The 55,886-nt window shown below is 60.9% G+C and carries 43 protein-coding genes and 4 pseudogenes; 22 read left to right on the forward strand and 25 right to left on the reverse strand.

The window, feature by feature from the left end; translation table 11 throughout:
- Positions 1-265: 265 nt before the first annotated feature.
- Positions 266-499, forward strand: coding sequence for a YciI family protein (locus EV147_RS25545; RefSeq protein ID WP_235845038.1), 234 nt, complete (start codon positions 266-268; stop codon positions 497-499).
- A 91-nt stretch (positions 500-590) separates the two neighbouring features.
- Here the strand turns inward: EV147_RS25545 and EV147_RS25550 are convergent, their stop codons facing one another.
- Positions 591-842, reverse strand: a complete 252-nt coding sequence (locus EV147_RS25550; RefSeq protein WP_198680365.1) for a hypothetical protein — start codon at positions 840-842, stop codon at positions 591-593.
- A 75-nt stretch (positions 843-917) separates the two neighbouring features.
- On the opposite strand from EV147_RS25550, the pseudogene EV147_RS25555 reads away from it, so the two are divergent.
- Positions 918-1,064: pseudogene (locus tag EV147_RS25555) on the forward strand (N-acetyl-gamma-glutamyl-phosphate reductase); the annotation flags it as partial.
- On the opposite strand, the gene EV147_RS25560 reads toward EV147_RS25555, so the two are convergent.
- Entirely contained in the window at positions 1,061-1,951 is an 891-nt protein-coding gene (locus tag EV147_RS25560) for a LysR family transcriptional regulator (RefSeq protein ID WP_130394031.1), read from the reverse strand. The pseudogene EV147_RS25555 and the gene EV147_RS25560 overlap by 4 nt on opposite strands.
- A 145-nt stretch (positions 1,952-2,096) precedes the next feature.
- On the opposite strand from EV147_RS25560, the gene EV147_RS25565 reads away from it, so the two are divergent.
- Both EV147_RS25565 and EV147_RS25570 read left to right on the forward strand, forming a co-directional pair.
- Positions 2,097-2,489, forward strand: coding sequence for a carboxymuconolactone decarboxylase family protein (locus EV147_RS25565; RefSeq protein ID WP_130394032.1), 393 nt, complete (start codon positions 2,097-2,099; stop codon positions 2,487-2,489).
- 56 nt (positions 2,490-2,545) lie between these two features.
- Complete coding sequence (locus EV147_RS25570; RefSeq protein ID WP_130394033.1) at positions 2,546-2,929, forward strand: YkvA family protein; 384 nt, start codon at positions 2,546-2,548, stop codon at positions 2,927-2,929.
- Between the two features lie 588 nt (positions 2,930-3,517).
- On the opposite strand, the gene EV147_RS25575 is transcribed toward EV147_RS25570, so the two are convergent.
- The 4 genes from EV147_RS25575 to EV147_RS25590 form a co-directional block, all read right to left on the reverse strand.
- Positions 3,518-4,873 carry a type II toxin-antitoxin system HipA family toxin gene (locus EV147_RS25575; RefSeq protein ID WP_130394034.1) on the reverse strand — a complete coding sequence of 452 codons (1,356 nt, stop codon included), beginning with the start codon at positions 4,871-4,873 and terminating at the stop codon, positions 3,518-3,520.
- Between the two features lie 3 nt (positions 4,874-4,876).
- Positions 4,877-5,137 (reverse strand): helix-turn-helix domain-containing protein, encoded by a 261-nt coding sequence (locus tag EV147_RS25580; RefSeq protein WP_130394035.1) that lies wholly within the window; start codon positions 5,135-5,137, stop codon positions 4,877-4,879.
- A gap of 567 nt (positions 5,138-5,704) precedes the next feature.
- The gene (locus tag EV147_RS25585) at positions 5,705-6,706 is read right to left on the reverse strand and encodes a Bug family tripartite tricarboxylate transporter substrate binding protein (RefSeq protein WP_235845030.1); all 1,002 of its coding nucleotides are present in this window, start codon (positions 6,704-6,706) and stop codon (positions 5,705-5,707) included.
- A 5-nt stretch (positions 6,707-6,711) separates the two neighbouring features.
- Positions 6,712-7,923 (reverse strand): M20 aminoacylase family protein, encoded by a 1,212-nt coding sequence (locus EV147_RS25590; protein WP_407923292.1) that lies wholly within the window; start codon positions 7,921-7,923, stop codon positions 6,712-6,714.
- Between the two features lie 140 nt (positions 7,924-8,063).
- Here EV147_RS25590 and EV147_RS25595 point away from each other — a divergent pair, with 140 nt between their 5' ends.
- The gene (locus EV147_RS25595) at positions 8,064-8,957 is read left to right on the forward strand and encodes a LysR substrate-binding domain-containing protein (RefSeq protein ID WP_130394036.1); all 894 of its coding nucleotides are present in this window, start codon (positions 8,064-8,066) and stop codon (positions 8,955-8,957) included.
- A gap of 2,741 nt (positions 8,958-11,698) precedes the next feature.
- On the opposite strand, the gene EV147_RS25605 is transcribed toward EV147_RS25595, so the two are convergent.
- From EV147_RS25605 to EV147_RS25615, 3 genes and pseudogenes are all read right to left on the reverse strand, one after another.
- Positions 11,699-12,250, reverse strand: coding sequence for a DUF5131 family protein (locus tag EV147_RS25605; RefSeq protein WP_130394037.1), 552 nt, complete (start codon positions 12,248-12,250; stop codon positions 11,699-11,701).
- 26 nt (positions 12,251-12,276) lie between these two features.
- Positions 12,277-12,507, reverse strand: a complete 231-nt coding sequence (locus tag EV147_RS25610; protein ID WP_130394038.1) for a hypothetical protein — start codon at positions 12,505-12,507, stop codon at positions 12,277-12,279.
- Positions 12,504-13,103, reverse strand: a pseudogene (locus EV147_RS25615) (DUF6884 domain-containing protein); the annotation flags it as partial. The pseudogene EV147_RS25615 and the gene EV147_RS25610, both read right to left, overlap by 4 nt.
- A gap of 171 nt (positions 13,104-13,274) precedes the next feature.
- Between EV147_RS25615 and EV147_RS25620 the strand changes: the two are divergent.
- The 3 genes from EV147_RS25620 (at position 13,275) to EV147_RS25630 (ending at position 16,739) form a co-directional block, all read left to right on the forward strand.
- Positions 13,275-14,174 carry a LysR substrate-binding domain-containing protein gene (locus EV147_RS25620; RefSeq protein ID WP_130394040.1) on the forward strand — a complete coding sequence of 300 codons (900 nt, stop codon included), beginning with the start codon at positions 13,275-13,277 and terminating at the stop codon, positions 14,172-14,174.
- Positions 14,175-14,250: 76 nt separating this feature from the next.
- The gene (gene argH, locus EV147_RS25625; RefSeq protein ID WP_235845034.1) at positions 14,251-15,768 is read left to right on the forward strand and encodes an argininosuccinate lyase; all 1,518 of its coding nucleotides are present in this window, start codon (positions 14,251-14,253) and stop codon (positions 15,766-15,768) included.
- Between the two features lie 14 nt (positions 15,769-15,782).
- Positions 15,783-16,739: a Bug family tripartite tricarboxylate transporter substrate binding protein gene (locus EV147_RS25630; protein ID WP_130394041.1), complete on the forward strand. Its 957-nt coding sequence runs from the start codon at positions 15,783-15,785 to the stop codon at positions 16,737-16,739.
- A gap of 171 nt (positions 16,740-16,910) precedes the next feature.
- Here the strand turns inward: EV147_RS25630 and EV147_RS26210 are convergent, their stop codons facing one another.
- Positions 16,911-18,527, reverse strand: coding sequence for a GAF domain-containing sensor histidine kinase (locus EV147_RS26210; RefSeq protein ID WP_198680366.1), 1,617 nt, complete (start codon positions 18,525-18,527; stop codon positions 16,911-16,913).
- A complete protein-coding gene (locus EV147_RS25635) occupies positions 18,500-22,462 on the reverse strand; it encodes an ATP-binding protein (RefSeq protein WP_198680367.1) in 3,963 nt (1,320 codons plus the stop codon). The genes EV147_RS26210 and EV147_RS25635 overlap by 28 nt, the downstream gene beginning before the upstream one ends.
- A gap of 359 nt (positions 22,463-22,821) precedes the next feature.
- On the opposite strand from EV147_RS25635, the gene EV147_RS25640 reads away from it, so the two are divergent.
- Genes EV147_RS25640 through EV147_RS25650 form a run of 3 tightly spaced genes read left to right on the forward strand, consistent with a single transcriptional unit; the run spans position 22,822 to position 26,182 of the window.
- Positions 22,822-23,889 carry a porin gene (locus EV147_RS25640; protein WP_130394042.1) on the forward strand — a complete coding sequence of 356 codons (1,068 nt, stop codon included), beginning with the start codon at positions 22,822-22,824 and terminating at the stop codon, positions 23,887-23,889.
- A gap of 33 nt (positions 23,890-23,922) precedes the next feature.
- Positions 23,923-24,936, forward strand: a complete 1,014-nt coding sequence (locus EV147_RS25645) for a Bug family tripartite tricarboxylate transporter substrate binding protein (RefSeq protein ID WP_130394043.1) — start codon at positions 23,923-23,925, stop codon at positions 24,934-24,936.
- 4 nt (positions 24,937-24,940) lie between these two features.
- On the forward strand, positions 24,941-26,182 hold the full coding sequence (locus EV147_RS25650; RefSeq protein ID WP_130394044.1) for a serine hydrolase domain-containing protein: 1,242 nt from the start codon (positions 24,941-24,943) through the stop codon (positions 26,180-26,182).
- 73 nt (positions 26,183-26,255) lie between these two features.
- Here the strand turns inward: EV147_RS25650 and EV147_RS25655 are convergent, their stop codons facing one another.
- Both EV147_RS25655 and EV147_RS25660 read right to left on the reverse strand, forming a co-directional pair.
- Positions 26,256-27,812 (reverse strand): acyl-CoA synthetase, encoded by a 1,557-nt coding sequence (locus tag EV147_RS25655; RefSeq protein WP_130394045.1) that lies wholly within the window; start codon positions 27,810-27,812, stop codon positions 26,256-26,258.
- Between the two features lie 133 nt (positions 27,813-27,945).
- Positions 27,946-28,845, reverse strand: coding sequence for a LysR family transcriptional regulator (locus EV147_RS25660; RefSeq protein ID WP_198680368.1), 900 nt, complete (start codon positions 28,843-28,845; stop codon positions 27,946-27,948).
- Positions 28,846-28,938: 93 nt separating this feature from the next.
- Between EV147_RS25660 and EV147_RS25665 the strand changes: the two genes are divergently transcribed.
- Both EV147_RS25665 and EV147_RS25670 read left to right on the forward strand, forming a co-directional pair.
- Positions 28,939-30,120, forward strand: coding sequence for an acyl-CoA dehydrogenase family protein (locus tag EV147_RS25665; protein WP_130394047.1), 1,182 nt, complete (start codon positions 28,939-28,941; stop codon positions 30,118-30,120).
- Positions 30,117-31,520, forward strand: a complete 1,404-nt coding sequence (locus tag EV147_RS25670) for an L-serine ammonia-lyase (RefSeq protein ID WP_130394048.1) — start codon at positions 30,117-30,119, stop codon at positions 31,518-31,520. Before EV147_RS25665 ends, EV147_RS25670 begins: the two co-directional genes overlap by 4 nt.
- 235 nt (positions 31,521-31,755) lie before the next feature.
- Here the strand turns inward: EV147_RS25670 and EV147_RS25675 are convergent, their stop codons facing one another.
- Complete coding sequence (locus EV147_RS25675) at positions 31,756-32,397, reverse strand: HD domain-containing protein (RefSeq protein WP_130394049.1); 642 nt, start codon at positions 32,395-32,397, stop codon at positions 31,756-31,758.
- A 107-nt stretch (positions 32,398-32,504) separates the two neighbouring features.
- On the opposite strand from EV147_RS25675, the gene EV147_RS25680 reads away from it, so the two are divergent.
- Positions 32,505-33,488, forward strand: coding sequence for a GlxA family transcriptional regulator (locus tag EV147_RS25680; RefSeq protein ID WP_130394068.1), 984 nt, complete (start codon positions 32,505-32,507; stop codon positions 33,486-33,488).
- Between the two features lie 120 nt (positions 33,489-33,608).
- On the opposite strand, the gene EV147_RS25685 is transcribed toward EV147_RS25680, so the two are convergent.
- Positions 33,609-34,052: a winged helix-turn-helix transcriptional regulator gene (locus EV147_RS25685; protein ID WP_130394050.1), complete on the reverse strand. Its 444-nt coding sequence runs from the start codon at positions 34,050-34,052 to the stop codon at positions 33,609-33,611.
- Between the two features lie 84 nt (positions 34,053-34,136).
- Between EV147_RS25685 and EV147_RS25690 the strand changes: the two genes are divergently transcribed.
- On the forward strand, positions 34,137-35,354 hold the full coding sequence (locus EV147_RS25690) for an MFS transporter (RefSeq protein WP_130394051.1): 1,218 nt from the start codon (positions 34,137-34,139) through the stop codon (positions 35,352-35,354).
- 2,116 nt (positions 35,355-37,470) lie between these two features.
- Here EV147_RS25690 and EV147_RS26525 read toward each other — a convergent pair.
- Both EV147_RS26525 and rpoD read right to left on the reverse strand, forming a co-directional pair.
- Positions 37,471-38,319 carry a DUF5131 family protein gene (locus EV147_RS26525; RefSeq protein ID WP_130394053.1) on the reverse strand — a complete coding sequence of 283 codons (849 nt, stop codon included), beginning with the start codon at positions 38,317-38,319 and terminating at the stop codon, positions 37,471-37,473.
- A 346-nt stretch (positions 38,320-38,665) separates the two neighbouring features.
- Positions 38,666-40,648: an RNA polymerase sigma factor RpoD gene (gene rpoD / locus EV147_RS25705; RefSeq protein WP_130394054.1), complete on the reverse strand. Its 1,983-nt coding sequence runs from the start codon at positions 40,646-40,648 to the stop codon at positions 38,666-38,668.
- 425 nt (positions 40,649-41,073) lie between these two features.
- On the opposite strand from rpoD, the gene EV147_RS25710 reads away from it, so the two are divergent.
- Together EV147_RS25710 and EV147_RS25715 are read left to right on the forward strand one after the other, a co-directional pair.
- Positions 41,074-41,307 (forward strand): hypothetical protein, encoded by a 234-nt coding sequence (locus EV147_RS25710; RefSeq protein ID WP_198680369.1) that lies wholly within the window; start codon positions 41,074-41,076, stop codon positions 41,305-41,307.
- Positions 41,304-41,942 carry a sulfite exporter TauE/SafE family protein gene (locus EV147_RS25715; RefSeq protein ID WP_328591169.1) on the forward strand — a complete coding sequence of 213 codons (639 nt, stop codon included), beginning with the start codon at positions 41,304-41,306 and terminating at the stop codon, positions 41,940-41,942. The genes EV147_RS25710 and EV147_RS25715 overlap by 4 nt, the downstream gene beginning before the upstream one ends.
- 2,259 nt (positions 41,943-44,201) lie before the next feature.
- Here EV147_RS25715 and EV147_RS26215 read toward each other — a convergent pair.
- On the reverse strand, positions 44,202-44,552 hold the full coding sequence (locus tag EV147_RS26215) for a hypothetical protein (RefSeq protein ID WP_198680370.1): 351 nt from the start codon (positions 44,550-44,552) through the stop codon (positions 44,202-44,204).
- Between the two features lie 1,059 nt (positions 44,553-45,611).
- Here EV147_RS26215 and EV147_RS26530 point away from each other — a divergent pair.
- The 4 genes from EV147_RS26530 to EV147_RS26380 all read left to right on the forward strand — a co-directional run bounded on the left by EV147_RS26530 (position 45,612) and on the right by EV147_RS26380 (position 48,887).
- Entirely contained in the window at positions 45,612-46,166 is a 555-nt protein-coding gene (locus tag EV147_RS26530; protein WP_157994731.1) for a chemotaxis protein CheB, read from the forward strand.
- A 306-nt stretch (positions 46,167-46,472) separates the two neighbouring features.
- A complete protein-coding gene (locus EV147_RS25725; protein ID WP_130394057.1) occupies positions 46,473-47,333 on the forward strand; it encodes a transglutaminase-like domain-containing protein in 861 nt (286 codons plus the stop codon).
- A 136-nt stretch (positions 47,334-47,469) separates the two neighbouring features.
- Positions 47,470-47,706 (forward strand): hypothetical protein, encoded by a 237-nt coding sequence (locus EV147_RS25730; RefSeq protein ID WP_130394058.1) that lies wholly within the window; start codon positions 47,470-47,472, stop codon positions 47,704-47,706.
- Positions 47,707-48,602: 896 nt separating this feature from the next.
- Positions 48,603-48,887, forward strand: a complete 285-nt coding sequence (locus EV147_RS26380; protein ID WP_130394059.1) for a hypothetical protein — start codon at positions 48,603-48,605, stop codon at positions 48,885-48,887.
- 119 nt (positions 48,888-49,006) lie between these two features.
- Here the strand turns inward: EV147_RS26380 and EV147_RS25740 are convergent.
- The 7 genes and pseudogenes from EV147_RS25740 to EV147_RS25770 form a co-directional block, all read right to left on the reverse strand.
- Positions 49,007-49,391 (reverse strand): annotated as a pseudogene (locus EV147_RS25740) (lyase family protein).
- A 69-nt stretch (positions 49,392-49,460) separates the two neighbouring features.
- Positions 49,461-50,216, reverse strand: a pseudogene (arsH, locus tag EV147_RS25745) (arsenical resistance protein ArsH).
- Complete coding sequence (gene arsC, locus EV147_RS25750; RefSeq protein WP_130394060.1) at positions 50,213-50,635, reverse strand: arsenate reductase (glutaredoxin); 423 nt, start codon at positions 50,633-50,635, stop codon at positions 50,213-50,215. The pseudogene arsH and the gene arsC overlap by 4 nt, the downstream one beginning before the upstream one ends.
- Positions 50,632-51,705: an ACR3 family arsenite efflux transporter gene (arsB, locus tag EV147_RS25755; RefSeq protein WP_130394061.1), complete on the reverse strand. Its 1,074-nt coding sequence runs from the start codon at positions 51,703-51,705 to the stop codon at positions 50,632-50,634. Before arsB ends, arsC begins: the two co-directional genes overlap by 4 nt.
- Positions 51,702-52,214: an arsenate reductase ArsC gene (locus tag EV147_RS25760; RefSeq protein WP_130394062.1), complete on the reverse strand. Its 513-nt coding sequence runs from the start codon at positions 52,212-52,214 to the stop codon at positions 51,702-51,704. Before EV147_RS25760 ends, arsB begins: the two co-directional genes overlap by 4 nt.
- A gap of 76 nt (positions 52,215-52,290) precedes the next feature.
- Entirely contained in the window at positions 52,291-52,779 is a 489-nt protein-coding gene (locus tag EV147_RS25765; protein WP_130394063.1) for an ArsI/CadI family heavy metal resistance metalloenzyme, read from the reverse strand.
- Between the two features lie 3 nt (positions 52,780-52,782).
- On the reverse strand, positions 52,783-53,112 hold the full coding sequence (locus tag EV147_RS25770; protein ID WP_130394064.1) for an ArsR/SmtB family transcription factor: 330 nt from the start codon (positions 53,110-53,112) through the stop codon (positions 52,783-52,785).
- Positions 53,113-53,637: 525 nt separating this feature from the next.
- Between EV147_RS25770 and EV147_RS26385 the strand changes: the two genes are divergently transcribed.
- Positions 53,638-55,626 (forward strand): hypothetical protein, encoded by a 1,989-nt coding sequence (locus EV147_RS26385; protein ID WP_235845036.1) that lies wholly within the window; start codon positions 53,638-53,640, stop codon positions 55,624-55,626.
- Positions 55,627-55,886: the final 260 nt, after the last annotated feature.

Consider the following 55,886-nt stretch of genomic DNA (forward strand, 5'->3'; position numbering starts at 1 on the left):
TCGGTGTAGTAAATCCGGCGCCTTTGTTTCATTTGCAGCACCTCCACTGCTGACGCAGTGTCTAGTGTTGCATCGACCCATTGAATCCACGACCCTTAGCAGTCGCTTGTTGCAGCGGGCGACAAGTTCAACGTTGGTATTCGCGTCTTGGACCAGTTCCGTCGTACTATCCCCTGGTACCAGTTTTCAGCGAGGAGATAGCTGATGCTTTTTGCTGTTCGTTTTTTTTGACAAGCCAGACAGTAGTCGGCTGCGGATGGCTCTTATGGATGCGCACCTAGAATGGCTTAGATGTCGGCGCGACAAGATCCTGGCGGCAGGTTCCCTGAGGCCGGCTCCGGAATCTGCTGCGGTCGGAGGTCTATGGATTGTCGACGCTGCCGACAAGTCGGAAGTAGAGGCGTTACTGGATTCGGATCCATTCTGGCTCGAGGGTCTACGAGAAAGGGTGGAGATCCTCTCCTGGCACCGAGCCTTTCCAGAACCTGTCCTGATCTAATGCGCATTGGCTTGTCCGAGATGTCGCAAGAGTCTCGAGTGTCCGTTCCTGGCCGTTCTCGGACGGCGAGCATCCTGCCTGACCAGGCTTCTCAGATTGTTGCGACGATACGTTCCACCGTCCGGTTGCTGACCAGGCCAAGCCGCTCTGTGACTGCGTCGGGCGCAATGCCAAGGATCAGTAGTCGTCGGCAGTACGTGTTACGCAATATTCTCGGCCCCATGTCTTCGGCCTCATGGCCAATGCTGGCGAACGCTTCACGCACGATTTCGCCAAGGCTCATGTCCGTGATTGGTGTGGCAATCGACGGCCGGATCGAAGCCTTGATTCGGCAGGAAAGCATGCTGGTGGCCGAACGAGAACGCCTTCAGGTGGAGCTCGCCGGCATGCCGGCTCTTGAAGCCAAGGCGCAGACGGTGACATGCAGTTGCGCGTGTGCGCAAACGCCGAGCACGGCAACATCCTGCTCTCGGCGGTGTTCGACAACCTGGGCAAAGGCGCTTCCGGCGCTCCGGTGCAGAACCTCGACCTCATGCTGACACGCCAACAGGCAGCGCCAGCCTAGGCAGGCCGCTTCGGCCTGGCCGCTGCGACGAGGATATCGCGGATGTCTGTCCGATCACTCGGCAAGGCCAGGCCGATGCCGACCGAAAGTTCTTCGCCCTCTGCGAGCGGGCGGTACACGACCCCCGCGCGCCGGAACGTGGTGAACGATTTCGGGAGCAGGGCAATGCCCCGGCCATTCGCGACGTCGGCAAGCAGGACGTGATGGTCCGCCGGCTCTTTCAGTTTTGACGGCGCGAAGCCGTGACGGACGAAGACTGTCTGGCAGTGGTCGTAGAAGGCAGGCTGCCGCGCGCGTTCGAACCAGAAGACGGGCTGACGCGCCAGATCCGCAAGGCCGACGGTCCGGCGCTTCGCCAGCGCATGGTTCGAATGGATCGCGGCAATCATCGGCAGGCGGTCCAGTTCCAGCACGTCCAGCCCATGCACTTCCGTAGGCAGTGCGATAAACGCCGCGTCGAGCTTGCCGGCGCGGAGCTGCCTGATCAGCCGCGGCGAAGTGTCAGAAGCGGTGGACACCATGGTTGCGGGATGGCTGGCTTGCATGCGCTCGGCCAGGCCGCGAAACCAAACCGGTTCCACCGCGCTGGTCAGGCCAACCCTGAGATTCGACGGAAGGCCCTTCGTGGCCACCGCTGCCTCGGCATCGCGCAGCATTCGCGCGATGTTTCGCGCATACGGCAGCAACCTTTCCCCCGCAGCGGTGAGGGCCACGCCTTTCGTGTTCCGGTCGAACAGCTGCACGCCAAGTCGCGCTTCTAGCTCCCGGATCGCGCGGCTCAGGGGCGGCTGTGACAGATGCAACGTCTCTGCCGCCTGCCGGAAGCTCAGCGCATCGGCTACGGCAAGGAACAACGTCAGGGATCGGGAATCAAGGCGCTCAGACATACCAAAAAGGTATCACGAACTCGGTCATTCCGCTCCGCCGGCCCGTGCCATAGAGTGTCCATATCAACACCCTGGAGAACGTCATGCACCTGTTCCACCGTCCTGTCCGAGTGAGCGTCGCCCTTGATTGCCGGGGAGATGCCCGATGAACGCCGATCGTTACGCACGCGGAATGCGAATGCTGAAAGCTGTCGATGGCGCCACGGGCCAGGAAGTGGTCAAGAACCTCGCCCGATCATTCCCCGACTTCGCACGCTACATCGTCGAGTTTCCGTTTGGCGATATCTACGCCCGGGATGGACTGGGCCTGCGCGAGCGCGAACTGGCGACCGTTGCGGCGTTGTGCGCGCTTGGCAATGCAGCGCCGCAGCTCCGCGTACACGTGCATGCGGCCTTGCACGTCGGCTGTCAGCCACGCGAACTGGTGGAAGTCGTCATGCAGATGGCGGTGTACGCGGGGTTTCCGGCTGCCTTGAACGGGCTGTCTGTGGTGCGCGAGGTCTTTGCCGAAAGGGGGATAGCACTGCCGCTGGACTGACGCTACCCCGACAACGCGCCTAAGACCTGCGCCTGTTCCGCGTTCCCCCATCGAAGATGGCCATCCGTACCAACCTGCGCGCCTGGGCGCGACGCATCAAGCGCGACGGCGTGACGCTCTGGTTCGCCTCTCGACATCCGGGGACGCCCTTGCTGGCCAAGGCGCTGTGCGTCTTCGTGGTCGCGTACGCTCTCAGTCCGATCGACCTGGTGCCCGATTTCATCCCGGTCCTGGGCTACGTCGACGACGTTTTGCTGCTGCCCGGCCTTATCTGGCTGGCGGTCAAGCTTATGCCTGACCGCGTGCTGGCAGACTGCCGCACGCAGGCTGACCGCTGGTTCGAAGCCCGGCGTGACAAGCCGACCTCCTACTTGGGGATCGCGCTGGTGGCCGGCGTCTGGGCGGCCGTGATCTATGCGATCTGGTCGGCCCTCCGCTGAGTTCGGAGTCCAGCGTCGGCCGTGACGACGGCCGCCCCGCGTTACTCAGGCTGCACGCCCGCGTCGCGCGTGACCTTGCCCCATTTTGCAGTTTCCGCTTTCTGGAATGCGGCAAACGTGGAGGCGTCATCGGCTGCGGTTCGACGCCACGCGCACGCAGTCGCTGCAGCACCGCCGGCGTATTGACGACTGCCGAGATATCGCTCGACTGCCGGTCGACGATCGGCTTCGGCGTGCCGGCCGGCGCGCACCTAACAGTTAAGCTAATGGTCCGAGCAACATATCAATGGCGAGCCGTGCGCTTTAAGGCAGCCGTTACCGCAGCGTCGCGCGAATGATGAGGAGCAGTTTGGTGGAGCGGGCCCCAAAGGCGTGCGCCGCGTGGGGTGTCATCGATACAAACGACATATCCCCAGTGCGATGAACTTGTCACTGACCCATGCTTCGCGCCGGGGTGAGGGTCGGGCGCGCACCGAATCGGAAGACGCTGGGGCGCGGGAGCGGCAAGCCGAAGCGGCCCCTGGGCCTGGCCCAGTGCGCGGCCTCCGTCAAATAGTTGGGTTACGCCAAATCGCTGGTCCCCTAGCGTCAGACGGCCAGTTTGTCGGCAGCCTCTTGCAGGCCGTTGAGGATGGTGTCCGCCACCTGCATCGGGAATTGAGCGGGAAGTCGTGCGCGAACTGTCGCCACGACCTCGGGCGTGCGCGCCATCAAGTCGTCAACCACCGCCTCTACGCCGCGGCCGTCGTGCGCCACCACGCCATGCTCGGCGCCGACGGTCAGCCAGTGCCGGCGCAGGATGTCCCGCATGACCCAGTGCGTATTTTTGGAGCGCACTGCCATGGCCATCTTCGCCTTGAAGGGCGACAACTGGTTGGCGCCTTTGCCGATGACCGGGTAGGCCGAGAGCACGTCGTACAGCGGCGTGAGCCGGTAGCTGCCGGAGGCGTTCAGGAAAATGCTGAAGTTCTTGGCGTGGCCATCGGTGGCACGAAGCATCCAGAAAAGGACTTGGGCCTGAAAAAACTTGCGCCGGTCTTCATCCGAATCCTGCGAGGTGGCCAGCAGCTTCATGATCGTGCGTACTCCAGGGCCGCCATCGGACTCATACTTCAGGTGCGGCGGCGTACCGGTTGCCTGGCAAATGTCTTCCTGCGGCAACCGGATGAGCCAGCTCTTGCCATTAGGGTCCGTCCACCAGCGGCGGTCAAAGCGTTCGACCGCGAGGACCTTCAGGTCTTCAAACTGGAGCACCTGGGATCGCGCCACCGGTAGACCGTAGGCATGCAGAATCTCGGAGCACAACCACTCGTTCTCGATCGATTCGCTCATGTCGAACTTGAGGTTGCCGACCAAGCCTAGCGGCAGTTTGAAAATATGCGTGGTCGGCGTCGCCCCGTGCGGCATGCACCATTGACCCTTAAACCAGAGTAGAGCGGTCTTTTCCTGGGCGCCAGCGATGGAGATGCGGAAATCCTGATCGTCGGAGGTATCGCGCCCGCCGACCGGGGCCGGAGAGAGGGTGTTGCGCAATGCCTGAGCTACAGCAGCCTCGTCCAGGGGCGTCGCGCGGATTTCCTCAACACCGTCGGGTGGCGTGGCATCTGGCAGCACCTGCAAGGCGCCTACGCAGTCCCGGCCAATCTCGGCGAGCAGGGCGAATGCCTCGGTGGAGCCCACCTGGAACCGGCGCGCAACGCGCTCGCGGATGTCCCTGCTGTCGGGCAAGAGGTTCTCGAAGTAGGTACGCACGGCGTCGCCCCGGTGTGGCTGATTGCCAGGCGTAAAGGGTAGGGACAGCGATAGGGGGCGGCCTCGGCGAGAACTGACCCAAGAGTCGGCGTACTGCAGAGTCTCTGCGGCATGGGGATGCGCGCTCCATGTGCCAACGAATTCGCCGTTCATCCAGAGCGTCAGGGTACGAGTGTGTGAGCGTCGACCCATGCGTCACCATCGGGGGCCGGCCGACAGGTTCTGTGTCGGCGTTTCATCGGGCTTTCGCAGCACGAGCTCCACGCCCAGAATGCTGAGCAGTTCCAGCAGCCGATCGGCACTGGCCTTTTCAGCGTTGCGCTCCAACGCAGAGAAGGCTTGCTGGCTGACGCCCAGCCGGACGGCGGTGTCAGCCTGCGTCAGGCCAGACTGCTTTCGGAAAGCCTGGAGTAAGGCAGGCAGTTGCTCCGCCGTGCGGACGACAAAGTCGGACATACAAACCCCAATTTGTATTCTATCTTTACAAACTCTAATGCGTAATATTCAAATACGCAACGTAGCTTGTAGGGAGGGAGTACAAATTGTGATTTGTAAATTCATTTTACAATGTTTGCTTTGTAAAAGGCAGACGGGCGACAAAAGGGCCAGAGCCAGACGACACGACGGCCCGTAGCACTACCGGGCTATCGCTGCCCAGCGGAATAATGACGGCGTTCTCTGCGGCCCCAGCGCTCTGGGCCGGAAGGTGCCGGTGGGAGGAGGCCCGGCGGGGCCGATTCACGGCGCATCACCGGCCCTACGCCTGGTCGGGGGGCTGGCCAACGGCGCTGGTGAAATCGACCTACTCGCGCACAAAGCGTATTCGAGGCGCAACTCGTGAACAGGATAGGGCACTAGTAAAGCGTGAGGGCAGTCGTTCGGCCTACGCGAATCCGGCAGAGAATCGCTGCCAGCGTATGCCCATGCATCGCTACGCGCCTTTTTCCAATCCGCCCTCATGTACCTAACCCGGTGCTGGGGAGCCACCTGCGCGATGTGAGCTGAACGCGTGGCCGCCGATCCTCACTGCGGCTGGAGGTTAATGCGCTTGGCCATCGCCCGGAACCTGCCGGTTTCGGCTTGCAGGAAGCGCTGGGCATCGGCGACCGAACTGGGCTTGGCTACTTCCGCGCCGGTTGCCTCAAGGCCACTGGCGACCTGCGGGTCCTCCAGGGTCACGACGAGGGCCTGATGCAAGCGGGTGACCACCGCTTCGGGCGTGCCCTGTCGGACCATGATGCCTGCCCAGGTCGCCTGCTCGAAATCCTTGAGCTGCATGCCCTCGCCGAATGCCGGGATGGCCGGATCGACCTTGCTGCGGCTGTTGCCGGCCCAGCCTACGAGCTTCAACCGTCCCTGGTCGGCCAGCCCGCGAAAGGTTGTGGCGTATGGCAGGATGGCGAAATCGACATTTTTGCCGGCGAGGTCCTGCACGAGCGGCGCCATGCCCTTGTATGGGATGTGACTCACACCGATGTGGGTGCGCGTGGCCATGTCCTCGGTCACCAAGTGGTACATCGAGCCGGGCCCAACGCTGCCGTACGTCAGCGGTTTGGCGGTATTCGACTTGGCGAGCGCGATCACGTCATCCACGTTGCGAACCGGCAGGTCAGGACGCGCCACCATCACCAACCGGTTGACCGTCACCGGCGTCAGCAGCCGGAAGTCTTCAGTGCGCAGCTTGACGGCTGCGTTGGAGAGCGGCGCCAGAATGACCTCGTTGGGAGAGCCGAGGAAGATCATGTAGCCGTCCGCCGGTGCGTTCAACACCTTCTGCGCCGCCATCGCGCCGCTCACGCCCCCGAGGTTTTCCACCACCACCGGCTGGCCCAGCGCTTTCGAGAGGCGCGTGTTCAGGCTCCGAGCAATGGCATCGGACAGCCCGCCCGCCGGATACGGCACCATCAGTACCACGGGACGGGAGGGATAGGCGTCCGCCGCACTCGCGCCGGGCGTGGCGAACAGGCCAACCGTGGCGAGGACGGCAAACGTGCTGCGGGCGAACATGCGGCGATTGGGGCTCATGGCAGTCAGGCAGTGGGGTGGAAGAACTCGGTGGCCAGCGCCACCCAGAATGCCGCGCCCGTGTCCAGGCAACGGTCGTTGAAATCGTACGAAGGGTTGTGCACGCTGCAAGGCCCAGTCGGCACACCGCCCGCATGGCCGTTGTCGCCATTGCCGATCATCAGGTAGCAGCCGGGGCGCTCGGCCAGCATGTACGCGAAATCTTCGCTGGCGCATAGCGGCGTGGCGTCGGCATCAATGCAGTCGTCGCCATGCAACTGCCGGGCGACCCGTACGGCGAGCGCGGTCTCCGGTCCCCCGTTAACCAGTACCGGATAGCCACGTTCGTAAGCCACGGTATGCCGCAGCCCGAACGCCTGCGCCTGTCCGGCGGCCACCTCATGGATGCGCCGCTCCAACAGTGCGCGGACGTCGGGTTGCAACGCGCGGATGCTCAGTTCCAGCTCGGCGGATTCCGGAATGATGTTGTAGGTCCTGCCGGCCTCAAGGCGCCCCACGGTAATTACGGCAGCCGTCTGCGGATCGACGTTGCGGGCAACGACGCTCTGCAGCGCCATCACGGTCGATGCCGCCGCCACCGTCGGATCAGTCGCCAACTGGGGCATGGCGCCGTGCCCGCCGACGCCATGGAAGGTGATGACTGCACGGTCCGACGACGCCATGAACGCGCCTTCGCGGACATAGAAACGCCCCACTGGGCGCCCCGGGTAGTTGTGCATGGCAAACACCGCATCGCACGGAAAGCGGTCGAACAGCCCCTCGTCCATCATGCGCCGCGCGCCGCCGGCGCCGCCCAGCTCCTCGGCCGGCTGGAAAATCAAATGCAGGGTGCCGTTCCAGTCCGTATCCAAGCGCTGCATCGCCGCCAGGCGCTGCGCTGCGCCCAACAGCATGGCGGTGTGGCCGTCGTGGCCGCATGCGTGCATCTTGCTGGGCAACTGGCTGGCCCAGGGCAGCCCCGTCGCCTCCTGAATCGGTAGCGCGTCCATCTCGGCGCGCAATCCAAGGCGCGGGCCGCCACGGCCAAAGCGTAGCCGGCCTACAAGCCCCGTCCCGGCGATGCCCGTCGTGACCTCGTAACCCCACGCTTCGAGCTTCGCGGCGACGAAGGCGCTGGTCCGGAACTCCTCGAAGCCGAGTTCCGGACAGCGGTGAAAGTGGCGCCGCCAGGCCGTCATGTCGTCGGCATCGGGGTCGCGCAGGGCGGCTTCGGTCATAGGCAATGCGGCAAGCTTCGGATTGGGTTTGCTTCATCATATGGCTCGCAGAGAAAACCAATTAGCGATATATTTTCCGAGGTGAACACCAATGGTGTTCACCGTCTCCAACGCTCCACCCATCTCCGGACCCCTCAGCCATGCGCCAGCACCAACTCCGGGCCTTTGTCCAAGTGGCCGAGAGCGGCACGATCCGAGCGGCCGCCCGCAGCCTGCATCTCAGCCAAAGCGCGCTGACAAAGGCCTTACGCGAACTTGAGGAGGACGTCGGGACAGAACTGCTGGTGCGCAGTCACAAGGGTGTCGATTTCACGGCGGCGGGACGGGTGCTGCTGACCAACGCGCGCCTGGCACTGGCCTCGCTCGAGCGCGCCCGCGAAGAGATCCGGCTGCTTCAAGGCGGCGCCGGCGCCCATGTAAGTGCCGCCGTCACGCCGCTGCTGGCGCTCGAGATACTGCCGCGGGCGTGGCGGGCTTTCACGGCCCGGCAGCCCGACGCCCGGCTATCCTTGAGCGAAGGGTTCCTCGCCGACCTGATTCCCCGGCTGATCGAGGGCCGCCTGGATTTCGCCATCGCCATCGCGGATCCGGCCGACCTGCCGCCCGAATTGACCTTCGAGCCGCTGGTCGAAGTCGGCGCCGTGCCGGCCGGCCGGACCGCACACCCGCTGGCCGGCGCCACACGCTGGGAGGAGTTGGCCGAGGCCCAGTGGACCTTGAACCTGTCTGCGGGCAGCCAGAGCGAAACGTTGCTGGAATGGCTTGCGGCAAACCGCCTGCCCGTGCCGCATCGGATCACGGCCTGCACCTCGCCCACGTTGATGACGGAACTGATGCGGCGCACCGATGCGATCGGCTATTGCCCCACGCAGTTACTGGCCGATCCGCTCTACAGCAGTGGTTTCCAAGCCTTCGCTTCGCTGTCGCCGCTGCCGCCGCCCATGCAGGCGGGGCTGATCCGCCTGCGCGCGATGCCGCTGGGCACATCGGCCCGCATGCTGGCGGAACTATTCGTCGATCAGCTCGCGAGGTAGAGCATGCTCAGCGCCGGCACGGCGCTGACTAGCACGGCTTTGGCCCCGCCTCGCCATGGCGAGGCACGCAGTGTAAGACTTTGCCGGTTCGCAGGAGCGCATCGACGTTCTGGACGCAGATTGACCTAAGCGGTAACCACAGGAGCTACAGCTACGCGGATGGCCTTGAGTTTGTCGATGAGGTGAACCACGGCGGCACGACCGGCAGAGCCGCCGGGGTCTCGATGGTAACGGCTGTGCGGTCGGGATCGTTACCATCGCCATCTTCCGCCCCAATCCTCCGGACTGCGCTCCTCAGTCTTGCTGCGAAGTGGCTCGGTCCGAGGCTGCGGGTGCTGTGAATACTGGCGCCCCAGGCGGCGTCGAGGTATTGGTGGTACCTACGAACGAAGAACTCATGATCGCTAAGCACACTTGGCCTTGCATCAATGAAAAGCGATTGGAGGCGTGAAGTCATATTGCATAAGGGCGGTGAGACGCAGTCCGGATTTGATCGGACGCTCTGCATGCGTTAATATCGTCGCACTTACCGCGTCCCAGACGCATCGAATCCGCACCGCAAGGTGCCACCTCCTTCTGTTCCATGGCACGCCAGCATAGCCTGGCCATCTAACTCTAATCGCCCATCGGAAACACGTTCCCGTTGCGTCAACGGGTTCCGCTAGTTCCTCGATGTCCGACAATGCAGAACGTTGTTGTCGTAGTTGGCGGATCAGTCATGGCCACAATCCGCGCGAGTACTTAACCCTTCGTTGATGGCCGTGCTGACGACCTCGCATGGTCGGAAGGTCAATTAGCGCATTCCTTCATCACTGCAACCGGTCAACATCCGCGATATCAGTTATCGCATGCGAGAGCGCGGCGAACATCTTCGCGTTGTACCTGATGATCTGCTCGTTGACACATAAGCTCATTGTCGTCATCGATTGGTAGGGCGCAACCGCTGACCGGGAATGCTCTTGGGGCTTTCTATGCCGACCGAAAGATCGAATTGGGCAGGACGCTGCCCACCTGATCACTACCTCGCGGTAACGATGGGGCGGCATGGCGACGTATTGCGATACTAACCTCAGGGCATTCGCAATGGATGGTCTTCTGCCGTCGCCGCAGACGGCCGAGCCTTCAAACTAAATCTGCTCATTGCATTTCCTTGTGCTCGTCCACTCCCTCCGGGGTCGGCGGGCTTTTTTTGTTCTTTTTTTTTTGGAGGACCATATGATGGCTAAACATTCTTGTACGGAGGCCAACGCGGCTGCCGCACCGCTGCGCGAAGACGTAGATAATCACCGCGCGCTATCGCACGAAGCTCGGCGCCTGGCGCAGCATTTGGACGGGACGGCGGAGCAGTTGCTGGCCTTGACCTATGCTGGCTATCGCGCGTGGGCAAAGAACCGACGCCTGCATTTTCCTCAAGAGCGTCAGCATACGTTCAGGATGGAGATCCTGCGGTATTGCGCGGAGGCCAATTTGATTGAGTGTCCACCGTTCGAGCGGACACGGACTGATGTCATTGAAGAGGCGCTTGATGCGTTTTATCCTCGCTACGCAAGGAGTCGTCGCGAACCGAGCGATGGAAGACAACGATGGCGACGTCGAGCAACTACGCGGCGGAAGAATCGCTGAAGTAGATCAAGTTGAGAGCCGGAAGGCATCTGTGAATTCGATGAAACTCGACGTCTTGCGAAAGATGGTCCTTTCGCAAGAGCCTATAGCGGTCGTTGTCTTGACTGAAGCGGCGATCCTGTGTCGCCACGTCACGGACGCTAGGCGCCGGTCGCCTCTCTCCGTATCGGAGATGGGCGTCGGCTGCCGCCTTCGACGTGCTGCCGATTGCAACACTGACGAAGCTTCGCGGCAGTCTGGCGACGCTTCTCGCAAGGCGTAAATAGATCTAGAGACGTTGGGAGGCCGATGAATCCATTGGAAATTTGCCAAATGCGTGCACACCCATAAGGCAGCAATACCGCTTACTTAGGCAAGGAGGCCTATTGCTTACGAATCGAGGCAGCGCGCCATACGGATAGTGGTGTCCTCGAGTGCTCGCTGCCCGTATTCTGACTCTTTGCGCTGCGCCCCGCAGTCGGCCACTTCGTGGAGGATGTCAGCGTCCTCGCTTGTGGCTGAAGCGGGCGCCGGCGCCATGCTTACGTACAAAGCGCGCGAAACAAGCGCGGCCACCACAAATAACATGATCGCGACAAAAGCGTGGGCGAGGGGCTTGATCCAGTTCCGCATGGTGTTGGGACACTTACTCGTGTAAGGGGAGAATACTACGTAGCGTGGAATCCTTAGTAAGGATTCTCGCTCTCGACAGGTTCAGCCCTGTACACCGACCAGAAATAGTGCGAGTGCCGATGGTGTCTGGCTTGCTTTCGCTGAGCAAAAAGACGAACGCGTCCATTCGGGCCGGCATCGATCTCTACCTCGAGATGTTCCTCGGTTGCCATGGCGGCCGAAGGCAACCGGTGCAAGGCTGTCGCCACGTACTGGCCAGATATCCGTCCCAGTATTCCGTTTGCTCCCCTAAAGGTACCTCCGTTCTTAGGTGGCAGTTCGCTGCCAAGCGGCTATTTCCCATCTGTCAATCCTCATCTCGCAGGCCCATGTAATGCAAAATGCTGCGCCGCGCGTCGTGCGACGCACTCAGCGCTTAATGAGTGCGTGTTTCGCCTGTGCATGCGCGTTCCGTCCTCAAGGCAGAATTCTTCATGCGAAGCGTCGGTGGCGTCCGTCACCGGCAATCAGGAACCCCAACCAGTAAAGACAAAGGTGACATGCGCCGACTGACATTCGTTGCGCAAAGACCGCAGCCAGCCCGGATGGGTAGGGAGGTCGGAGGCCCGGCTCGATCCCCCCGCGACGACAAGCTCGATGCGAGACGGGCAAATCGACAGCTGCTCCGATACGTCGCAAACCTCTCGTCCGTGGAGGGCGTCCAGGCGAAGTTGCTCGCAGCAGGGCGCTTTGCCAATATAAGGAGGTAGCGCTGTGAGGGTAATGGGGCCTGTCAGGGGATCGAGAACAAGAAATTGATGCGCGACACATGCGGAAAGCACCTGAGACACGCGGTGGTCCGCATCGCGTTGACCGCTGAGTGAAAGACCAAACCACATGTCCGACGGCGGCTGCCCGGCAAGCCAAGACGCGATCCATGCTGATAGCGCGCTTCCGGGGACGCGAGAATGACGACACAGATATTCGTGCTCGCCGAGCTTCACTTCACTCGGTGTGAACGCCTTCTCGGTGTGTTTGAGCCCTGGAACGGCAGCTCTCGGCTGCAGCGATTCGTCCATCGCCTGTTCCACCGCTTCGACGTGGCTTACCTCAAGCGGCGGGCATTCGAGTGGATTTTGGTCTGCGCAGTAACGAAGGATTTCAAGCAAGAGGGTGTGCTAGCGACTCTCGGGAAAATGGAGTCGACGATGCTCGTCCAAGCGTGGTAGCCAGCATAGGCGAGGGCAAGCAACTGCTCTGCCGTACCGTCCAGCTCTTCCGCAAGGCGTTTCGCCTTCGCACTCAAAATGCGTTGGTTGTCGGCCTCGATACTCATGACGGTAGCCCCAAGTCTGTGACGCTGACCCAGCGAGCGCTCTTTCTCATGCGACCTTTCACATCGCGAGCCATTTGTACCTCTGCGGTTGGCCCGGCAGGTCCCTGAAAGAGCGAAAGAACGTGCGCAGGCGTGGTCGTCGAACCCGGAATTGCCCGGTATTGGAGTTCGACCTCGTCGCCCACTTCGAATGGGCCATATCGCCGAAACACCGGGCTGCCGTTTGGATGCGAGCCAATCTGCCCGGCAAACTGTGGGGCCATTCCAAAGAGGAAACGTGCAAGTTGAGAGCGCTGGTTGCCGATACCGCTGCTAACCTCCTCGCTGCGGCGATAGGTTTGTCCGCCAGCGAGCAGAACTCGGCTGGCCCGCCGTGGCCAGGCCAACTGCATGACAGACTGGCGCAGCTTCGCCAAAATCTCGTCTGCGCGGGCAGGTGTCATTTGCAAGTCGCAATGCTCCAGCGTATCGTCCGGCGCGACGAGACCATGCTTGGCAGAGAGGATCACCACCGCCGGCTCGGCGGCGCGTCGAGTCTGGACCCGGAAGGTCTGGCACATGACGCCTTGATAGAGCTGCAGCGCAGGCGCGCGAACGGACGCCTTTTTTCAGGAGCAGGCCAGCAGGAGAAATGGTGGTGCCGACGAATCGAACGGGATCTGGGAGGTTGGATGAGGACGTTCCCACACGGAACCTACGGGGTCGGAAAAGCATAAGGATGGCTTATGATCGCAAATGGACCTTAAACGCGATGCGGCGAACCTCGAATGCAACTCAATCCTCGACAACTTGAAGCGTTTCGCAGCGTGATGATGGCTGGCAGTATGACCATGGCTGCCGAACTATTGAAGATTAGCCAGCCGGCTGTCAGCGCCCTCATCAAAGATCTCGAGCAGCGCTTGGAGATTCGCCTGTTTCGCCGCGAAGGCAATCGATTGATCCCCGGCGCGGAGGCACAGCGGCTATTCCGTGAGGTAGATCGCTTCTATCGAGGCATGGAGCAGATCGAGCGAGTCGCGCAGGATTTGAAATCTGCGCGTATCGGTACGTTGCGCGTGGCGTCGATGCATACCCTTGGGCTCAGCCTGCTTAGCGAGAGTGTTAGACAGTTTTCTCAAGCACGTCCCGACTTGGCGATCTCGCTGGATGTGCGCAACTCGCTCGGCGTGCTTGAGCTCGCGGCGGCGCATCAGATCGATATTGGCTTCGTACAGACGGCGGCGCAAGAATACCCTGGCGTGGACGTGTTCCCGTTTCCGAGCGTGGCGGCCGTTTGCGTTCTGCCGAAAGGACATGCGCTGGCGCGGAAGAAGACGATCCGCATCACCGATCTGGAGGGTCAGTCGCTGATCTCGTTGAGTCCGAACAGCCCAGTGCGCATGCGGTTGGAGCTGGAGCTGGAAGCTGCCGGGGTGGCATGCCGGCGGGCCGTCGATACCTCGCTTGGCCACGTCGCTTGCAGTCTGGTCTCGGGCGGCCTAGGCCTGACCGTCGTCGATCCCTTTACCGCCCGTCGCGTACGTGACCCGGGCGTGGTGTGGAAGCCGCTGCTCCCTGCGGTGGAGTTTCATTTCGCGATGGTGCTACCCGCCCATCAACCGCGATCGAGAGTCGTTGAAGACTTCATTAAAGTGGTCACGACCCTGTTCAAGTCCAGTGTGGGGTAGAAGAATTGCTTATGCGCGTCCAACCGCATCTGTAGTTGTCTATGCCTGGCGAGGAATTCATCATCGAGTCATAAATTTGAACTCGCTGACCCACGCCATGATAGAAGAAGCCACCCTTGCCGAAGCCCGGCTGAAGTCGCCGCCCGCCGCACGGCTAACGAAGTACTACGCCACGCCTGGACTCGAGGGCGAACGGCGGCAGTTTCATGAGTTCGTCGCGGTTGACCTCGCCCATACCGTTATGCTTGCGGAGGAGGGGATTTTGGCGGAGGGCACCGCGCGCGCCATCCTGCAAGAACTGCTTACCATCAGCGCCATGCCGCCGTCAGATTTCCCGGTGGACGCGCGCAAAGGAAGCTTCCTGCTGCAGATGGAATCGTATCTGTTCGGCGCGATCGGGGAGGACATCGGCGGTCAGATGCACACTGGTCGCAGTCGCATCGACCAAGGCGCCACTGTGCGTCGCCTCTACCAACGCAATCGACTGCTCGATCTAATGGACCGCCTCAACGCATTTCAGCAGGCGATTGCCGAACAGGCCGCAGCCCACGCACACACGATCATGCCTGGCTACACACACATGCAGCAGGCTCAGCCGTGGATCTTCGGCCACTATTTACTGAGTTTCAGCTCTCGTCTGCACGACAGCTTCATACGTCTGACGCAGGCCTACGGCCGCGTGAACCGCAACCCGCTGGGGACCGTGGGGCTCGCAGGCACCTCATGGCCCCTCAATCGCGCACGCACCACAGAACTGCTTGGCTTCGATGGACGGGTCGAAAACGCGAAGCTCGGTCGCGAGGCCTTTGATTCCGCCGATGCGATTGGCGCACTGTCATTCATCATGGCAGACCTCAATGACCTGGCCACCGATCTGCATATCTGGTCCAGTACGGAATTCAGCCTTGTGGAATGTGACGACAGCTACTGTGGAACGAGTAGCATTTTCCCGCAGAAGAAGAATCCGGTCGCCTTGGAGACGATCCGCAAGGCGGCGGGCCCGGCCGTGATGTGGCTCAGTACCGCTCTCGCGACGTTCCGGGGGGAGGGTACGGGCGATCAGGCTATGCGTATCGTCTCGCAGATCGATGAGGCGATAACGACTACGGAGGACATGCTCGACTTGTTTACCGGTGTGATGGAGACGCTGATCGTCCACCGTGAACGCATGTCAGATGTGCTCAAAGACAGCTGGTGCACCGCCAGCAACCTCGCCGATGTCATCGTGCGTGAGCGCCACCTGTCTTTTCGAAAGGTGCACCACATTGTGGCGCGCGCCGTGCGCAACTGCGTACTGGAGGGGCTCAGTCCCAGTCAACTGACAAGCTCTCGCCTTGATGCAGCTGCACTGGAGACCGGAGGCATCGGGCTGCATCTAGGTGACGCCATCGTGAGCGAAGCCCTCGACCCCGTACGGTTCGTCCAGACGCGAGTGACCGACGGTGGCATCGGACCCGAGCAGATCGCCCGGCTGCTGAAGCATGCCAGGGCCGAGCGCGAAGCCGACCAACAATGGGTAGCCGGTGCGCGCGGCCAGCTTGCGCGCGCCCAGAAAGCACTCGGTCAGGCGGTCACGCGCCTCACCGTTCAATAATGGAGACAGTCTTCATGCTTAGGTCTATCGCAGTTCTCCTGTCCTTCGCCGTGCTCACATGCGGTGTGCACGCAGAGACTTATCCATCCAAGCCGGTCACGCTGGTGGTTCCCTTTGCTGCGGGGGGTACCGTGAATATGATGGGTCGCCTAGTCGCCGCACAGATCAGTGAAAAGCTGGGTCAGCCGGTCGTGGTTGACAACAAGGCGGGAGCTGGCGGTGTCATCGGGGCGAGTATTGTGGCCAAGGCAGCGCCCGATGGATATACGCTGCTGCTCGGTTCGATGGGGCAAGCGGTGCAGCCATTGCTTTCCCGCAAGCTGCCTTACGACCCGAAGAAGCTGGTCCCGATCGTTTTGTTCTCGACTGTGACCAACGTATTGGCCGTCCCGAAGAATTCGCCCGTCCACAACGTGGCCGAGCTGATCAGCTATTCCAAGGCACACCCGGGAAAACTGAACATGGCATCCGCTGGGATGGGGTCCATCAACCATCTGATCGGGGAGTTGTTCATGTCCCGAACTGGTGCGAGGTTCGTGCACGTACCGTACAAGGGGGCATCGCCGGCCGGAGTGGATCTATTGTCGGGACAGGTGCAACTGATGTTTGCCAATCTGCCTAACGTGCTGCCCTATGCTAAGTCAGGCGAGCTTCGCATCCTTGCGGTTGCAAGCGATAAACGCGATCCCGCGATTCCCGAGGTGCCGACATTCACCGAAGCAGGCGTGAAGGACATGGTCGTGGAGTCGTGGTACGGCCTGATGGCCCCCGCCGGTACGCCCTCTGACGTTATTCGAAAACTACAGGATGCGGTGTTGACCGCGACGAAAGATAAGCGCTTCATCGCACAGCTCGCAGAGCAGGGTGCGCGCCCTTATCCAGGCACGAGCGACGACATGACGAAACTCTTCGCAAAGGAAAGCAAGCGCTGGGGCGAGGTAATCAACCACGGGAGGATTTCGCTGGATTGACGACTCGACCGACAGAGCCTTCGCTCCCGCGCAAGAATTCAGGACGCCATGCACCAGCAGGTCGACGGGCGAGGTTGGCCGGCTCGCCGCCGTCGACGTCAACTTTGCATTACTGATGCAGGCGCTTCGGGAATGGCCACCAATGCCACCGCAGAGGCAATACGTCCGTCTCTAGGTTCCGGGAGAGTCGTTAGCTCGTGGGCTGGTTGGGTCTACAGGTATTGTGAACTGAAGCCTGGCTCCCTGGGGAGCATTGTCGGAGGCCCACAAGCGTCCACCATGGCTCTCTATGATGGAACGACAGATTGACAATCCCATTCCCATTCCAGACAACTTGGTAGTAAGGAATGGTGTGAACAGGCGCTTTTTCAATTCGGTCGAGAATCCTGGTCCGGTATCAGCAACGACGACAAGGATCTCGTCTGTGCCCTGGCGTGACGTTTCGATACGTAGAATCCTGGCGCCGCCCTTCGCTTCCTTAAGAGCTTCCAGTGCATTGAGCATCAGATTTAGCAGTACTTGCTGCAACCCGACTCGGTCGCCCCGGATCAAGGGCAGCGCTGCACACTGTACGACGTCGACCTTCGTCTCGCATCGGGCTGCCTCCGCACGCGTCAGGTCGATTACGTCGTTGACGGCCTCATTGAGATCGACCCGCTCTAGCTTCGGCGGTGCGTTCTTAATCATCGCGCGTATGCGCGCCAAGACGTCGCTGGCGCGCATCGCATCCTTTACTATTCTTGCGATAGCGTCGCTAACTTCGGTGGGCTCGGGCGGATCGGCCTTCAGCCAGCGCAGCGCCGCTTGTGCGTTGGTGATGGTGGCGGCAATCGGTTGCTTGATTTCATGGGCGATTGACGCGGTCAGATGTCCCATCGTTGCGATGCGACTTGCGCGTTCGAGTTCGAGTTCGAACTCTCGAAGCCGATCTTCGCTCATCAGGATCTTCTGCTCGGACCTCTTTCGTTCTGAGATGTCGAGGACGAAGGCCACACCGCGTTCCACATCAGCCGGGAACGTTGCAAGCCCGACGATAACCGGTACGCGGCTGCCGTCTTTGCGAAAGTACTCCTTCTCGTAAGGCTCCGCTCTGCCGCATCGTCGCGCTTCGTCCAACGCCTCCATGCTGCGGGCATGGAAGTTATCGGGTGTGAGATCGGTCCAACGAACGAGTCCGGTCACCAGATCGCATCGCTCATATCCAACCATACGAAGGAAGGCATCGTTTGCTTCCAGAATGGCGCCAGTTGAATTCCAAACGATGATGCCGATGATATTGGCATTCACCAAGCTATTGATCTTCGCCTCCCGGTTTGCAAGATCCCGATACAGACGCGCGTTCTCGATCGAAATGGCCGCTTGCGATGCAAGGAGCTTCAGGATGGTGATGCGTCGAGGATGGAAGGCAGCTGGGACGAGGTTGTTCTCTAAGTAGAGTACGCCTGTCCGACGAGACTGTCGGTGAAGGGCCAAGAACATGATGGATCGACACCCGTGTCGGACCACGTACGGATCCAAGGAAGATCTCGAATCTGCCAGAGCATCGTCGGTGATGACATGGTCTCCAGTCTGCAAAGTCCGATGAAAGAGCGACACGGGAAGATCCTGCTCATTGGGAATCGCGTCACGCAACTCGACCTGAATTCCCCTCGGCCCAGTCCTTGCTTCGGCTTCTACTCTTGCAACGTCTCCTGAGACATGTATCAGGAGGCCCCGTTCAGCGCCCGCCTGCTCGATCGCGGTGCGCATGACCATCGCAATCAATTTCTCGAAATCGATTTCATCCAAGCCGCCTGTAAGACTCTAACGACTGTATTCAGGTCCAGCTGGTCGACCGAGGTCGTGGTCGTATAGGTCTCGCTCTTGGCGGGCCCACTGCTTGTGGAGTCCCCCGCACCGTCGGATAGCTGTCGAACCTTGCCTTGCGCTCCCCAACAGCCGTATCGTTCGATGGCATGGTCCATATAGAGGCGAGAGACCCGTTCTCTGCCGCGGGATCGATGAAAGCGCGATGCCAGTTCAAAGGCAAGCGCCTCGATTTGCACGAATCCGCTGGTGGCGGCGGCCTGAATCGCCGCTTCATAGCGCTGCTCAGCATCTTCATACCGGCGCTCGATCCGGGCAATCTCAGCGTCTACCAGCGTGGCGCGACTTGAGAAGTTTTCGGCACAGCATTCAGTCGCCCAGTGGCTAAGCTGCGCGTGGTGTGCCGTGAGGGCTTGCTGGTGGTCTTTGGAACGGATCGAGACAACTTCGCACAATGCGGCGCGTGTGAGCGCGGCGTAGAAGTGATACTCCGCTTCCTCGGAGAATGAAGACGCGATCCAGAGCAAGCGCTCCGCGTTCATGGCGGCATCCAGTGCCGCCTCGAAATCACCAGAGAAGTATCTGGCCTGCAATTTTCTGACCCAATACAGGCACGCGGCTAACGCCAATTCTGGGCTGCTACTCATATGGCGTTCGATCTCTACTTCCGAGTTCGCGCCATCATCGAGATGGCCGAAAGGTGACGTTCGTCCCCGCAGTGTGCGAATCATCGCCATCTGGACCGTGATGAAGTCCTTCACCAGGCCAAATCCGATCCTTTTCGCGTAGGCGAGTCCGCGTTCAGCCTCCTCTTCCACAGCGGTAAGCTCCTCACCCGAGAAAAGTAAGTCGGCAATCAGATTGTTTCCGACATATGCCCCGTATGGAAGATCTCCGATGCGATTGGCAGCAAGGAACGCCCGCCGTAGAAAGTCGCGGCAGAGCCGAACCGGTCTCATCCAGCGAAGGACGAAAATCGCGAAGCAAAGGAAAGTTTTCGCCTCATAGCGTCCCAGTCCACGCCGGTCAACGAGGTTGCAACCCAGCTCACCGAATCGTAGGCCTGCCGCATAGTCGCCGAACCGTCGACCGGCGACACGTCCGACGTTGGCATACAGTACGCATGATGCATCGCAATTCCCAAACTGCAGACTTAAGCTGACGGCGCGACAAACGGTCAGGCAGGCAAGGTTCGCATCGCTTTGGACAGCGGGCGCGAACAGTTTGCTAAGTGCCTCCACTGTGGAGAGTGCAACCGGATCTTGCATCAATGGCAGATCAATGAGGGACTCGATGCTTCGATCGCCGACAAGTGACCAGATTCTTTCATACTCATAGCAAACCATCGCATCGTCGGGATGCGGCGACCATTCGATGTCGACCTTTCGCAAGTAATCAAGGCAAACAGAAACCGCGAGGTCGTTGCGATCAAGGACGAGATAGACGTCCATTTGCATACAAGCCACCGCAGCAGTTTCAGGTATATCGGAAGCTCTGTGTGCGAGCGCCGTCAAGCGAGATTCTGCGGTCGTCAGGCTTCCGGTCAGAAACTCACATTCCGCCCGGGTCAGCTCCAGGCCGAACCGCAGGTCACGGCTGCCACTCCAGTGCGTTTCCTCCAGCAGGGATTGCCCGGCAGCCAGATAATTTAGGGCCGAGGCATACGCAGTAGCGGATTTAGCTCTTCGGCCGGCAATGAGGTTTAGCCTTGCCAGCTCCAATCTTTCGCGCTCATCGGAGATAAGTGACGCTCCTCGGTTCAACTGCCCGACGATCTCGAAGATCAACTCCTCCCGTTTTTCTACGGAAGTGGTGTTCAACAGGACGCGGCCGATTCCGAGGTGGATCTGCTCGCGTTCGGATGGAGAAATCAGTGAGTAGGCCGCTTCCTGTACGCGGTCGTGGGCGAACACATACCTATCTCCGCGCCTTTCGATGAGCCCGTCACAGACCGCCGCGCGAAGGGCGGTATGAACGCCTTGTTCGTCAAGGCCGAGCACCGCGCATAGCGTTGGAAGGTCCGTTTCCTCACCCAGGCAACTGAGCTGCTGCAGAGACTCTCGGAAATCGGGAGGCAGGCTTTCGATTCGCCTCACCATGAGGTCAACAACGTTGTCGGTATAGCCCTTGCGTCCGATTCGACTGATGTCCCAGCTCCACTGACGAGTCTCGCTGCTGAACGTCACCAGCCGGTCGCTAACCAGCGCGTTCAAAAACTGAACGGTAAAGAAAGGGTTGCCTCCACTCTTGTCTGTCACTACCCGCGCGAGCGGGGCGACTTTCGCCGGTTCGGCGTGCAGAGCATCCGCGAGGAGCTTTTCGATATGCGCCGGCTCGAGTGGAGTCAGCCGGATCTCCTGCAGGTTCACGCCGGCATTGCGGATAGCCGCTAGTTTCATCGCCAAAGGGTGCGATGAATCCACCTCGTTGTCGCGGTAAGCGCCGATCACCAACAGATGTTGGACCTCACCGGCGACCAGCAGGTCTTCGAGAAAGTCGAGTGTGGCGGCGTCCAGCCATTGGAGGTCGTCCAGGAACAGGACTAGCGGGTGGCTGGCGTGCGCAAAAACGCCGATGAAGCGCTGGAACGTGAGCGAGAATCTGCGCAATGCGACTTTGGGTTCTTGCGGAGCGACAGGTTCTGGCTGCCCAATGATACTGACGAGTTCCGGGACCAAATCGGTGATCAGTCGTGCATTGGGCGCGAGCGCTTCTTGGAAAGCGCTCCGCCATGTCAACCGCTCCGCAGGCGCCTTTGCCAGTAATCCTCTGACTAGACCGCGGAACGCTTGCACCAGTGTGGCGTAGGGGACACCCCGGTTGTATTGGTCGAACTTGCCGAAGGCGAACAGACCGCGTGAAGGGACTAAGGCTCGGTGAAGCTCATTGACTACCGAGGATTTTCCAATCCCCGAGTAGCCCGAAACCAGCGCAAATTCCAACGACCGTTTCTGCGTACAACGCTCGAAGGCTGCCAGAAGGGTTTGCACTTCCGTTTCGCGTCCGTAGAGCTTCTCCGGTATGACGAGCCGATCCTCCGACCCATATTGGTCCAGCGCGAAATCCACGATTTCCTTGCTGCTCGCCCATTCGTCGAGGCATCGCTGCAGATCTTGTCTAAGGCCGCGCGCAGTCTGATAGCGGTCCTCGGCGGTCTTGCTGAGGAGTTTCATCACAACCCGCGACAGGGTGGAGGGGAGGGAGAGGGTGGACGCGGGCGGCAGCGGCTTCCTGGCGACGTGACAATGCACCCATTCGAGAGGGCTTTCAGCGGCGAAGGGAAGCGCTCCGGTAAGCATCTCGTAGAGAGTGACTCCGAGCGCGTACAAGTCGCTGCGAGAATCGACCGAGCGGTTCATGCGTCCGGTCTGTTCTGGCGACATGTACGAAAGCGTGCCAGCGATGGCTTCGGGCGGCTCGGGAATGCGTCGTTCTCGAGGGAGATTGGAAGCTAGGCCGAAGCCTGTCAGACGCACTCTCCCGTCGTCGCAATCGACGATGAGGTTGTTGGGCTTGATATTCCTGTGCACCAATTGGGCAGCATGCAGACCTTCCAAGGCCGTAGCGATGCTCAAACCATAGCGAAGAGTTGTCTCGACTGGCATCGGCTTGCCCAGCAGGCTTCCAAGCGGGACGCCGCCCGGGTCGCGAAGGAATAGGCATGGGTCACTCCCTTCACAAACCAATTTGAGAGGCCGGATCGCCCACGAGTCGTCGAGGGCGTGTCGCAGGGCAAACTCCCGCGTAAAGCTGTCCAATGCCATCGCCGCGTAGTCGGCCGCGGCGGGCCTCGCCACCAGCATGGCCGTAGGAGAGCGATCGCGCTGTATCGAAATGCTCTCACGGCTCAACGAAAACTCGCCATTCTTCCACCGCGTCTGGTGGCAATGGACCATTGCATTCTCACTCGGTGACATATGCGTGCTCCGGCGTGCTTCTTTCGGTCTTCTGTGGTCGGCCCCGGCCTTCACATAGGTTAGCAGCAGAATAGGCGGCGGTTCTGTCGGGTCCCGAGAGCAAGCAGTCTCCGCAGACTGCTGCGCTGCACAAAGTCCACGCTTCCCCTATGAAGCCCTGTCTGCACGCGCTCGCGACCATGATGAGCAACACTTTTCGGTGCTTCGGAGTGCATATTTATGACCATGCCGTGTGGCATCGGGTCACGATTCCGTTGGGTTATCAGACAAGCAGTCACCGTTATCCTGCCCTTCGCCGTCTTCCTCTAACTTTTGCGCTGAAACATGCGACTAGAAATTCTTAAAAAGAGGGGAGTGAGATGCGAGGAGGGGGATGGTACGAACGATTTGCCCTTGCCGTCGGTTGCCTGATCTTTGGCGCCGGGGCCGTGCATGCGGGGTCAGTAACACTGTACGGTGTGGCGGATCAGGCCGTAGAATACGCGCGCGGGTCGCGCAGCGTGACCCGCATCGACGACGGCAGGCAGGCGGCTTCGCGGTTTGGCATGCGCGGCGTGGAAGATCTGGGCGGCAACCTGAAGGCGATCTTCGTTGCTGAAGCGGGCTTCCGGATGGATACGGGTGCCGAGTTCTTCGGTAACGGTTCGCTGTTCGGCCGGCAAGCTCTTATCGGCCTGAAGGGCAACTGGGGTGAAGTGCGCATCGGGCGGCAGTACACGCCGGCCTTCTACGTTATTGCGCGGCTCGACCCGTTCTCACTTAACGCTGCGGTGTCGCCGTTCACCCTGGTTGCTAAGTCGAGCGCCCAAGGCACGGGCTACGTGCCTTACGCATCGCGCGCCGACAACGCCCTGACCTACAACACGCCGGACTGGAACGGTCTGTCGGCATCGGCCACGTATGCCTTCGGCGAAGTGCCGGGCGAGATGCAGCAGGGCAGCACCTACGGCGCGAACATCCAGTACTTTCGCGGACCGGTCTACCTGATGTATGGCTTCCAGGCCAGCACCAACAAGCCCGCGACGGCGGCCGTGCCGCAGGGCCAGACGCGCTCCCACTTTGTCGGCGGCACCTTTAACATCGCCAAGAAGGTGGAACTGGGCGCTTTCTTTGGTTACAGCGCCAGCCAGATTGCGGCAACGGCGGCGGCCCGCTACTACGCGCTGACGATGGACTGGGTCGCCAGCCCCACGTGGACGGTCAAGCTCGCGGCGGTCAAGCGCGTCGTGGTCGGCATGACAGAGCGGCCGCTGGGCATGGCTTTCGGCGTGGACCACGCGCTGTCGCGCCGTACGGTGCTGTACAGCCGCGTGGCCTACATTCGCAATTCGCCAGGCGGCAGCGTCACCATCAATGCTATTCCGATCGACCAGGGCAGCGGCGACGACGGATACTCCGTCAGCCTAGGTATCAAGCATGTCTTCTGATCGTGCCAACCATGTCCTCACAAAAGGTGCAGCATGAGTGAATCGAATTTTGCGGCGGATCGACGCCGATTTATCGCGGGCGGCGGCAGTGTGCTGGGACTGGGCGCCCTGAGCGCCTTCGGTCTTCCTCCGCGCGCGCTTGCGGCCCAATGGCCGGAGCGCACGGTGCGCTTCGTCACGTATTCGGGGGCGGGCGATCCGGTGGACCTGCGCCTGCGCGACTTTCTGCAGTCGCTGGCGCGCGAATACCATAACACGCCGATGATCGTGGAGAACAAGACGGGCGCCGCCGGGCAGATTGCAGCGCAGTCCGTGCTACTGGCACCGCCCGAAGGCTATGACTTCCTGCTGGCCAATGCCACGTTCACGATCACGCCGACGTACTTTCGCAAGCTCCAGTACAAGCCGCTGTCGGACTTCGTGCCGGTGGCGCTGTCTGGCTCAGCCCCGATCGGCTTCGCGGTGCCGGCGTCCAACCCCGCACGCACGTTCAAGGAATGGGTGGCCTGGGCAAAGCAGCAGCGGGGCAGCTTGAACTACGCATCGCTGGGCAACGGATCTGTCTCGCACCTGTACGGGTTCCAGATTCGCGACGACTTCAAACTCGACGCCACCCACATTCCCTACAAGGCGTCCGGCGCGGCGCTGATCGACGTGCTACGCGGGCAGATCTCGTACGTCATGCTCGATACGTTTAACCTCCGTCCGCTGCTGGCGAAGAAGCAGTTGCGCATCCTGGCAGTGACGGGTGCGGACCGCTCGCAGTATCTGCCCGACGTGCCGACGTTTCGCGAGCTTGGTTTCAACGGTTACGAGCGCACCGGCTGGACCGCGTACATGGCCAAGGCGGGCACGTCGCGCGACATCGTCGCGTCGCTGAACAAGTCTATCAACAAGGTAAACGCCATGCCGGAATGGGCACGCAAGCGTGACGAGGTGTGGTCGGTCTGGAAGCCGTTGACGCCAGACGAGCTGCACAAGCAGCTTCAGGGCGAAGTGGCCGCATGGGGCGACCTTGTGCGCCGATCGGGTGTATTTGGAGACTGACAATATGAGCCCACAAGCGACGACAATGCAGCCCCATACCGATGCCGTGCCTGAAGAACAGGTAATGGCCGGATTCCCGCCGGCCCCAGAAATGCGTGTCGGGCCGACCAACTGGTTTAAGCTGCCGTGGCTGCGCTGGTCTCTGATCCACCGCTCGCTGTCGGTGCCAACGGTCGACGTCTGGCGCGGCAACGCCGAGCCTTCGGCGTTGCCCTCGGGCGCCGCACTTTATGGCGCCACGATGGTTTCGGGTCCTGAGGGCACGAAGGTGGGTCTTGATCAGGCCCTGGCCCAACTGGAGATCGACGCCTTCATGGTGCTGCATCGCGGCAAGGTGGTGTTCGAGCGCTACCTGCATGGCATGGCGCCTCACCTGCGGCATGGCAGCGCGTCGATCAGCAAGTCCTACTTAGGCATCGTTACCGGTATGCTCGCGGGCGAGGGCAAGCTCGATCTGACTGCTACAGCGGAAACCTACGTGCCGGAAATGCGCGGCTCGGCAATGGGTAGCGCCACGCTGCAGCAGTTGCTGGACATGCGGGCTGGCATCGTGCGCCCGGGCCTGGATGACCGGCCGTCCGCGCTTGGGGCCCAGGACGGTGGAGTGTTCGAAGTGCTTGGACTGCTGCCGCGCCGGCCCGAATCTCCTGGCGATTTCTACGATTTCGTCCTGAGGAAGCCTGCTGCCGGCCGCCATGGCGAGCGGCTGTACTACGACAACGGCCAGCCTGAGGCGCTGGCTTGGGTGCTGCGACGGGTCACGGGTCGATCCATTGCGGAACTCATGTCGACATACCTGTTCCAACCGATGTCGACCGAGCGCGACGGGTTCTACTCGGTCGACAAGACGGGTGCGGAGTTTTCCTCCGGGGGGCTGAGCCTCACGCTGCGCGACCTGGCACGTTTCGGCGAAACCATCCGCGGCAACGGCTTCTTCAACGGCCGTCAGATCATTCCCGAGGCCGTGCTGGCCGACATCCGCGCCGGCGGCGACAAGGCGTTGTTTGCCGAAAGCCGCTTTGCGGCGGCCTACCCAGGCGGCTCCTATCGCAACTACTTCTACCTGTCTCACGACCACCTGCAAGGGATCTCGGCGCAGGGTCGCTATGGGCAGCGCCTATACGTATCCCCGGCGGCCGATGTCGTGATCGCGCACTTTGGTGCGGCACCGGGGCAGTCGCCGCATCCGTTTGAGGTGCCGTACGCACGCCTGCATCGCGAGATTGCCGAGTTGCTCATGGGTTGAAGGTGCGGTGTCCGTTGGCTTGGAAAGACCCCGCTCGCGCGGGGTCTTGTCATTTCGGAACCCAGAGGGCTGGTCAGGCCACGCGCCGGTCGTGATCCTTCCAGAACGCTTCACGTACGGCCTTGCGCGACAGCTTGCCGTTGGCGTTCTTCGGTAGTTCCGCCACCACGTCAACAGACCTCGGCTTCTTGAAGTCGGCCAGTCGTTCGGCGCAGTGCCGGATCAGGTCGTTGGCCTGTGCGTTGGCGCCTTCGCGCAAGACCACTACCGCCTTGACGCTTTCACCCCAGACGGGGTCGGGCACGCCCACCACGCAGGCTTCATAGACGGCGGGGTGCTGGTATAGCACCGTCTCGATCTCGGCGGGGTACACATTGAAGCCGCCCGAGATGATCATGTCCTTCTTGCGGTCGACGATGTACAGGTAGCCCCGGTCGTCGGCGCGCGCGAGGTCACCGGTATGGAGCCAGCCGTTGCGCAGCGCGGCGGTGGTCAGCTCAGGTTCGCGCCAGTAGCCGGCAAACACGTCGGGGCCCGCGATGACAATTTCCCCGATTTCGCCTGTTGGCACCTGTTGACCGGCGTCGTCGACCAGGCACACCCGTGCTTCGCTGAACGGTCGTCCACACGAAGATAGCCGCTCGGACGCGCCTTGCTCGATGGCCTCGCGATGATCGTCGACCGTCAGTGCGACCAGTCCGCCGGTCGTTTCGCCGGCGCCATAGCCTTGGGACAGGATAGGCCCGAACGCGTGCCAGGCTTCGACGATGCGTGCGGGGGCCATCGGCGCAGACCCATAGGTCATCGAACGCAGCGTGGAAAGATCGAAGCGCGCGCGGTCCGGCACCGCCAGCAGCATGTTGATCATGGTGGGCACAACGAAGGTATGCGTGACGCGATGCGTCGCCACCGATGCGAGAAAGGCTTCGGGCTCGAACCGCTCATGCAGCAGGATAGTGCCGCCTTGCGACAGAAACGGTTGGATGAACATGCCGCTGGCATGCGTTATGGGGCCCGCCAGTGCCAGCACGTCGCCGGGGTTGACGCGAATGCGTCCGGTCAGCACCTTGCGTAGCGAAGCCATGCGGTTGCCCATGGTCTGCATGGCTGCCTTGAGCTTGCCGGTGGAGCCGGACGTGTAGTGGAGCACCGCCAGGTCGCCATCGGCCAGTTCCACGTCAGGATTGGCGTCGGAAGCTTGCGACAGCATCCGTTCATAGTCCACAAAGCGCGGATCCGCGCCACCAAACAGCAGCCGGTGGCGCACGGACGGCACGGCATCGGCCAAGGGGTGGAGGCGCCCCGCGTGGGCAGGGCCGCTGATCAGCACGGCGGGCTCCGCATTGCGCAGCGTCTCCAGCACTTCGTCATCGGAAAGCCGCGCGTTGAGCGCAACCTTGACCAGCCCGCTCTTGTACAGTGCGGTTTCGAGTTCAATCAACTCCGGCCGATTCCAGGACTGGACGGCCACGCGGTCTCCCTTGTGCAGGCCCAAGTCCAGGAGCGCGTTGGCCAGTCGGCTGGAACGGGCGTCGAGTTCGGCAAAAGTGATATGGCGGTCGGCGAAGAGGATGGCCGCCCGGTCGGGCCAGTACTGTGCGCTGCGCGCGACGAATCGCCCCAGATTCATGATGTTTCCCGGTGGATGGATGGGGCAATCAGTCTAGGCAGTGGCGCAGAACATGCCGATAGCGGTGCGTACTCTGCCGATAACGCCACGGAATCGGCAGGGTGCGTGTAAGGTCGGCCTGGGGTTGACGACTTCAGGTATCGCGGTAGACCTGTGAGCGCTCCAGCAGGATTTCGATCAGGCGCTCTGCCAGCGGGGACTGGTAAGCATCCTTGCGACGCAGCACTCCGATAGACCGGTGCCAGCGGGCTGCCGCGATTTCAAGGATAGCAAGGCCCTGAGTCTGTGCCAGGGTGCGGCGGCCCAGCACGGTCAGGAGGTCGCTGCTGTGGATGACAGAGAGCAGGGCGGCGGCCGACGAGTTGGTCTCCATGGCCACGTTTGGGGCTGGCAGGCCGGCTTCAGCGAATCGCGCGTCGACGAGGCGGCGCGCCACCACATTGGCGTTGGGCAGCAGCCAGGAATAGTCGCACAGGTCCGCGAGTCGCAGTGAGCGCCGATCCAGTAATGGATGCCGATCGCGGGCGATCACGACGAGTTCGTCGTCGAACAGCGGAATCTGCTCGAATTCCGGGTCGCCCTTGCGCGCCAGTGCCGCGATGCACAAATCCAGATCGCCCAGCCGCAGTGACGAGTAGAGTGAGTCGTTAAGACCTATGGTGATCTGGATATGGGCTGCAGGCCGTTGCTTGACGAGTTCTGTGCAAGCGTCCGAGAAGAACATGCTCAGGATCGAAGCGGGTACACCTACACGAACCAGGCCGATCTTGCCGAGGTGCAAGTCGTTGGCTTCCTTGATTGCATCGTCGAGCGACGACCTTACCTGTAGCACGCGTTCATAGAAAGCCGCCCCGGCGGACGTCAGCGTCATGCCCTTCGCATTGCGCTCGAATAGCTGGATGCCTAGTTCCTGCTCCAACCGCTGGACGCCCTTGGTCAGTGCTGGTTGACTCTGGCCAAGCTTCTCCGAGGCACGTCCCACGTGGCCGGCCTGCGCCACTTCCAGAAAATAATTCAGGTCCTCAAGCCTCATCTGATTCCGCCGCGTTATCGAAACTGACGTTCCGATCATGGGGGAGGAATGCCGGCCGGTCAACACTGTCCGGATCGGAAGAGGAGTCAAAAAATGCCAGACCTTGCCGCCAACGTTGCCGCCAACCCTGGCGACCTGCGTGCTGTGCTGCACCGCTACGTAGAGGATGAACTGCTGCCATTGGAGCGGGAACAGAACATCGGCTACGAAGACCGGATCTCGCGCGAACTAGTCCGTTCGATCTGGCGGCGGAGCCGTCAGCTGGGGCTTTACGGCGCTCAATTGCCGGTCGCGCTAGGCGGGCAAGGTCTTTCCGTAGAGGCGATGTGCCAGCTCAAGGACGATCTGGCAGCGTCGGGCGCGATTCTGTTTCCACATGTGCTAGGAGACTGGGGCGGACCTTCGCGCGTGGGCAATCTCGTGAAGTTTGCCACGCCTTACCAGCGGGAATGTTTTATCGACCCCGTGATTGCCGGCGAACGAGGCGCCTGCTTTGCCATGACGGAACCGAATTCGGGTTCGGACGCCGCAAGCATCCAGACACGCGCAGTCGTGGACGGCGACGACTACATCGTCATCGGACGCAAGCATTTCATCACTGCCTCGGTATTCGCGGACTACGCCCTCACGATGTGCGTCACCGACCCCGACAAAGGTAATGAGGGCATTTCCGCGATCTTCATCGATCTCGATAGCCCGGGCGTTACGCTCGAGACCGCCTGTGTGCCCATTACCGGGCAGTACGTGGATGCCGATATCATGTTCGACCACGTCCGCGTGCCGCGCCGCAACTGCATCGGCGGAGAAGGCAACGGCTTCCGTCTTGCGATGAACCGCATCAGCCTCAATCGACTGCTCCACTGCCCGACCATGATCGGCCTGGCGCGTCAGGCCCTACGCCTATCCATTGCCTATGCAAACGAGCGCCGCCAATTTGGCGGCCCGATCATTCGTTTCCAGGCCATTCAGCACATGCTGGCCGACATGGCGTCAAGCCTGTTCGCTTGCGAGAGCATGGCGCTCGCGGCCGCGCGCAAGGCCGACGCTGGCGTTGACGTCCGCATGGAAGCGTCGATGTGCAAGCTTTTCGTCTCCGAAGCCTGCTTTCAGATTGCCGATAAGGCCGTGCTGATCCATGGCAACGTGGGGGTCACAAAGAACCATCCGGTGGAGTTCATCTTTCGACGGCTCCGGCTCTATCGGATCGTTACCGGCACTAGCGAAATCCAGCGTAACACCATCGCCAAGGAGATTATGCAAGGGCATGGAGCATGAATAGCAGACTGAGCGTCTTTGATATCTTCAAGGTGGGTGTCGGCCCCTCCAGTTCACATACGGTCGGACCGATCCGGGCGGCCGCGACATTCGCGGCAATGCTCCACTCAAGCGCTGTCGACGAGACCGTACATCGGGTGCGTTGCGAATTATTCGGCTCCCTCGCCGCCACGGGCAAAGGTCACGCGACGGACCAGGCCATTCTGCTCGGCTTGTCTGGGTATCAACCAGATACGGTTGACGTAGACTCGATTCCTGCGGTTCTGGAGCAGATCAGGGCGAGTCATAGCATCGATTACCTGAATGTCCTACGCTTTCAGTTCATTGAATCGGAGGATTTGATTTTTCATCGTCAGCAAACGTTGCCAGAACACCCGAATGGCATGCGTTTCACTGCGCTGTCCAAGGGGGGCAATGTGATTGCCTACCGCGTTTTTTACTCGATCGGCGGCGGCTTTGTGGTTGAGGAGGGAGCGGCCGAGGCGCACCGCTCGCATTCAGCACCTTCCCACGGCTCCCACGCCGCTGGCATCGGCCAGATGCCTTTCAGGAATGCGAAGGAGTTGCTCGATCAAGCTGAGTTGTCCGGATGCAGCATTGCTGAGGTGATGCTTCGCAATGAGCGTCGCTGGCGAACCGATGCGCAAACGCGCGATGGCGTATTGTCGATCTGGGCCGCAATGCAGGAGGCGATTGCTCGCGGCATACGGACGGAAGGGGTGTTGCCAGGCCCATTTCGCGTGCGTCGGCGCGCGCCAGCATTGTTTGGCCGATTGACTACGCCAGGCACGGGGATGAACGATCCGATAGCTGCGATGGACTGGATCAATTTGTACGCGTTGGCAGTAAACGAGGAAAACGCCGCGGGCGGCCGCATAGTCACAGCACCTACAAACGGCGCCGCTGGCATTGTGCCCGCAGTCCTGAAGTACTACACGACGTTTGTGCCTAACGCTTGTGAAGACGGAGTCGAAGAATTTCTTCTTACGGCGGCTGCGATTGGTATGCTCTTTAAGTGTAACGCATCGATCTCTGGGGCGGACGTAGGATGCCAAGGGGAGGTTGGAGTCGCCTGCTCAATGGCAGCGGCAGGACTCTGCGCCGTGCTGGGAGGCACTCCGGCACAAATAGAAAACGCTGCTGAAATCGGCATGGAGCACCATTTGGGTATGACGTGCGATCCAGTTGGTGGGCTCGTGCAGATTCCATGTATCGAACGAAATGCCATCGCAGCGGTCAAGGCGGTAAATGCTGCCCGTATGGGGTTGCACGGTGATGGCGAGCATCATGTTAGCCTTGACCAAGTTATTAAGACTATGCGCGACACCGGTGCCGATATGTCGAGCAAGTACAAAGAGACGTCGCTCGGCGGACTTGCTCTGAATGTGGTTGAGTGTTGAGACGTCGTTCGAATTCGATAGTAGCCATTCAGTGCGATGCTGCGTCGGGTGGAGTGGTAAATCTCCCGTGTCCGCCCGCCCGCGACTACAACCGGGTCGGGTGCGCTCAGTTCAGAGAGTCCTCTCGTCTGACCGCAGACCTGGCGGGGACAATTCGCTGTGGACCGATTCCGTGGACGTATCGCGTCGGGGTCTCAAGGAAAGTCGCTTCGCGAGTGGCCATCCTCGTGGTGACCTACCCGTTCCAGGCAGAGCAGCGGATTACGCTGCAGAAATTCCCTCGATGGAAGTGTGGTTCCTTGTCTGCGATGACATCGGCCTTGACGTTGCCGAAGGTGGTCTCCGGCTTATGTCGGATGCCGTCGTAGAACGTCTGGATAATGTCTTCCTTGAAGTGCTCGGTCCGTGGGTGGGCCCGCACCACGGCCTGCCGGTCTGCATCGTCGAACGTGTGGTAGCGGATGCCAAGAACATCCATCTCGACGCCGGCCGTCACCAACGCGATCTCTGGCGCCATAAATTCGGGAATACCCGGCGTGGTATGCAGCGCAATGGCCGTCCACACCGTTTCGACCTCCCGCTCGCCAATGCCTCGGCTGCGGAGGAAGTCGGCGGCGGCGTTGGCACCATCTACTTCGAAGCGCTTGTCGGAACTGCTGTGAGCGTGGGTTAGCCCCATGTCGTGGAACATTGCCCCTGCGTAGAGCAGTTCGGGGTCGTACTGCAGACCACGATGCATGGCTGCCAGAGCGGCCCAATAGTAGACGCGGCTCGAGTGGTGAAACAGCAGAGGTGACTCCGTATCGCGTACAAGTTCGGTGATATCCCGGGCCAGCTGGCTGTCCGGTACGACGATATTTCCAACGGTGAACTGCATGTAAAGCTCCTTTTGTGGTTCGAAACCAGTGTAGGAGCCGGTGTATTATGTCTTCAATCGTCTTGATACGACGAAACGGGACAAACCGAACGAAACAGGACGAAGCGATGCCTGTCCACCGACATATTGGCTTGGTTGCATTTGAAGGCGTTCAGCTGCTCGACGTCTCCGGACCGCTGGACGTCTTTGCTGAAGCGAATCGTCAGGCTGGGGCCGAGGTCTACCGTCTGAGCGTAGTTGCGGCATCTAGCGGACCGATACGGTCCTCCTCTGGCGTCCGGTTGGTGCCAGACATCGCCATGACTGGGGTGCCCCAGCACCGCTTTCATACCTTGCTCGTCGCAGGGGCACCTCATGCCGTCGAGTTTTCCCCGGATCCGGCATGGCTTGACTGGCTACGACGGGCGGTCGCACCATGCCGCCGTTATGGCTCGATCTGTAGTGGCGCCTTTTTGCTGGGAGCAGCAGGGTTGCTTAAAGGCAGGCGTATTACCACACACTGGGCCGTAGCCGATCAGCTGGCCGCACGGTTCCCGGATGTCATCGTCGACGCTGATGCCATCCACGTGAGAGACGGAAAAGTGCGTACGGCGGCAGGCGTGACGGCCGGTATGGATCTGGCTCTCGCGTTGGTCGAGGAGGATCTAGGGCGGGAGATCGCCATACACGTGGCTAGCCAACTCGTAATGTTCTTCCGCCGACCGGGCGGCCAAGCCCAGTTTAGCCGGCGCGTGGCGTCGCCGGCGGCCACACGCTCAGACCTCCAGGAACTCCAGCGCTGGGTGGCCGCCCATCCTTCAGAGCCACACGACGTGGCTAGTCTGGCGGCGCGTATGGGTATCAGCGCCCGCCATTTGTCACGATTGTTTCATGACGAAATAGGTATCACTCCAGCCGGCTGGGTCGAGGCCGCACGTGTGGCTGCGGCTCGCCAACTGCTGGAGGAAGGCAATATTGCGCCCAAGCAAGCGGCCGCGGAATGTGGTTTTTCGAATGTCGATACGTTCCGACGTGCCTTTCTAAGGTTGGTAGGCGTGACGCCGGCGGAATACCGAAAGAGATTCGTGCGCGCGAGTGAGCGATTGCTGTAAAAGCGAAATGCTGAAGCGGTTTGAATGATAAGAACCCGCGGCAAGAATGTGTCGGACGATCGCCGACGTGCGAACCGTACTTTCTGAACCGGGCGCATCGTTGTCGCATCAGGGCCGTTGTCACGCCACCTTGTGTACCATCGTATCGGACGGCTGCAGCGCGCTGCCGTCGTGGGCCAGAGGCAGCATGGGAAGCAAGGGCTGCCCGCTTTGCTTGTCCACAAGCACCGAATGAGCTTCGCTCGGTGCGAAACGTTCCTTCTCGCCCCATTGGCGCAGCGCCACGAGCACCGGGAACAACTGTTCGCCTGTCTCGGTGAGTACATATTCCTGGTAGCTCGAGCCGTCGGACGCCGCTCGGGTTTCGAGAATGCCGGCCTCGACAAGCTTCTGCAGCCGGTCGGCGAGAATGTTCTTCGCAACCCCGAGGTTCCGCTGCAGATCCCCAAAGCGAGAGATGCCGTCGAATGCGTCCCGCACAATGAGCATCGTCCACCGATCGCCGACGACATCCAATGCCCGCGCCACAGGGCAGGGCTGATAGGAGGAGCGAGTCTTCGGCATGCGGGCATAGTTTCGGTGAATGTGGTTGCATTTTAAAACCGGTTGCCATAGGATTCAACCAGTTTCAATTTGCAACCACTCGTCATGCACGCCTTGCCTGGATCGCCTACCCTCCCTCGTGGGTTGATATTAATGTTCGCCATAGCGAGCGGATTGAGCGTCGCCAACATCTACTATGCTCAGCCACTGTTGGATGCACTGGCACGCGAATTCGAGATCCCGGGCGTGGCGATCGGCGGCGTGGTCACGGCCACGCAGATCGGCAGCGCGTTCGCCTTGGTCTTCCTTGTGCCGCTCGGCGACATGATGGACCGCCGCCGGCTCATGAGCGCACAACTGTCCGCGCTCGTTGCGGCGCTCCTGGCAGTTGTCGCTGCGCCTTCGGCAACATGGCTGTTCGCGGCGATGTTGGGAGTAGGGCTGCTCGGAACGGCAATGACGCAGGGTTTGATCGCCTATGCCGCCAGCGCTGCTTCGCCACAGCAGCGCGGCAGCGTGGTGGGCACCGCGCAGTGCGGGGTGTTCGTCGGGTTGCTGTTGGCGCGAGCGTTCTCAGGCGTTGTCAGCGACCTCGCCGGATGGCGCGCCGTCTATCTCGCCTCGGCCGCAGCGATGACCGGTATCGGGCTCGCCATGCACCGGTGGCTACCCGTCAACGCGCCGTCGTTAGTCACCATCCGATATTTCGCTCTACTTCGTTCGATGCCGACGCTATTGTTCCACGAGCGCACACTGCAGGTCCGTGGCGTGCTTGGCATGCTGATGTTTGCGGCCTTCAGTATTTTCTGGACCGCTCTGGTGCTGCCGCTGAGCGCCCCCCCGTTTTCGCTTTCGCATACGGCTATCGGTGCGCTTAGACTGGTGGGGGCCGCCGGCGCGCTGGCCGGTGCCCGCGCCGGGCACTTGGCCGATGATGGGCACGCCCAGCGCATTACGGCGGGCGCCCTCATTTTGCTAGCGGCTGCGTGGTGGCCGCTCTCACGGCTCATGGGCCATGCGGGCCTTGAACTGCTGGTCGTCGGTATCGTGCTGCTCGACGTCGGTGGTCAAGCCCTCCATGTCACTAACCAAAGCCTGATTTTCCGTGCTTTGCCAGAGGCGCACAGCAGGATGGTTGGACTTTATATGCTGTTCTACGCAGCGGGCAGCGGCCTGGGCGCCATTGGGACGACGGCGGTGTACGCGCATGCCGGCTGGCAAGGTGTATGCACTCTCGGCTTCACCGTCTGCCTGATGGCAACCGCCTTCTGGGCGGTGACACGGGCTATAGGGAAACCTTTGCCGCCGGACACCTGCCGATAAGGCTCATGCAGCGAGCATGCCGCTGTGTTGGGTACCTTTCAGCCTACCTTGACATTCGAGGGTGCGCTTTGAGCGAGGAAACCACGTAAGCGGCTATGGACCCCTGATTTTGCCACTGACCACTGCGGAGGCCCGAGCGCCAAACGAACCTATAAAAAATTAGAATTTACGTTCATACGTGAAAGTGCACCACCCAAAAGGATGCCCGAAAGTCACCGCGTGCAAGAAGGAGCGCCTAAGCCGCGTCCTACGACAGACACCCAGGCGCCGATCGTCCCACTACGACGACCCTCTAAGCAGCATTGCTATTTGGAGATTGGTTGGTAAGTGCTGAAACGTTATCTACCCAATATCTCCATGACGGCGGGTGACTGCCCAGGTCCTTCTGGATGACGGGGTCGCTCTAGGTGAGTTGCCTCGGAAGCACGAAAACTCTGCACGACGCCATAAGCGTCAAGCGCACAAAATCCCCTCTGCAAAAGTTGCGCGAGCACTATCGGAGGATGAAGGCCTGGCATGGGCGTATCGAGAGTAAACTCGGTCGCCGTTTCGCCACACGGTGCTCCCAACCACCAGCGCACCTCGTGAGGACAATCCAATAGGGTCTTGCCGGCAGGAACGATCAACGCCCGGGTCCCATTTCGAAATAGAACGATGTGCATAGCCTTCAGCAAGAGTCGGGCTGCCATATGGGTCAGCCAGGAAAAGGAGGCTCGCGTCAAAGCTATCGCGGGTGGCTACGACTTCTACCTGTCGTACGCCTGCTCTTAGACTAGCATCGGCGTTCGGAAAAGCCAATTAACAGTGGGGGCTGTTTCTCGACGGACGCGCCAGTTATGCAAGGCGGTAGCTGGAAATTTTGAGGCTCAGGTCGTCGGGATGTTGACGCGCCCGTACCGGGCGTCCAGCCGCCGCTTGTAGGATGGTCGGAACATATGACCGCACAATCCGCAGAGGGAATGCTGTGGGGACCCCATGAACGCGTCGCGAAGCTCGTAGTCACGGGCCTAGCCTATGCGCATTGCCGAGGGCCGTACCGGCTGCGAGTTTGTGAAGGCGATGAATCTTCACTGGGCAAGCAGCCCCAAAGGGGGAAGGGCAGGGGCTCAAACACTGGCAGCGGTCTCTGGCTTTCACACGGCATGGCATTCTGCCAGGAACGAATGTTTGGACCCGGGCGGAGGGTTTACGACTCAAGACAACTCGCCGTACGGATGGTGTTGTCTTTGACATCCAGCGTCCAGTATTCTGCCTGTCTGCGGTGGGGCCCGCAGTCGACGACCTCGCGAAGGATATCGCTATCCTCGCTAGTGTCGGCCACAGGTGACGGGTCCATGTGGACATACGCAGCGCGAGAGGCAAGCGCGGCCACGACAATCAGCGTGATAGCGAGGAATGCGCGGGCGAGGGGCTTAATCCAATTCCGCATGGTCATTGGACGCTAAATCATGTTAGGGAAAAGAATACTCGAACCGAGAGAACCCTTAAAGCGGGTTATTGCTTTCAATCGGCTCAGCTCGGTACACCGACCAGAAGTAGTGCGAGTGCCGATGGTGTCTGGCTTGCTTTCGTTGAACGAAAAAACGAACGCGTCCATTCGGACCGGCATCGATCTCTACCTCGGCATGTTCCTCGGTTGCCGTGGCGGCCGAAGGCAACTGTTGCAAGGCAGTTGCCACGTACTGGCCAGAGATCCGTCCTAGTATTCCGTTTGCTCCCCCAGAGGTTTGCTCAGTCGATACCTCCTTTTGTAGGTGGCAGTTCGCTGCCAAGCGGCTATTTCCCATCTGTTACTCCTGGTCTCGCAGGCCCATGCAATGCGAAATGCGCGCCGCACGTCGTGCGGCGCACTCGGCACTTCACGAGCGCCGAAGTACTGTATATATATACAGTATAGCGGAGTTCGGATGGAAGAAAAGCGCTGACGGAACACCTGTAAGGACACCGACTCAAAGTTGCCTACGAAGAGGCCGTAAGCAGGCGGGCGACAACGTTGGAACCACGGTACGCACATCAACCGCCGCGTCCTGGAACTCTCAAGAATGCGAATCTGACCGGGCGACTCGATGAGCCGAGCCGGCGCCGGTGGAGAGCATTCGCGACGGCTCGTCTGTAACTACGGCGTGTTTCGACTGTGAATGCGCGTTCCGTCCTCAAAGCAGAATTCTTCATGCGAAGCGTCGGCGTCGTCCGTGACTGGCAACCAGGAACCCCAACCAGTAAAGACAAAGGTGACATGCGCCGACTGACATTCGTTGCGCAAAGACCGCAGCCAGCCCGGATGGGTAGGGAGGTCGGAGGCCCGGCTCGATCCACCCGCGACGACAAGCTCGATGCGAGACGGGCAAATCGACAGCTGCTCCGATACGTCGCAAACCTCCCGTCCGTTGAGGGCGTCCAGGTGAAGTTGCTCGCAGCAGGGCGGTTTGCCAATAAAAGGAGGTAGCGCTGTGAGGCTAACGGGACCAGTCAGGGGATCGAGGACTAGGAATCGATGCGCAACACATACGGTAAGCAACTGAGATACGCGGCGGTCCGCATCGCGTTGGCCGCTGAGTGAAAGACCGAACCACATGTCCGACGGCGGCTGCCCGGCAATCCAAGAGGCGATCCATGCTGAAAGCGCGCTTCCGGGAGCGCGAGAACGACGAGACAGATATTTGAGCGCGGCTTCAAGCCGAGTGCCTACCGCCAGCGGCTCGTTGATGACCACAAGCTTGTCGAGGGACGGACTATCGTGGCATGTCGCCATCCATGCGACGAAACTATCGATCGGTATTGCATCTGAGAACAGATCGTCCGGACAGACGCATAAGACGCGTTGTCGAAGGCGAGCGTCGTTGGCCGACGTCAGGGATGGCAAGTCTTGTGAGGGGCGTTTGATGAAGGAATACTCCACGCGACGCCCCGCGTCAGAGGGCGCAATACTCCAGATCCGATCGTACCAAGATGACTTCGCAAACACGAGCTCGACTCCATGTGATGAAAGGAATCTTCAGCCTACGCAGTTGGGGCCAAAGTCAAGTCCCCGCGGCAGCAGTGCGGTTGTCGAAGGGCTTCGTCGCGGCTCACCGCAGCTTCGTCCACCGGCGCGCAGGCCTTGTCAGGTCGCGGCGCTTCTCAGCATCAGCGGCGCGATAGTCAAGATCTACCGCGCGGAAAGCCACGCGCAAAATGGGAGCACGGTCTTTCGCTAGATTGGTACGCATGCCGGAGCATTAGCATGGTTACGTGCGACGCATTGTCTGCGTAGCGCGGCTAGAGGCCGGGCAGTCCTTTCCCTGGTTGGGAAGGGGTGCGCGGCCGCGCGTTCAGCGCTCGAGGAACAGCTTCAGCTTGTCGGCACGCACAGGATTGCGGAGCTTGCGCATTGCCTTCGCTTCGATCTGGCGGATGCGCTCCCGCGTGACATCAAACTGTTGCCCGACTTCCTCCAATGTCTGTTCGGAAGCGGTGTCAATGCCAAACCGCATACGCAGCACTTTGGCCTCGCGCGGGGAGAGTTCATTCAGCGCACTCTCGATCTGCGCTCGCAGGCTCGCCCGCATCGCCGCGTCTGCGGGCGAACTCGCACCGGCGTCCTCGATCATGTCACCGAGCGTTGCGTCTGCATCATCGCCAACAGGCGTCTCCAGCGAAATTGGTTGCTTCGCAATCTTGAGCATATCCCTGACTTTCTGCTCGGAGATTCCCATCCGCTCGGCGAGGACCGCCGGCTCTGCTTCCTGCCCGGTCTGCTGCAGGATTTCTCGCGAAATGCGATTCATTTTGTTGATGGTCTCGATCATGTGCACTGGCACACGGATCGTACGGGCTTGATCGGCCAAGGCCCGGGTCACGGCTTGCCGGACCCACCAGGTGGCATAGGTTGAGAACTTCCAGCCGCGTCGATACTCGAACTTGTCCACGGCTTTCATGAGGCCGATGTTGCCTTCCTGAATCAGGTCCAGAAACTGCATGCCGCGGTTGACATACTTCTTCGCAATGGAGATGACCAGGCGCAGGTTGGCTTCGGTCATTTCCGACTTTGCCCGACGCATTTTCGCCTCAGCGGCCGTCATCCGACGGTTGACTTCTTTGAGTCGCTGCAGTGGCAGCGCCACCTGCGCCTCGATGTCAACAAGCTTTTGTTGCAGTGCCTGGATAGCGGGCAGGTGTCGCTCAAGCCCAGGACCGAATTGTTTCGACGTCCTCGCCGACTGGGCGGTCCAAGTGAGGTCTGTTTCTCGGCCGGGGAAAGAAGCGATGAAGAGTTCGCGCGGCATGTCGCAACGCTCGACCGCAATCTCGAGGATGCTGCGCTCGATGGTTCGCACGGCGGCGACTTGCTCGTGCACCGTGGCACACAATCTATCAATCGTCTTTGCTGTGAACCGGATTGGAGCGAGTTCGGCCTGGATGGCCGCTGACAGCTGCGCATTGGCAGCGGAAGCGGCTGGGGAGGCGGCTTCCTTGCCGGCAGCCCCGGGCATCTGATCAAAAAGTGCACGGACGCGCGCGAAGATCTCCAGGCTGTCGGTAGTCAGCTTCTGAAGCCGTGCTGCATTTTCCTTCTCCGAAGTGTCTTCTTCGGTGGACGCGTCTTCGTCATCCCCGTCGGCGTCCTGGTCGATCTCCGCGCCCTCGTCGGCGTCTGCGGCGTCTTCCTGCGCGACTGCGTCCAGCAGAGAATCCCCCTCGGCTGAGACTTCGGCGATGCCATCGACCAGCTCGTCAACAGTCAGCTCGCCGGCATGAATACGGTCAACTTCAGTGAGTATTGCTGCGACGACGGACGGGCACTCGGCAATCGCTTGGATCATCTCCATGAGTCCCGCTTCGATGCGCTTGGCGATCTCGATTTCTCCGCTGCGTGTCAGCAGGGTACTCGCTCCCATCTCCCGCATGTACAGTCGGACCGGATCTGTCGTGCGACCGAACTCGGAGTACACGGTCGACAGGGCGGCTTCAACCTCTTCGGCCGCCTCATCATCGGAGGTCGTCGGCGTGGCGCCGTTCAGTAGGAGGGTCTCTGCGTCCGGCGCCTGCTCGTACACCGAGACGCCCATATCGCTAAACGTGCTGACGATGGTTTCCATCGCGGCGGTTTGCGCGAAGTTGTCGTCAAGATGGTCATTGATGTCAGCATGCGTGAGATACCCGCGCTCACGGCCCAGCGCAATCAGGGCCCGCATCTGACGCTGCCGCTCCTCGTCCAGACGCGCCTTGGCTGCCCGATCCAGCGTTCCCGGCTCAGCGTTGGGTTTTGCGCCCGCCGGACGGCGCCCGGCCTTGGGAGTGAATGCCGCTTTCATGCGCCGCTCCGATTCATCACGAACCTGATTTGCCAATATAGTTCTCCTGGGGGACAGCGTGCGGCGCGTCGCGAATGGCGCGCAGCGCTAACCGGCGAGCGGTATGGCGGATGTGGCGCGGTGAGCCCAGAGCCTGCCCGTCTGGGAATGCTCGATGCTCGAATTTTGGGGAACCGCGCATGATACTTGAGCGCGTTGTGCGGTGCAATATCTCAGACACGCGCCGCGTGCCGAATGCAGGTCATTACGTAAACTGGGCTTAGGAGGGGTGGGCAAGGCGCCCAAGCCGGATCGGAAGGGTTCTTCTATTTCGCGGACGATGGCGACCTTGCCTGCCTGCGCTACGACAACTGGAAAGTCATGTTCATGGAGCAGCGCGCCACCGGCACGCTGCGTTCTGGGCCAAACCGCTGGTAACGCTGCGCGTGCCGAAGATATTCAATCTGCGCACGGACCCCTACGAGCGCGCGGACGTGATATCCAATACGTACTACGACTGGTTGCTCGAGCACGCTTTCATCCTCGTGCCGGCCCAGGCTGGCGTGGCGGAATTCCTGCAGACCTTCAAGGATTTCCCGCCGCGGCAGAAGGCCGCCAGCTTTGGCGTGGACCAGGTTGTCGAGAAAATGATGGACGCGGCCGGCGGCGGCGGGCATTGACCAGACGGGCGGCTGCGGCATCCTGCACGGCGGGCATCGCGGCCAGCGTGCTGACACTGATCAACGCGCTGGTGTTCTTCCGCACCGATCGGCAGCCGCCGCCCTGGAGGTTGATGCATCGCGCGCTTCTCACCAGTCTGGCTACGGTGCTGTTAGGAGTAGTGTTGCTAGGCTGGGTGAACGACAACGCGGCCGCTTGGCTGGAAACCGCGCTTGGCGTGGCCATTGTCCTTTGCGCGGTCAGTCTAGTGATCCGGCGCCAGCAGGCGTCTTCCGTCGGAGCTCCGCGTGCTTTCTCGGTGGCCGGGGCGCTATCCGGACTGATGGGCGGCCTGTTTGGTACGTCGGGGCCGCCTATCGTTTTCTATCACTACCGGCAGCCGTTGGCCACGGATGTGGTCCGACGCGCGCTGCTGGTGATGTTTGCCAGTAAAGCTTGCACGCGCCTGGTGCTGGTGCCGGTCTCGATGGGCATCTCCGCCCATGCACTGCTGCTTTGCGTATTGTCCTTCCCGGTTGTTCACGTCACCACACGCCTGACGACGAAGAGACCGCCGCCGTGGAGTCCTGCCGTGATGCGGCCGCTCGTGGCAGCTTTGCTCGCCCTATCGGGCATTGCCATGATCACCAGGTAACTTTGCGGTACGGGCTTCCCACTGTGCATTGTGTATGCGGCAGAGAAAGTTCGAGGTACGCAGCGCCTGCGTCGCAGTGGCGAGCGCCTGGGTACTTGCAATCAGCGCGGATATGCTGGCAGCGGCGTTTTGCATCGGGTCGGCACGTCGCGAGGGCAAGGGATAGGGTAGTGGGTAGGTTCGCGGCAAACCGGTTCGTCAATCTGTAAAATAAACTTGGAGGATAAGGATGCCGGACGCTCCGATAAATCATCCTTAGGCTTGTATCGCTGTCATCGCCGCGGTAACCCTCGGGTCGGCGGATCGCTGATGGCGGACGTGGTACCGGTTCTGCTGTATTTTCCGCGGACTCGATTGAGAAGGGGCTCGTCCATGACAACCAGTTCCGAACCGGTATCCATAAGGCAGAGCGGGGAGAAGTTTCCGGCTGTCTCGTCACGCCGGTCACGAAGTCGCCGGGCGTGCTCTTCGTCCTTGGCTGGGGCGCGAGCCGGAAACGTCAGCTGCGGCGTGCGAACGAGGTGGCGGGCCGGGGATGCATTTGCCTGACGATCGAACTGCGGGAGCACAACATTCGAGCGGGAATGTCCACGAACTCGTTCCCGCTTATGACAAGCTCCTCGCGCATCCCGTTATCGACCATAACGCGGTGGTTCTGGTCGGCAGCAGCTACGGCAAGCATCTGGCCGCGCTGCTGATTGCACCGCGTCCGGCTGGCGTTACGCGCGCGGACGCTGGCCGACATGGAGACCGACGAGGCCGCGCTGGAGCGGCTTTCAGGAGCGCTATGACGCTGGGCGGCGCAAGATCATCCCTCCCAATTCCGATGAAGCGCTACGCGCCTGCACCGGCTTCAACGGGAATGTCCTAGTCGTGGAATCCCTGTATGACAGCGGCGTGCGGCCGTCAGATCCTACATTGAAGCTTTTCTCCAAGCCGATTCCATCAGTACCGGTTGCGGGCGAAACCCGATCACGGCCTGAGCACTGACCAAGCACGAGTTTGCTGGCGGGGTTGGCATCCCGGACGCCAATAGCCACCAGAAGCCGGTAGAGGCGATCAGTGAGCTTGAGATAAGGCATGCGGGTCGCTGGCAAGTAGTTTCGGGCATCGCCGTCGCGCCAGAAGCCCTCGATAACATCGAGGCCGAAGCTGGACCCGCGTCGCACCGCGGCCGGCCAGGTAGCAGTGACACCTGTCGAACACCGCCGATGCTGGACGATGGCTTGCGGGAAGAATGGCCGCCGGCTTTGCGGACCTCCCAGTCAGCACATGCTAGTTCGAGGGGCGGAATGCCGCCGTTTGTCCATCAGAATTCATACATCTGAAGATGTTTTTCCCGAAACCTATCGTCTGTCCGAGGCACCATTTGCTGACAAGTGGCGAGGTAACCGGCCCGAGCGCGGCGCCCACCGAAGGCGCGCATAGCGGGGGTCAGTAAGCGTCCATCGCCTGTTCCACCGCTTCCGCGTGGCTCACCCCAAGCGGTGGGCATTCAAGTTGATGCTGGTCTGCGCAGTAACGGAGGATTCCAAGCAAACGGGTGTGCCGGCGACTCTCGGGAAAATGGATTCGGCGATTCCTCGTCCAAGTGTGGCAGCCAGCACGGGCGAGGTCACGCTACTGCTCTGCCGTACCGTCCAGATCTTCCGCAAGGCGTTTCGCCTCCCCACTCAATATGCGCTGGTTCTCGGCCTCGCTGCTTATGACGGTAGACCTAAGTCCGTCACGCTGACCCGACGAGTACTCCCTCTGATGTTTGACTGGCATCGGGCACGCTACGCGCCGTCGAATCTCGTCACCGCCGCCGTTCGTCACCATACGATATTTCGCGCTGCTTCGTCCGATGCAGACGTTCCTGTTTCACGCGCGCACGCCGCAGGTCCATGGCATTCTTGACATGCTGATATTTGCGGCATTTAGTTTTTTTCTGGACTGTGCGGCTGCTGCCGCCGCCGGCGGGCGTCCTCGGAGCAGTCTGTCCACCCTCGGCTTCACAGTTTGCCGAGCTGGGACAATTCTTTGGGCGGTAAGGGAAGGAAGGACTGTTGGGTGCATCACCTGGAGATGAGCGGCATAAAATGAGCGTCGGCATCCCTGGCCAGCTACGTCACCCAGCCCGAAGACTGTTTCTATGCGCCATAGCGTGAAGTCGTGCGACGGCGGACGCAACCGGATTTCGGGGCAACGCGAAAAGCGTAAAGTGCGGCCGAAATTAAGCTTACCGACTGAGAGTGGGTCTGGAGTTGCTGATGATCCCTATTGGGAAAGTAAGTCGGCTTTCGAGATGAGCGAGGCGGTATCAACGTCAGCCAATCTAATTCGCGTCTCTTTCGAGACGATAGGCTCATCCTGGTCCATTGCGTTGGACGCACGAAAGTTCTGCACGACGCCATGCAGATCCAGTGCGCAGTATCCCCGTTGCAAAAGTTGGGCGAGGACCAAAGGCGGATGGATGCCCGGCATCGGCGTATCCAGTGTGAACGCAGTCGCGGTTTCAGCACACGGCGCGCCAAGCCAGCATCGCACCTCGAGGGGACAATCCAGTAAAGTCTTGCCGGCCGGAAGGATCAATGCCCGGGTACTGTTGCGAAATAGTACGATGTTCATAGCGTCCAGTAGTGATCGGGCTGCCATGTGGGCCAACCAGGAAAGGAGGGCTCGCTGACGCGTTCTCTAAAGTCGTTTGTGACTTCTGGGCGGCAGCCGCCCTTAATTAGACTAGCACTGTTGTTAAGAAAAGCTAGTTTGCCGTCCACGCCTGGAACTTCCGGACGTCGACATTGGAGCGACAGGATACTGCTTGGTGGTCAAGGGAGCTCAGCAATGTAGCGGATCGGGACAGTAAAATCGATTGCAAACTCCTGTCTCCTGGGCCTCAGGTTGAGTCGAGCTGAGGAAGTCGCCTATTCGGCGCTTTTACCGGCGGGAAACGACATTCTAAGAACGTAGCCGAGGCCCTTTGGACCCTGGAGAGTTGTCGTACAGCTGATAGTTTCGATGTGCGCTTATGACCCATCCGCAGCAAGTGAAGTACTCCCCTCGTGCAATGTGTTCCTCGTCTGTTTCGTGCAACGGATTCGTGCGCGTCCGGGCATTTATTACCCTAAAGGCACTGCAGGTCAATGTAGCCTGGTATTGCGAAGCCGCCCCGGGTAGACTGAGGGCGCTGCACGGCTATGCGGGGTGTTCGAAAGTATCCGCGCAGCAACGAGTAGTCGAACCTAGCATGTAGGCTGCTTGTATGATTGCTCAATAATAACGATAAGAGCGGAACAGCCGGGGTGGGGCCCTGCCGAATATGGTGGGGCCGCAAGTTCTCCCAACCCCGTGATCGCCCCCTTCCAAGTCATCGTTCTCCAACCGTATGCTTGGCGCACTGCCTAAGTAACGTTGGAAGTCCGTCAGAGCCTCTCTGTTTTCCCTTTCTGTCGCTGATGAATCGCGTACGACGATAGGTCGCCGCATAGTCTGATCCGCAAGCTAGGGACGGTAAATGTCGACGGTGACGCCCCTTCCGCCGGATGCAGGTTGAGCCAAAAAGACGTGTACGGTTGCCGCGTCTTGGCTTTGCATTCCGAACGGTCCTTTGCTTGTGGCAACTCGATGCATGACGGCCGGTCCGCCTTTTGCTTTGCCTCCAGCACGAGGAAGAAAAATGGATCCAGGATGGAGTTCTCCACGAGTTGTCGTCGTGGGGCCTCTACGGGAATTCCCGTTCTCAAGGCGCTCGTCTCGGAACTGCCGCCTGACCTTCCAGCCAGTGTGTTCATCGTCATGCACATCGGGAGGGGCCCAGTCGTCTTCCAGCGCTTTTTTCCAGTCTCTCATCCTGTCGACGAAGAGACCATTGTGGTGGGAAAAGTCTACGTGGCTCCGCCCGACAAACATATGCTCGTTGGGCGGGGACAAGTTCTCCTCTCCAATGCGTCCAAGGAACACTTTACAAGACCCGCGGCGGATCCGCTCTTCCGTTCTGCCGCTGTGAATCATGGAAAGAATGTGGTCGGCGTTGTACTAACGGGGTGCCTGGAAGACGGCGCAGCGGGTTTGCAGGTGATCCGCGCGTGCGGCGGATACACAATTGTTCAAGATCCTGCCACTTGTGTCGCTCCTGGAATGCCGACGGCAGTTCTTAGGCGTTCCCCGCTGAGCACGATTACTCCAGTTGAGCAATTGGCTTCCTCGATAGTCGCAGCGGTGACTTGCACGCCGAGGACATAGACTGCGGAGGATAGAGCGATCTGGTCACGTGCGCAACCGGCAGGACAGACCCATTCGAAGCGAGCGTTGGAACGGGCATCGCAGGGGCGGTACGAGGCTGAACTGCTGAGGCTGATGGGCCCCCGCATCGCATTGGCAAGCAGGAGGCCGTCAAATCCCGCTCTCTCGACGGCTTGTCCATGTCGACAATGACTATCCCACCTTGGCGGTAAGCTTCTATGCAGTACGGCGACCGCCAACTGACCACGGGCCACGCGAAACGGTCTCATTTACCGTGTAGCGCGATGCCCGCATAGTGAGGGCCTCATGATTCGCCTCCGATACCTAGTGAATCTGTCGTACGAGATCGTTGATCGCACCGCTGACTTCCTATTCCTGGTGGAGGCGGCCCGTACGGCACGGCAATCGGTAGTCGAGGAGGAACTCAGGCTCACGCCCGCCATTCCAGTCACCCAGTACACCTATCCCGACTCCTGTAATCGGATGCTGCGCGTTCAAAGCAAAAGGGGCCGACTGGCTGTTCGTTACGAGGCGGTGGTCGAGATCGACCACCGGCTGGACGAGTGGAAGTCATTGCACGAAGTACCCGTCGCCGACCTTCCGTTTGATGTCCTTCCCCATCTTGCACCGAGCCGATATTGCGAGTCCGATCGGATGATGGAGTTTGCGTTGCGGGAGTTCGGCGGGATGCAGCGCGGATACGCGCGCGTGTATGCGATTCGGGAATGGGCCCGCCAGCACATGCGATATCTCAGCCATTCGACGAATGAGCGAACTTCCGCAATCGATACGCTCGTGGAGAGAACTGGAGTCTGCCGAGACTTCGCGCATCTGATGATCGCTGTCTGTCGCGCTCTGAGCATACCCGCGAGGATCTCTAGCAGCCTGGACTACGGAGCCGACCCCGCGATGGGACCGACAGATTTTCATGCGATCGTTGAAGTCTATCTATCTGGCGGTTGGTATTTGCTTGACCCGTCTGGCGTGTCAATTCCAACGGGATTGCTACGCATTGGGACCGGCAGAGACGCCGCCGACATTCCCTTTGCCGCGATCTTCGGCAACGTACGGTCCGAACGCCCCTACATCGAAGTGGAAGCGCTCACTGATCCTGCCGCAGGAATTGAGATGCCCCTCGCCACACTAAAGGCGATTTCGACCTGGTGAGCGGGAACAAAAAGCTGTCGTCAGGGCTTCTGCCCCTTGAACGATACATTAGGACGGCGTCCGGAGACGGGTGCCGCTTCTTAGCGATACAGGGCCGTATCGAGTAGGGTACGGGGCCTTGAATCAGGAGTGTGAGATGCAGCGTGTCACCGAATACCGTGGATTCGATGTTCATGTCGATATACAGCGGGTAGAGAAAGATCTCTTCAACGTCTGGTTTCAGATCGAGGGACCCATGACACCACCGGGCGTCGCGGCGTTCGGCAAGCGGGTAAAAGTGTTCGGCGGGCCTTATACGATGCGTTGGGCGTATCTCGTCGCCGAACTGGCGGGAAGGGCCTCGATCGATGTCATCTTTGGCAATGACGAATAGACCGATCCCTTTCATTACGATTGCCTTTCTTGCACCGATCAATCCGGCTTTTCAAGGACGAGAAGCGAAGACCGATTGTTGCGCGTGTTGCCTGTCGGCAGTCAGTATGTCTGGTACGACAGGACATTGGTCCTGAAGGCAGCATTTGGCAATCTGTTGAGCGCACTCAGCGTTGTTCACTGCTTGCGTACGCGGGGTCTTGTGCGCTCTGACGCTCATCTCGGTCACTTCGAAGGAAGGCTTGGCTTGGATCGCGGGATTGCACAGCAAGGGGTCGCCAGTGTAGAAATGCCAAACCTCATCGGAACGGTCGCGGCCTCAGTCCAGGCGAAATAGCTGATCCTCACGCCCGCCCTGGAATCCACCGTCAGGGCGCGCGAACTGGCCGGTGCCGGCCTCAGACTCCGATCTGAGTGCCCGCGTCCAACAGTTATGCCAATGGTCCGAGCAACATATCGATGGCTAGGCGTCCGCGCTGACAGGCAGCCGTTACAGCAGCCTCGCGCGAATGATAGGGAGCGGTTTGGTGGAGCGGGCCCCAAAGGCGTGCGCCGCGTGGCGTGTCGTCGATACAAACAACATACCCCCAGTGCGAAGAACTTGTCATTGACCGATCTTCTTTGCAATGCACTTGCACACTCATCATCAAGCCGCGATAGATCAGCTCGAAGGTGTCTCTCAGGGGATCCATGGGCGCGCCTCTGTTATTCGGCCATAGCGGCGGCAGCCCGGCATCGCGTCAGTTTGCGATGCAGCCTGATACTGCCTCCATTCGCGTCCGATGGATGTCGGTGTACAGCCTACAGCCACGCGCGGGTTGCGATGCTTCGACAAAATAAATGTCTGTGCCACTGTTCAATAGGCGTACAGTAGGTAGTTCATCACTGGAGCGCGGCATGGACAACTATCCGGCAGCAACTAGCAAGGGCTTCGACCTTTATCCCTTAGTGTACAAATATGAGCCGCCGCGCGAATGGCACGAACGTCGTCCTGATCGCAGCTACTGCGCATCCGTCGTCATCTGTCGAGAGGGCGTGTCACCCTCAACCGAGAGTGGGCGCGTCTTCATAGTCCCAGGTACGCAGTGGAGCGCTCTGGGAACCGCCAAGCGTGCCGCCGTTCAGCACGGGGCAGACATTATCGATGGGCTTGTCAGTGGGGAGTCGACGGCCGGTCTTTGAATAAATAGCGCCCCGGTTGGGACGCCTTCGCGTAACGGCACTGGACACATTTTAGGCGCAGTGATTTCTGAATCCCTGGCTAAGGTACCGTGGCGAAGGCTGGAACGCCCGACATAGTTTTATCCACGGCGGCAAGCCCCCGACCTCACGCCACGCGTTCGGCCCGGGGCGCTGGAGACCAGGCGACAGTCGTTGTACATCTTGGAAAGCTTGACCGCCACGCGTTTGAGGATGCCGGAGAGCTGCATTGATGCGCCGCGATCTTGCGTATCGTCCATCAGGTTGGGACACGTCGAGAGCGGGATGTGCGATGTCACGAAGCCGCGTCAGCACAAGTGGCGCGTTCGATGGATGTGCGGTAACGCCTGTATTAATGGCCGTGGCCCCGGGCTTGAACTCGAAGATCACCATGGCGGCCTCTCGCAGGCGCTGCTGGACTTCCCCCGGCATCGCCGCGAAGGTGATGCATTCCTGTCCTAGCGTCATGGGCAAGGCATCCCGCAATCGCGTGCGACCCCATCCCGAGCCTGGCGATCACGCTGCTACTTAGCTCCATGGCCGGCCTGTTCCCTGTTATTCCACTTCGCCGCTATCGGTATCGCCGGTCTGCGCGTCGTTCTCGTGATGCTTGGCTGCTGCCGCAAGCGTCGTCGCGTGGGCGGGGGCGACTTCCTTGCGCTCGCTGTAGCGGTCGGTTAGGTAGTCGCTGCGGTCGCGCACCAGCAGCGTGAACTTGTAGAGTTCTTCCATGACATCGACGACGCGATCGTAGTAGGACGACGGCTTCATGCGGCCGTTGGCGTCGAACTCCTGATAGGCCTTGGCGACTGGTTCGGAATCGTCAACATGCGCATCCAGCGCCCCAGCACGCGCAGCGCGTTGACGGCGTTGAACGACTGCGAGCCACCGGACACCTGCATCACGGCCAGCGTCGGCCCTGCGTCGGACGAATTCCGCTTATCTCCAGCGGCAGCCAGTCGATCTTGTTCTTGAAGACGGCTGTCAGCTTGCCGTGGCGCTCGGGACTGCACCACACCTGGCCCTCCGACCATTCGGAGAGCTTGCGCAGTTCGACCACCTTCGGGTGATCGGCGGGCATGCTGTCGGTCATCGGCAGATCGCGCAGGTCAAAGACGCGGGTCTCTGCCCCGAAGTGCTGCAGACCCGTTCGGCTTCCTGCACTAGCAGGCGGCTATACGAGGTTTCGCGCAGCGAGCCGTAGAGCAGCAGGATTCGCGGCGGGTAGGTGCTGACGCGTGCAGGCTCCAGTTTGCGGAGGTCCGGCGTGTCGAGCACCGCCGGGACGATGTTGGGGAGATCGACGGTCATCGAATCCTCCGGCCCTGGGCGTCGATGACGGCCTCGCCGTCTTCCTTGGTGAAAGCGCCTTGCTGCGGTGCCGGCAGGTTGTCCAGCACGACTTCGGACGGTCGGCACAACCGCACGCCAAGCGCGGTGACGACGAAGGGGCGGTTGATCAGGATCGGGTGGGCCAGCATGGCATCGAGCAACTGGTCATCGTTCAACGCAGGGTTGCCAAGACCGAGTTCGGCATAGGGTGTGCCCTTCTCGCGGATGGCTTCGCGCGCGGAGATCCCGGCATCGACGATCATTGCCTGCAAAGTTTGCCGGTCGGGTGGCGAGGTCAGGTGCTCGATGACGGTTGGCTCGATGCCCGCATTGCGTATCATCGCCAGCGTATTGCGCGACGTACCGCACGCCGGGTTGTGATAGATGTTGACGGTCATGGGGTGTCTGGCGATTCGTACCAGTGCTGCGAGCGGTTGACCACGCCAACAACAAGGAGCATTACCGGGACTTCGATCAGCACGCCGACGACGGTGGCGAGCGCCGCACCGGATCGGAAGCCGAACAGGCTGATGGCAGTGGCCACGGCCAGTTCGAAGAAATTGCTCGCGCCGATCAGCGCAGATGGGCCGGCGACGCAGTGCGCGACGCCAAGTTTGCGGTTCAGCAGGTAGGCGAGACCCGAGTTCAGCAGGACCTGGAACAGGATCGGCACAGCGAGCAGCAGGATGATGAGCGGCTGCTCGACGATTGCGTTGCCCTGAAAGCCGAACAGCAGCACCAGCGTCGCGAGCAGCGCGGTGATCGAGTAAGGGCCGAGGGCGTCGACGACGCGTTTGTAGGTGGCTTCGCCGCGCGCCAGCAATGCCCTGCGGATGATCTGCGCGATCAGCACCGGCACGATGATGTAGAGCGCGACTGACGTGACAAGCGTGTCCCATGGAACGGTGATCGACGACAGGCCCAGCAGCAGTGCGACGACGGGCGCAAAGGCCACGATCATGATGGCGTCGTTGAGCGCCACCTGCGACAGCGTGAAATACGGATCGCCCTTGCAGAGCTGCGACCAGACGAACACCATCGCCGTGCAAGGCGCCGCCGCCAGCAGGATCAGGCCCGCGATGTAGCTGTCGAGCTGGTCGGCTGGCAACCAGCCCGCGAACAGATGGCGCACGAAGATCCAGCCCAGCAGCGCCATCGAGAACGGTTTGACCAGCCAGTTCACGAAGAGCGTGACGCCGATGCCGCGCCAGTGTCCGGCGACCTGGCCCATGGCGCCAAAATCGATCTTGATTAGCATCGGAATGATCATGACCCAGATCAGCACGCCGACGGGCAGGTTCACCTGCGCGACTTCCATGGCACCGATGGCGTGAAAGACCGGGGTCAGCCATTGGCCGAGCAGGATGCCGGCCACGATGCACAGCGCCACCCAGATGGTCAGATAGCGCTCGAAGAAGCCAATGGCGCTGGGCTGTGCCGCTGCGGCGGATTGTTGCGCCGTGCTCACTGCCCGGACTCCACGGGCTGCTCGCCGATGGCGCGCATCTCCTGCTCAATGGCATTGCGGTCCAGGATGTGCAGTGGCAGGTTCACGAACTGGCTCACGCGATTCAGGATCTGACGGAAGACCTGGTCGAACACCTTGCGCTTCTCATCGTCGGGTCCCTGGATGGCGGCCGGGTCCATGAAACCCCAGTGTGCCGTGATGGGCGTGCCCGGCCAGATCGGGCAGACCTCGCCCGCCGCCTGGTCACAGACCGTGATCACGAAGTCCATCTTGGGTGCATCGGGCAAGGCGAACTCGTCCCAGTTCTTGCTGCGCAGGCCGGAGATGTCGTAGCCGATCGACTGGCACCGTTCGACGGCGAAGGGGTTCACCGTACCTGACGGACGGCTGCCGGCGCTGTAGGCGTGAAAGCGTCCCTTGCCGAGCACATTGAACAGCGCTTCGGCCATGACGCTGCGGGCGGAGTTGCCGGTGCAGAGCACCAGTACGTTGAAAGTCTTGTCGGACATGGTGGTTGTTGGGCGTTGGGGCGAGGGAGTGCCTCCTCGCACGAGGATTCGATGGGGGAGGCGCGTTAAAACTGGATCAGCAGCAGCCGGATTGCGGCGCGCAACAGGTGGTCCTGGCGGCAGGCTTCGGTGCGGCGTTCAACGGGACGGGCACGCGGCATTCAGCGGTCTCGGCGCCACGGTCACGCGATTCGCCATAGGTCGGCGCGTTGCCGAGTGTGTGGAACGATTCCCAGGCGATGCCGGTGGGGTCCACCGACCAATGCTTGTTCGAGGTCGCGTAGCAGCAGTTCGTCTCGGACTGGGATTGCACGGGCAGCTCGGCGCTGGCGAGGCGCGCCTCTATCTCGGCCAGTTCCGCGTCCGTCTCCGCCTGGATGCCCAGATGGTCCACGCCCAGCTTCTCCGTGCGATTGGAGATGGCGAAGTTCACGCGCGGATCGTCCAGCGCCCATTTCGCATAGTCGTCCCGGACGACGGTCGGCCCTGCGGCGAAGAGGGCAGAGTAATAGCGGATGCTGGCCGACAGGTCGGCCACGCTGACGTGGACGTGGAAGCGCTTCATGGTTCAAGACTCCGTGGTGACGGCGCAGCGGGAAACCGGCGAGCACGGATTGCCGCCACAGCAGTTCTCCGTGAGATAGCCCAGCAGGTCATTCATGGTCTCGAAGCGGGCCATGTAGATAATCGAGCGGCCTTCCTGGCGGCTGGCCAGCAGTCCGGCGCGATGCAATTCCTTTAGGTGGAACGATAGCGAGGACGCGGGCATCTTCATCAGTTCGGCAATGCGGCCAGCCGGCAGGCCTTCGGGGCCGGCCTGTACGAGCAGGCGGAAGACGGCCAGGCGGACGGCATGGGCGAGCGCGGCAAGCGCTTCGAGGGCGTTATCTGTTTCCATGATTCGAATGTAGTCGAATTATGGAAGCCGTGCAACAGGCTGCCAGGAAGTGTTGGCCACGCCCGATCGGGCTGAGACGAATGACAGGAACGAGAAGCTAGTCGGCCATTCGATTCAGAGGGAGGACCGTGCAGCTTATGGCCGGGAAGAGCCCGAGTACACGAGACGGGCCGGCAAACTCGTCGCGACGGAGCTGGACATCCTTATCCGGGCCAGCCATTTTCAGATGTCGGCACGGTCGTTCGAAAAACCGGCGCTCAGGGATGGGGCGGTGTAGCTGATCTAGTGCAGCAGAGTTGCATTAAGGCGGCGTCTGGCTTCCGAAATGCCGTGCAACGGCAAACAAAAGGACATTCTGCGCGTCTTAGATGATCTTTATTGACCAGTCACCCCCAACCTAGGGGATGTGGTGCAAGCGTACCGCTGCTAAAGTCGGGCGCACGACGTCCCGTTCGCGGGCGCTCGTGGCCTCCAACCCGGGGAGGGAGGGCGGCCTTCTCCATAATTAGATACGGGTTGGGTCCAATGTTTTCACACCTTCTGGCCGGCGCGCGCGCTGCCGGTCTCGCCTTGCTGGCCGCGACGCTACTTGTGGCCTGCGGTTCCGACGAGAGTCCCCAAAACACGACCGTCACCCCGACGGCATCGCGCCTGGTTGTCGACACCGGTAGCGCCGCGCCAGTGGCTGGCGGTACGCTGACATTGAAGGCGACGCTGCTGGCTGCAGACGGCAGCGAGGTGAAGGGGGCGAGCTTTGCGTGGATGTCCTCCAATCCGGCCGTAGCCACCGTAGTGTCCGCCTCAGACAAGGCGCCGGCGGCCACCGCTTCGGTCATGGCGAGGGTCGGCATCTATGCGACCATCCAGACCTTGGTCGCTGGCGTGGCCGACATCACGGCCACCGCCACGCTGGCCGACGGCAGCCAGGCCACCAGCACCACGCATCTGTCGGTGCAACCGCCTGCGGCCAAGACCTATGCATTGTCGCTGTCGCCCTCCACGTTGACGGTTAACAGCGGCGCTGCGCCCCACGTGGTCACGGCGGTGGTGCAACGCTCGGATGGCGTTGACGGTGTGGCTGATCTGAAGGACTGGTCGTGGACAGTCGACAACAGCGCGTTTGCGATGGCGCCTGCGTCTGATGGGCATTCGGCGCAAGTGTCGTCCAGCGGCACGCTCGCGGCTACGGGCAAGCTCACCGCGTGTGCGACCACGCCTGCCGGTGACCACCTGTGTGCCAACACGTCGCTCGCGCGTCCAGCGGTGCCGCTGCCGTCGATTGCATTCTCGGCACTGTCACTGCGCGTGAAGCCAGGGCGCACGGGTACCGTGTCGGCCACGCTGACCGATGCGCAGGGCGCGAATCTGGCAAGCCAGGCGACGCTGGGCTGGTCGATTCAGCAGAGTGGCACGGCAGCTTCGATAGTCGGTGCTGCCAACAGTGCCAGTGTCACCGTCGGTATCGATGCCGCGCAGACCATCGCCTACACTGCGACGCTGACGGTCACCGCGACCTACCCCGATGGCCGCTCCAACAGCAGCAGCCTGCCGCTGTCGTCGCCGGGTATGTGGTCGCGTCTGCCCGATGCGCCGATCGCCAGCCCCTCGATCATCAGTCTGGCGATCGATGGCACGCGAGTGTGGCGCCTGACCGCGGATGGTAGCCAGCCCGCACGGCTGGAACGCTTCGGCACGGACGGTGCCACACCACGCGAACCCGTTGCTGCATTGCCTGCAGCGGCACAAGGCATCTGGCTCGCCGCAGCAACAAATCCGGTGAATTCTTCGGTAATGGTGCAACTGAGCGCAGATGCCGGGACCGTGTCGTTCGGCAGCCTGGATGCGGACCTTGCCGGGTCCCGCGCCGATGGTCCCTTGCAAGGTTGTGGCACGGCTCCGACCGCCGGGCGTACTTTCATCAAGAGCACCGACGGCACCAGCATTTACTCGGTGGGCTGGTGCGCCAATTCGTGGCAGTGGTGGAACCAGCAGGTAGGTGGCGCCGCAGTGGCGGCGTTCCAATTCGAAACAAACGCGCCGGTTCTCGATGCGCGTCCGGTCCCCACTGGCGGCGCCGGGTTGGCCATTCACAATGACGGCCTCAACCAGATACAGACCACGTCCGGAAGCGGAACAGCATATACGAACCGAACGACTGCAACGCTTAGCCTTGCTGCAATCGCCCCCAATGCGACCGATGAGAGTTCGCCGGTCTATGGCTATGCAAGCAGCCTCGGCATCGTAACCCGTCCTGTGCCTGTTAATTATTCCTACGTAAACCTATGGAGTGGGGTGCCGCTGTTGACCAAGCTGAGCGCCATCCCGCATTTCCTGGTCGGGTTGTCTGCGTCTTCGCTGACGCTCTTCAATACGGACAACAGCGCCACAGCGACTGTTGCATTCCCGAGCGGCGGGACGGTGATTGACTTTGTGGGGGCACTCGACACCAATGGCAAGGTACGTATTGCGGCCAAGCTCGCCGATGGCTCGGTGTGGGTCTACGATCAGCCGTGATGCACACGGCCGTTGCGGAGATGAACGTAGCGGCCGAGTCCAGACGCAGGGTGGGGCGCATGCAGATTGCCTCCGCGGCACCTGCCGTCGACGGATAGCTGGTCACTACTAGGTCCCGGCGGGGGAACGGCGCCGGAGTTGTACGAACCCCCGACCGGCGCAGAACGACTGTAGATTCAACCGGTCCACGCAACGGTCTGATGGAATCGTTCAGCGGGTGTATCAAAGTTTAATGTCTTTCTCGGCCGTTCATTGAGTCG

Origin of the sequence: Cupriavidus agavae (assembly GCF_004217045.1) — a bacterium.
Taxonomy (GTDB): domain Bacteria; phylum Pseudomonadota; class Gammaproteobacteria; order Burkholderiales; family Burkholderiaceae; genus Cupriavidus; species Cupriavidus agavae.

What these genes read in the sequence shown, in the direction of transcription:
- EV147_RS25545 (WP_235845038.1), top strand. Translation starts at nt 266, where the DNA reads ATGGATGCGCACCTAGAATGGCTTAGATGTCGGCGCGACAAGATCCTG.
- EV147_RS25550 (WP_198680365.1), bottom strand. Translation starts at nt 842, where the DNA reads ATGCTTTCCTGCCGAATCAAGGCTTCGATCCGGCCGTCGATTGCCACA.
- EV147_RS25560 (WP_130394031.1), bottom strand. Translation starts at nt 1,951, where the DNA reads ATGTCTGAGCGCCTTGATTCCCGATCCCTGACGTTGTTCCTTGCCGTA.
- EV147_RS25565 (WP_130394032.1), top strand. Translation starts at nt 2,097, where the DNA reads ATGAACGCCGATCGTTACGCACGCGGAATGCGAATGCTGAAAGCTGTC.
- EV147_RS25570 (WP_130394033.1), top strand. Translation starts at nt 2,546, where the DNA reads ATGGCCATCCGTACCAACCTGCGCGCCTGGGCGCGACGCATCAAGCGC.
- EV147_RS25575 (WP_130394034.1), bottom strand. Translation starts at nt 4,873, where the DNA reads ATGGGTCGACGCTCACACACTCGTACCCTGACGCTCTGGATGAACGGC.
- EV147_RS25580 (WP_130394035.1), bottom strand. Translation starts at nt 5,137, where the DNA reads ATGTCCGACTTTGTCGTCCGCACGGCGGAGCAACTGCCTGCCTTACTC.
- EV147_RS25585 (WP_235845030.1), bottom strand. Translation starts at nt 6,706, where the DNA reads ATGAGCCCCAATCGCCGCATGTTCGCCCGCAGCACGTTTGCCGTCCTC.
- EV147_RS25590 (WP_407923292.1), bottom strand. Translation starts at nt 7,923, where the DNA reads ATGACCGAAGCCGCCCTGCGCGACCCCGATGCCGACGACATGACGGCC.
- EV147_RS25595 (WP_130394036.1), top strand. Translation starts at nt 8,064, where the DNA reads ATGCGCCAGCACCAACTCCGGGCCTTTGTCCAAGTGGCCGAGAGCGGC.
- EV147_RS25605 (WP_130394037.1), bottom strand. Translation starts at nt 12,250, where the DNA reads ATGGACGAATCGCTGCAGCCGAGAGCTGCCGTTCCAGGGCTCAAACAC.
- EV147_RS25610 (WP_130394038.1), bottom strand. Translation starts at nt 12,507, where the DNA reads ATGAGTATCGAGGCCGACAACCAACGCATTTTGAGTGCGAAGGCGAAA.
- EV147_RS25620 (WP_130394040.1), top strand. Translation starts at nt 13,275, where the DNA reads ATGCAACTCAATCCTCGACAACTTGAAGCGTTTCGCAGCGTGATGATG.
- EV147_RS25630 (WP_130394041.1), top strand. Translation starts at nt 15,783, where the DNA reads ATGCTTAGGTCTATCGCAGTTCTCCTGTCCTTCGCCGTGCTCACATGC.
- EV147_RS25635 (WP_198680367.1), bottom strand. Translation starts at nt 22,462, where the DNA reads ATGTCACCGAGTGAGAATGCAATGGTCCATTGCCACCAGACGCGGTGG.
- EV147_RS25640 (WP_130394042.1), top strand. Translation starts at nt 22,822, where the DNA reads ATGCGAGGAGGGGGATGGTACGAACGATTTGCCCTTGCCGTCGGTTGC.
- EV147_RS25645 (WP_130394043.1), top strand. Translation starts at nt 23,923, where the DNA reads ATGAGTGAATCGAATTTTGCGGCGGATCGACGCCGATTTATCGCGGGC.
- EV147_RS25650 (WP_130394044.1), top strand. Translation starts at nt 24,941, where the DNA reads ATGAGCCCACAAGCGACGACAATGCAGCCCCATACCGATGCCGTGCCT.
- EV147_RS25655 (WP_130394045.1), bottom strand. Translation starts at nt 27,812, where the DNA reads ATGAATCTGGGGCGATTCGTCGCGCGCAGCGCACAGTACTGGCCCGAC.
- EV147_RS25660 (WP_198680368.1), bottom strand. Translation starts at nt 28,845, where the DNA reads ATGAGGCTTGAGGACCTGAATTATTTTCTGGAAGTGGCGCAGGCCGGC.
- EV147_RS25665 (WP_130394047.1), top strand. Translation starts at nt 28,939, where the DNA reads ATGCCAGACCTTGCCGCCAACGTTGCCGCCAACCCTGGCGACCTGCGT.
- EV147_RS25670 (WP_130394048.1), top strand. Translation starts at nt 30,117, where the DNA reads ATGAATAGCAGACTGAGCGTCTTTGATATCTTCAAGGTGGGTGTCGGC.
- EV147_RS25675 (WP_130394049.1), bottom strand. Translation starts at nt 32,397, where the DNA reads ATGCAGTTCACCGTTGGAAATATCGTCGTACCGGACAGCCAGCTGGCC.
- EV147_RS25680 (WP_130394068.1), top strand. Translation starts at nt 32,505, where the DNA reads ATGCCTGTCCACCGACATATTGGCTTGGTTGCATTTGAAGGCGTTCAG.
- EV147_RS25685 (WP_130394050.1), bottom strand. Translation starts at nt 34,052, where the DNA reads ATGCCGAAGACTCGCTCCTCCTATCAGCCCTGCCCTGTGGCGCGGGCA.
- EV147_RS25690 (WP_130394051.1), top strand. Translation starts at nt 34,137, where the DNA reads ATGCACGCCTTGCCTGGATCGCCTACCCTCCCTCGTGGGTTGATATTA.
- rpoD (WP_130394054.1), bottom strand. Translation starts at nt 40,648, where the DNA reads ATGAAAGCGGCATTCACTCCCAAGGCCGGGCGCCGTCCGGCGGGCGCA.
- EV147_RS26215 (WP_198680370.1), bottom strand. Translation starts at nt 44,552, where the DNA reads ATGAACATCGTACTATTTCGCAACAGTACCCGGGCATTGATCCTTCCG.
- EV147_RS26530 (WP_157994731.1), top strand. Translation starts at nt 45,612, where the DNA reads ATGGAGTTCTCCACGAGTTGTCGTCGTGGGGCCTCTACGGGAATTCCC.
- EV147_RS25725 (WP_130394057.1), top strand. Translation starts at nt 46,473, where the DNA reads ATGATTCGCCTCCGATACCTAGTGAATCTGTCGTACGAGATCGTTGAT.
- EV147_RS25730 (WP_130394058.1), top strand. Translation starts at nt 47,470, where the DNA reads ATGCAGCGTGTCACCGAATACCGTGGATTCGATGTTCATGTCGATATA.
- EV147_RS26380 (WP_130394059.1), top strand. Translation starts at nt 48,603, where the DNA reads ATGGACAACTATCCGGCAGCAACTAGCAAGGGCTTCGACCTTTATCCC.
- arsC (WP_130394060.1), bottom strand. Translation starts at nt 50,635, where the DNA reads ATGACCGTCAACATCTATCACAACCCGGCGTGCGGTACGTCGCGCAAT.
- EV147_RS25760 (WP_130394062.1), bottom strand. Translation starts at nt 52,214, where the DNA reads ATGTCCGACAAGACTTTCAACGTACTGGTGCTCTGCACCGGCAACTCC.
- EV147_RS25765 (WP_130394063.1), bottom strand. Translation starts at nt 52,779, where the DNA reads ATGAAGCGCTTCCACGTCCACGTCAGCGTGGCCGACCTGTCGGCCAGC.
- EV147_RS25770 (WP_130394064.1), bottom strand. Translation starts at nt 53,112, where the DNA reads ATGGAAACAGATAACGCCCTCGAAGCGCTTGCCGCGCTCGCCCATGCC.
- EV147_RS26385 (WP_235845036.1), top strand. Translation starts at nt 53,638, where the DNA reads ATGTTTTCACACCTTCTGGCCGGCGCGCGCGCTGCCGGTCTCGCCTTG.